General features: G+C 35.2%; 60 protein-coding genes (1 of these 60 only partly in view). 30 read left to right on the forward strand and 30 right to left on the reverse strand.

Annotated elements, in window-relative coordinates:
• Both ftsW and D2K60_RS09865 read right to left on the reverse strand, forming a co-directional pair.
• Positions 1 to 788, reverse strand: partial view of a putative lipid II flippase FtsW gene (gene ftsW / locus D2K60_RS09860; protein ID WP_117169830.1) — the 5' portion only. 388 nt of this gene lie to the left of the window's left edge; only the first 788 of its 1,176 coding nucleotides appear in the window; its start codon is at positions 786 to 788; its stop codon lies beyond the left edge, outside the window.
• A 74-nt stretch (positions 789 to 862) separates the two neighbouring features.
• Positions 863 to 1,147, reverse strand: coding sequence for an Fpa/YlaN family protein (locus D2K60_RS09865; RefSeq protein WP_117169831.1), 285 nt, complete (start codon positions 1,145 to 1,147; stop codon positions 863 to 865).
• 228 nt (positions 1,148 to 1,375) lie between these two features.
• On the opposite strand from D2K60_RS09865, the gene D2K60_RS09870 reads away from it, so the two are divergent.
• Entirely contained in the window at positions 1,376 to 1,969 is a 594-nt protein-coding gene (locus D2K60_RS09870; protein ID WP_117169832.1) for a YhcN/YlaJ family sporulation lipoprotein, read from the forward strand.
• A 10-nt stretch (positions 1,970 to 1,979) separates the two neighbouring features.
• On the opposite strand, the gene D2K60_RS09875 is transcribed toward D2K60_RS09870, so the two are convergent.
• Positions 1,980 to 2,204 carry a hypothetical protein gene (locus tag D2K60_RS09875; RefSeq protein ID WP_117169833.1) on the reverse strand — a complete coding sequence of 75 codons (225 nt, stop codon included), beginning with the start codon at positions 2,202 to 2,204 and terminating at the stop codon, positions 1,980 to 1,982.
• A 174-nt stretch (positions 2,205 to 2,378) separates the two neighbouring features.
• On the opposite strand from D2K60_RS09875, the gene D2K60_RS09880 reads away from it, so the two are divergent.
• Positions 2,379 to 2,585: a YlaI family protein gene (locus D2K60_RS09880; protein ID WP_117169834.1), complete on the forward strand. Its 207-nt coding sequence runs from the start codon at positions 2,379 to 2,381 to the stop codon at positions 2,583 to 2,585.
• Positions 2,586 to 2,621: 36 nt separating this feature from the next.
• On the opposite strand, the gene D2K60_RS09885 is transcribed toward D2K60_RS09880, so the two are convergent.
• A complete protein-coding gene (locus tag D2K60_RS09885) occupies positions 2,622 to 3,425 on the reverse strand; it encodes an inositol monophosphatase family protein (protein WP_117169835.1) in 804 nt (267 codons plus the stop codon).
• 145 nt (positions 3,426 to 3,570) lie between these two features.
• Here D2K60_RS09885 and D2K60_RS09890 point away from each other — a divergent pair, with 145 nt between their 5' ends.
• On the forward strand, positions 3,571 to 4,188 hold the full coding sequence (locus D2K60_RS09890; protein WP_117169836.1) for a YktB family protein: 618 nt from the start codon (positions 3,571 to 3,573) through the stop codon (positions 4,186 to 4,188).
• A gap of 59 nt (positions 4,189 to 4,247) precedes the next feature.
• Here the strand turns inward: D2K60_RS09890 and D2K60_RS09895 are convergent, their stop codons facing one another.
• Positions 4,248 to 4,517: a UPF0223 family protein gene (locus D2K60_RS09895; protein WP_117169837.1), complete on the reverse strand. Its 270-nt coding sequence runs from the start codon at positions 4,515 to 4,517 to the stop codon at positions 4,248 to 4,250.
• A 119-nt stretch (positions 4,518 to 4,636) separates the two neighbouring features.
• Here D2K60_RS09895 and D2K60_RS09900 point away from each other — a divergent pair, with 119 nt between their 5' ends.
• Complete coding sequence (locus D2K60_RS09900) at positions 4,637 to 6,109, forward strand: aminotransferase class I/II-fold pyridoxal phosphate-dependent enzyme (RefSeq protein WP_117169838.1); 1,473 nt, start codon at positions 4,637 to 4,639, stop codon at positions 6,107 to 6,109.
• Positions 6,110 to 6,470: 361 nt separating this feature from the next.
• Here D2K60_RS09900 and D2K60_RS09905 read toward each other — a convergent pair whose 3' ends face one another.
• The 6 genes from D2K60_RS09905 to D2K60_RS09930 form a co-directional block, all read right to left on the reverse strand.
• Positions 6,471 to 7,346, reverse strand: a complete 876-nt coding sequence (locus D2K60_RS09905) for a polysaccharide deacetylase family protein (protein WP_117169839.1) — start codon at positions 7,344 to 7,346, stop codon at positions 6,471 to 6,473.
• A gap of 261 nt (positions 7,347 to 7,607) precedes the next feature.
• Positions 7,608 to 9,017 (reverse strand): dihydrolipoyl dehydrogenase, encoded by a 1,410-nt coding sequence (lpdA, locus tag D2K60_RS09910; protein WP_117169840.1) that lies wholly within the window; start codon positions 9,015 to 9,017, stop codon positions 7,608 to 7,610.
• Between the two features lie 3 nt (positions 9,018 to 9,020).
• Complete coding sequence (locus D2K60_RS09915) at positions 9,021 to 10,634, reverse strand: dihydrolipoyllysine-residue acetyltransferase (RefSeq protein WP_117169841.1); 1,614 nt, start codon at positions 10,632 to 10,634, stop codon at positions 9,021 to 9,023.
• Between the two features lie 25 nt (positions 10,635 to 10,659).
• Positions 10,660 to 11,637, reverse strand: coding sequence for an alpha-ketoacid dehydrogenase subunit beta (locus tag D2K60_RS09920; RefSeq protein WP_117169842.1), 978 nt, complete (start codon positions 11,635 to 11,637; stop codon positions 10,660 to 10,662).
• A 3-nt stretch (positions 11,638 to 11,640) separates the two neighbouring features.
• Positions 11,641 to 12,723, reverse strand: coding sequence for a pyruvate dehydrogenase (acetyl-transferring) E1 component subunit alpha (gene pdhA, locus D2K60_RS09925; RefSeq protein WP_117169843.1), 1,083 nt, complete (start codon positions 12,721 to 12,723; stop codon positions 11,641 to 11,643).
• Between the two features lie 405 nt (positions 12,724 to 13,128).
• Positions 13,129 to 13,779, reverse strand: a complete 651-nt coding sequence (locus D2K60_RS09930) for a YkyA family protein (RefSeq protein WP_117169844.1) — start codon at positions 13,777 to 13,779, stop codon at positions 13,129 to 13,131.
• A gap of 200 nt (positions 13,780 to 13,979) precedes the next feature.
• Between D2K60_RS09930 and def the strand changes: the two genes are divergently transcribed.
• The 3 genes from def (at position 13,980) to rnjA (ending at position 16,859) form a co-directional block, all read left to right on the forward strand.
• A complete protein-coding gene (def, locus tag D2K60_RS09935; RefSeq protein WP_117169845.1) occupies positions 13,980 to 14,537 on the forward strand; it encodes a peptide deformylase in 558 nt (185 codons plus the stop codon).
• A 441-nt stretch (positions 14,538 to 14,978) separates the two neighbouring features.
• Positions 14,979 to 15,188 carry a DNA-dependent RNA polymerase subunit epsilon gene (locus tag D2K60_RS09940; RefSeq protein WP_117169846.1) on the forward strand — a complete coding sequence of 70 codons (210 nt, stop codon included), beginning with the start codon at positions 14,979 to 14,981 and terminating at the stop codon, positions 15,186 to 15,188.
• A gap of 3 nt (positions 15,189 to 15,191) precedes the next feature.
• On the forward strand, positions 15,192 to 16,859 hold the full coding sequence (rnjA, locus tag D2K60_RS09945; protein WP_117169847.1) for a ribonuclease J1: 1,668 nt from the start codon (positions 15,192 to 15,194) through the stop codon (positions 16,857 to 16,859).
• Between the two features lie 68 nt (positions 16,860 to 16,927).
• Here the strand turns inward: rnjA and D2K60_RS09950 are convergent, their stop codons facing one another.
• The 5 genes from D2K60_RS09950 to D2K60_RS09970 form a co-directional block, all read right to left on the reverse strand.
• The gene (locus tag D2K60_RS09950) at positions 16,928 to 17,602 is read right to left on the reverse strand and encodes a potassium channel family protein (protein ID WP_117169848.1); all 675 of its coding nucleotides are present in this window, start codon (positions 17,600 to 17,602) and stop codon (positions 16,928 to 16,930) included.
• An 848-nt stretch (positions 17,603 to 18,450) separates the two neighbouring features.
• Positions 18,451 to 20,280 carry an ABC transporter ATP-binding protein gene (locus D2K60_RS09955; RefSeq protein WP_117169849.1) on the reverse strand — a complete coding sequence of 610 codons (1,830 nt, stop codon included), beginning with the start codon at positions 20,278 to 20,280 and terminating at the stop codon, positions 18,451 to 18,453.
• 16 nt (positions 20,281 to 20,296) lie between these two features.
• Positions 20,297 to 22,048, reverse strand: a complete 1,752-nt coding sequence (locus D2K60_RS09960) for an ABC transporter ATP-binding protein (RefSeq protein WP_117169850.1) — start codon at positions 22,046 to 22,048, stop codon at positions 20,297 to 20,299.
• A gap of 207 nt (positions 22,049 to 22,255) precedes the next feature.
• Complete coding sequence (locus D2K60_RS09965; RefSeq protein ID WP_117169851.1) at positions 22,256 to 22,705, reverse strand: TlpA family protein disulfide reductase; 450 nt, start codon at positions 22,703 to 22,705, stop codon at positions 22,256 to 22,258.
• Positions 22,706 to 22,751: 46 nt separating this feature from the next.
• Positions 22,752 to 23,294 carry a peroxiredoxin gene (locus tag D2K60_RS09970; protein WP_117169852.1) on the reverse strand — a complete coding sequence of 181 codons (543 nt, stop codon included), beginning with the start codon at positions 23,292 to 23,294 and terminating at the stop codon, positions 22,752 to 22,754.
• A 239-nt stretch (positions 23,295 to 23,533) separates the two neighbouring features.
• Between D2K60_RS09970 and D2K60_RS09975 the strand changes: the two genes are divergently transcribed.
• The gene (locus tag D2K60_RS09975; protein WP_420818814.1) at positions 23,534 to 24,373 is read left to right on the forward strand and encodes a mechanosensitive ion channel family protein; all 840 of its coding nucleotides are present in this window, start codon (positions 23,534 to 23,536) and stop codon (positions 24,371 to 24,373) included.
• Positions 24,374 to 24,413: 40 nt separating this feature from the next.
• On the opposite strand, the gene D2K60_RS09980 is transcribed toward D2K60_RS09975, so the two are convergent.
• The 4 genes from D2K60_RS09980 to cbpB all read right to left on the reverse strand — a co-directional run bounded on the left by D2K60_RS09980 (position 24,414) and on the right by cbpB (position 27,972).
• A complete protein-coding gene (locus D2K60_RS09980; protein ID WP_117169853.1) occupies positions 24,414 to 24,656 on the reverse strand; it encodes a YkuS family protein in 243 nt (80 codons plus the stop codon).
• Positions 24,657 to 24,732: 76 nt separating this feature from the next.
• On the reverse strand, positions 24,733 to 25,848 hold the full coding sequence (locus D2K60_RS09985; RefSeq protein ID WP_117169854.1) for an N-acetyldiaminopimelate deacetylase: 1,116 nt from the start codon (positions 25,846 to 25,848) through the stop codon (positions 24,733 to 24,735).
• 808 nt (positions 25,849 to 26,656) lie between these two features.
• Complete coding sequence (gene dapD, locus D2K60_RS09990; RefSeq protein ID WP_117169855.1) at positions 26,657 to 27,382, reverse strand: 2,3,4,5-tetrahydropyridine-2,6-dicarboxylate N-acetyltransferase; 726 nt, start codon at positions 27,380 to 27,382, stop codon at positions 26,657 to 26,659.
• 119 nt (positions 27,383 to 27,501) lie between these two features.
• A complete protein-coding gene (gene cbpB / locus D2K60_RS09995) occupies positions 27,502 to 27,972 on the reverse strand; it encodes a cyclic-di-AMP-binding protein CbpB (protein ID WP_117169856.1) in 471 nt (156 codons plus the stop codon).
• Between the two features lie 242 nt (positions 27,973 to 28,214).
• Here cbpB and D2K60_RS10000 point away from each other — a divergent pair, with 242 nt between their 5' ends.
• The gene (locus D2K60_RS10000; RefSeq protein WP_117169857.1) at positions 28,215 to 28,679 is read left to right on the forward strand and encodes a YkyB family protein; all 465 of its coding nucleotides are present in this window, start codon (positions 28,215 to 28,217) and stop codon (positions 28,677 to 28,679) included.
• 18 nt (positions 28,680 to 28,697) lie between these two features.
• Here D2K60_RS10000 and D2K60_RS10005 read toward each other — a convergent pair whose 3' ends face one another.
• Complete coding sequence (locus D2K60_RS10005; protein ID WP_117169858.1) at positions 28,698 to 29,096, reverse strand: hypothetical protein; 399 nt, start codon at positions 29,094 to 29,096, stop codon at positions 28,698 to 28,700.
• A 144-nt stretch (positions 29,097 to 29,240) separates the two neighbouring features.
• Positions 29,241 to 30,092, reverse strand: coding sequence for a patatin-like phospholipase family protein (locus D2K60_RS10010; RefSeq protein ID WP_117169859.1), 852 nt, complete (start codon positions 30,090 to 30,092; stop codon positions 29,241 to 29,243).
• Positions 30,093 to 30,563: 471 nt separating this feature from the next.
• Between D2K60_RS10010 and D2K60_RS20640 the strand changes: the two genes are divergently transcribed.
• Positions 30,564 to 30,713 (forward strand): hypothetical protein, encoded by a 150-nt coding sequence (locus tag D2K60_RS20640; RefSeq protein ID WP_162880746.1) that lies wholly within the window; start codon positions 30,564 to 30,566, stop codon positions 30,711 to 30,713.
• 37 nt (positions 30,714 to 30,750) lie between these two features.
• Here the strand turns inward: D2K60_RS20640 and D2K60_RS10015 are convergent, their stop codons facing one another.
• Positions 30,751 to 30,927, reverse strand: coding sequence for an FbpB family small basic protein (locus D2K60_RS10015; RefSeq protein ID WP_240335291.1), 177 nt, complete (start codon positions 30,925 to 30,927; stop codon positions 30,751 to 30,753).
• 126 nt (positions 30,928 to 31,053) lie between these two features.
• Here D2K60_RS10015 and D2K60_RS10020 point away from each other — a divergent pair, with 126 nt between their 5' ends.
• On the forward strand, positions 31,054 to 32,202 hold the full coding sequence (locus D2K60_RS10020) for an aminotransferase A (RefSeq protein WP_117169860.1): 1,149 nt from the start codon (positions 31,054 to 31,056) through the stop codon (positions 32,200 to 32,202).
• Positions 32,203 to 32,244: 42 nt separating this feature from the next.
• On the opposite strand, the gene D2K60_RS10025 is transcribed toward D2K60_RS10020, so the two are convergent.
• Complete coding sequence (locus D2K60_RS10025; protein WP_117169861.1) at positions 32,245 to 32,415, reverse strand: aspartyl-phosphate phosphatase Spo0E family protein; 171 nt, start codon at positions 32,413 to 32,415, stop codon at positions 32,245 to 32,247.
• A gap of 230 nt (positions 32,416 to 32,645) precedes the next feature.
• Here D2K60_RS10025 and lepB point away from each other — a divergent pair, with 230 nt between their 5' ends.
• The 5 genes from lepB to nfsA are packed head-to-tail and all read left to right on the forward strand — an operon-like array spanning position 32,646 to position 37,048.
• Positions 32,646 to 33,167, forward strand: a complete 522-nt coding sequence (gene lepB, locus D2K60_RS10030) for a signal peptidase I (RefSeq protein WP_117169862.1) — start codon at positions 32,646 to 32,648, stop codon at positions 33,165 to 33,167.
• 39 nt (positions 33,168 to 33,206) lie between these two features.
• Complete coding sequence (locus D2K60_RS10035) at positions 33,207 to 34,355, forward strand: zinc ribbon domain-containing protein (RefSeq protein ID WP_117169863.1); 1,149 nt, start codon at positions 33,207 to 33,209, stop codon at positions 34,353 to 34,355.
• A gap of 19 nt (positions 34,356 to 34,374) precedes the next feature.
• Positions 34,375 to 35,511, forward strand: coding sequence for a S1C family serine protease (locus D2K60_RS10040; RefSeq protein WP_117169864.1), 1,137 nt, complete (start codon positions 34,375 to 34,377; stop codon positions 35,509 to 35,511).
• A 35-nt stretch (positions 35,512 to 35,546) separates the two neighbouring features.
• Positions 35,547 to 36,284: a hypothetical protein gene (locus tag D2K60_RS10045; RefSeq protein ID WP_117169865.1), complete on the forward strand. Its 738-nt coding sequence runs from the start codon at positions 35,547 to 35,549 to the stop codon at positions 36,282 to 36,284.
• A gap of 17 nt (positions 36,285 to 36,301) precedes the next feature.
• Positions 36,302 to 37,048, forward strand: coding sequence for an oxygen-insensitive NADPH nitroreductase (nfsA, locus tag D2K60_RS10050; protein WP_117169866.1), 747 nt, complete (start codon positions 36,302 to 36,304; stop codon positions 37,046 to 37,048).
• A gap of 22 nt (positions 37,049 to 37,070) precedes the next feature.
• Here nfsA and D2K60_RS10055 read toward each other — a convergent pair whose 3' ends face one another.
• Entirely contained in the window at positions 37,071 to 37,532 is a 462-nt protein-coding gene (locus tag D2K60_RS10055; RefSeq protein ID WP_117169867.1) for a hypothetical protein, read from the reverse strand.
• A 198-nt stretch (positions 37,533 to 37,730) separates the two neighbouring features.
• Here D2K60_RS10055 and D2K60_RS10060 point away from each other — a divergent pair, with 198 nt between their 5' ends.
• Genes D2K60_RS10060 through spoVAE form a run of 4 tightly spaced genes read left to right on the forward strand, consistent with a single transcriptional unit; the run spans position 37,731 to position 40,058 of the window.
• Positions 37,731 to 38,210: a YhcN/YlaJ family sporulation lipoprotein gene (locus tag D2K60_RS10060; protein ID WP_117169868.1), complete on the forward strand. Its 480-nt coding sequence runs from the start codon at positions 37,731 to 37,733 to the stop codon at positions 38,208 to 38,210.
• A gap of 15 nt (positions 38,211 to 38,225) precedes the next feature.
• On the forward strand, positions 38,226 to 38,696 hold the full coding sequence (gene spoVAC / locus D2K60_RS10065) for a stage V sporulation protein AC (protein ID WP_117169869.1): 471 nt from the start codon (positions 38,226 to 38,228) through the stop codon (positions 38,694 to 38,696).
• On the forward strand, positions 38,696 to 39,706 hold the full coding sequence (gene spoVAD / locus D2K60_RS10070; RefSeq protein ID WP_117169870.1) for a stage V sporulation protein AD: 1,011 nt from the start codon (positions 38,696 to 38,698) through the stop codon (positions 39,704 to 39,706). Before spoVAC ends, spoVAD begins: the two co-directional genes overlap by 1 nt.
• A gap of 1 nt (position 39,707) precedes the next feature.
• Positions 39,708 to 40,058 carry a stage V sporulation protein AE gene (spoVAE, locus tag D2K60_RS10075; RefSeq protein ID WP_117169871.1) on the forward strand — a complete coding sequence of 117 codons (351 nt, stop codon included), beginning with the start codon at positions 39,708 to 39,710 and terminating at the stop codon, positions 40,056 to 40,058.
• A 104-nt stretch (positions 40,059 to 40,162) separates the two neighbouring features.
• Here the strand turns inward: spoVAE and D2K60_RS10080 are convergent, their stop codons facing one another.
• A complete protein-coding gene (locus tag D2K60_RS10080) occupies positions 40,163 to 41,146 on the reverse strand; it encodes a zinc-binding dehydrogenase (protein ID WP_117169872.1) in 984 nt (327 codons plus the stop codon).
• A 691-nt stretch (positions 41,147 to 41,837) separates the two neighbouring features.
• Between D2K60_RS10080 and D2K60_RS10085 the strand changes: the two genes are divergently transcribed.
• Positions 41,838 to 42,131, forward strand: a complete 294-nt coding sequence (locus D2K60_RS10085; RefSeq protein ID WP_117169873.1) for a hypothetical protein — start codon at positions 41,838 to 41,840, stop codon at positions 42,129 to 42,131.
• Here the strand turns inward: D2K60_RS10085 and D2K60_RS10090 are convergent.
• The 3 genes from D2K60_RS10090 to D2K60_RS10100 all read right to left on the reverse strand — a co-directional run bounded on the left by D2K60_RS10090 (position 42,122) and on the right by D2K60_RS10100 (position 45,060).
• Complete coding sequence (locus D2K60_RS10090) at positions 42,122 to 43,909, reverse strand: M3 family oligoendopeptidase (RefSeq protein ID WP_117169874.1); 1,788 nt, start codon at positions 43,907 to 43,909, stop codon at positions 42,122 to 42,124. The genes D2K60_RS10085 and D2K60_RS10090 overlap by 10 nt on opposite strands.
• 81 nt (positions 43,910 to 43,990) lie before the next feature.
• Positions 43,991 to 44,809, reverse strand: coding sequence for an N-acetylmuramoyl-L-alanine amidase (locus D2K60_RS21130; RefSeq protein WP_275896248.1), 819 nt, complete (start codon positions 44,807 to 44,809; stop codon positions 43,991 to 43,993).
• 17 nt (positions 44,810 to 44,826) lie between these two features.
• On the reverse strand, positions 44,827 to 45,060 hold the full coding sequence (locus D2K60_RS10100) for a phage holin (protein WP_117169875.1): 234 nt from the start codon (positions 45,058 to 45,060) through the stop codon (positions 44,827 to 44,829).
• A 218-nt stretch (positions 45,061 to 45,278) separates the two neighbouring features.
• Between D2K60_RS10100 and D2K60_RS10105 the strand changes: the two genes are divergently transcribed.
• Positions 45,279 to 46,607: a TrkH family potassium uptake protein gene (locus D2K60_RS10105; RefSeq protein ID WP_117169876.1), complete on the forward strand. Its 1,329-nt coding sequence runs from the start codon at positions 45,279 to 45,281 to the stop codon at positions 46,605 to 46,607.
• Positions 46,608 to 46,966: 359 nt separating this feature from the next.
• Positions 46,967 to 48,124, forward strand: a complete 1,158-nt coding sequence (locus D2K60_RS10110) for an MFS transporter (RefSeq protein ID WP_117169877.1) — start codon at positions 46,967 to 46,969, stop codon at positions 48,122 to 48,124.
• Between the two features lie 50 nt (positions 48,125 to 48,174).
• Here the strand turns inward: D2K60_RS10110 and D2K60_RS10115 are convergent, their stop codons facing one another.
• Complete coding sequence (locus D2K60_RS10115; RefSeq protein WP_117169878.1) at positions 48,175 to 48,633, reverse strand: DUF6884 domain-containing protein; 459 nt, start codon at positions 48,631 to 48,633, stop codon at positions 48,175 to 48,177.
• An 814-nt stretch (positions 48,634 to 49,447) separates the two neighbouring features.
• Here D2K60_RS10115 and ilvB point away from each other — a divergent pair.
• The 7 genes from ilvB (at position 49,448) to leuD (ending at position 57,597) form a co-directional block, all read left to right on the forward strand.
• Positions 49,448 to 51,181, forward strand: coding sequence for a biosynthetic-type acetolactate synthase large subunit (gene ilvB, locus D2K60_RS10120; RefSeq protein WP_420818815.1), 1,734 nt, complete (start codon positions 49,448 to 49,450; stop codon positions 51,179 to 51,181).
• Positions 51,178 to 51,702, forward strand: coding sequence for an acetolactate synthase small subunit (ilvN, locus tag D2K60_RS10125; RefSeq protein ID WP_117169879.1), 525 nt, complete (start codon positions 51,178 to 51,180; stop codon positions 51,700 to 51,702). The genes ilvB and ilvN overlap by 4 nt, the downstream gene beginning before the upstream one ends.
• A gap of 67 nt (positions 51,703 to 51,769) precedes the next feature.
• Complete coding sequence (ilvC, locus tag D2K60_RS10130; protein WP_117169880.1) at positions 51,770 to 52,801, forward strand: ketol-acid reductoisomerase; 1,032 nt, start codon at positions 51,770 to 51,772, stop codon at positions 52,799 to 52,801.
• On the forward strand, positions 52,788 to 54,344 hold the full coding sequence (locus D2K60_RS10135) for a 2-isopropylmalate synthase (protein WP_117169881.1): 1,557 nt from the start codon (positions 52,788 to 52,790) through the stop codon (positions 54,342 to 54,344). Before ilvC ends, D2K60_RS10135 begins: the two co-directional genes overlap by 14 nt.
• A gap of 18 nt (positions 54,345 to 54,362) precedes the next feature.
• Positions 54,363 to 55,436, forward strand: coding sequence for a 3-isopropylmalate dehydrogenase (gene leuB, locus D2K60_RS10140; RefSeq protein WP_117169882.1), 1,074 nt, complete (start codon positions 54,363 to 54,365; stop codon positions 55,434 to 55,436).
• Positions 55,437 to 55,476: 40 nt separating this feature from the next.
• Positions 55,477 to 56,892: a 3-isopropylmalate dehydratase large subunit gene (gene leuC / locus D2K60_RS10145; RefSeq protein WP_117169883.1), complete on the forward strand. Its 1,416-nt coding sequence runs from the start codon at positions 55,477 to 55,479 to the stop codon at positions 56,890 to 56,892.
• 96 nt (positions 56,893 to 56,988) lie between these two features.
• Positions 56,989 to 57,597 carry a 3-isopropylmalate dehydratase small subunit gene (leuD, locus tag D2K60_RS10150; protein ID WP_117169884.1) on the forward strand — a complete coding sequence of 203 codons (609 nt, stop codon included), beginning with the start codon at positions 56,989 to 56,991 and terminating at the stop codon, positions 57,595 to 57,597.
• Positions 57,598 to 57,671: the final 74 nt, after the last annotated feature.

Genomic DNA, 57,671 nt, shown 5'->3' on the forward strand with positions numbered 1-57,671 from the left:
AAATCATTATACCCTTCTGTTAAATAACCGAGTTTCTGTACACTCTTTCCTAAGCCTAATCCATCCAAACCCCCGGTCCCAATTGCAATGTACGATTGTATCAGTTGATAGCCACTATCTTCTGGATTAGAAAATGGTTGGTATGCACCTGTAAATCTTGAAAGCCGTTCGGTTGTCAACATGTCGGATCCTACAAAGAATGCAAAAACCGCACCAACTATAAACAACAAAGACAAATGTCTTAATTTAATTCCTGCACTAAAAATAACAGAACAAGCTATCAAAAAGATAATTGCTGCTGTTCCTATATCTGGTTGAAAAAAAATCAGCCCTAACAAAACACCTGTCATAACAAGGGGAGGTAATACACCTGACGTGAAATTGTTTAAATAACTTTGTTTTTTAGCATAAACAGAAGATAAATACATAATTAAACCTAATTTCACAAATTCGGCAGGCTGAACCGAAAAGGGACCAATATATAACCATGATCGCGCTCCTTTAACTGGATCTTCAAAGAGAACTAAAACTAACATTAAAATCAAAGCCATTATAATTAACTTCATTACCTTTTGATAATGACGATAGTTAAAAAAGCTACAAAAAACAAAAAATGCGAAACCGATAATAAACCATTGCAATTGTTTCAGCATATAATATGTTGGCGCCTTTCCGTCCATTACTGCAATAACCATACTTGAACTATATATCATTATAATCCCAAATATAGCGAGTATTAATGGCGTAAAAGCTAGTGTAAAGTCAAACATTTTCCATTTCTGTTTCATACCCTTACTCCTTCACCAAAAAAATAAAAAAACCTTGCCATTGGCAAAGGCTTATCTAAGACAGAGATACACAACTACATTGATTGTTGTGCAGCTTCGTGTAACAAATTTAATTGTCTTTCTAAACTTTCCAAAAGTTGTTTACCTTCTTCTTCTGAGACTAAGTTTAAACGAACCGCAAAATCAATCTCCCTTGAAAGACCAAACATATGTGTATCTAACACTTCCTCATATAGCGGACATTGAGGCATCGTTAAATTATCCATTTGAACTCTTATAAGCTTCAGTATTTTATCTGCGTCTTCTTGTAAAAGGACATAGGCTTTTTCCGCTTTGCTTACGACTACTTCAGGTATCATCTTAATCCCCTCCGTTAAAGAACTTCTTTCATTCATATTAGCGGTAATAATCTTAAAAAGCAAGATGATTCCAACGATTTACACAGAATTTTTTGTATATAATACGTTACATTTTCTATAAATGCTAAATTTATAATCGTTCCTCCGTATAACTTTCTATTTTTAACGAAAAATAAGGACAAGAAAGTGTATTATCACATCATTAATTATAGGGAGGAAGACTATTTGATGAAATTCACAATGATCTTTTTATCCATATTTTTCATCCTTGCAGGTTGTCAAGGGAAAGAAGAGAATTTAGCTAATCAAGGAAACGAAGATCATGTTCTTCATGTAAAAGATTCTGAAGCATCACAAGATAATAATGGGTCAAATCAAGAAATCGCAAAACACCTCGCAAGTTTAGCAAATAATGTACCTGATGTTAATGATGCAACGGCAATTATTGCTGGACCTTATGCAGTGGTAGGTATAGACGTAAATAAAGAGATAGATCGAACAAGAGTTGGTTCTATAAAATATGCCGTCACAGAAGCACTACACGACGATCCTTATGGAAAAACGGCAATGGTTATTGCGGATGCGGATGCTACAGAACGTATTAAGGCAATGGCTCGTAGCGTTCAGACTGGTAATCCAGTAAGCGGTGTTATAGAAGAGTTATCTGCTATCGTAGGTCGCTATATGCCAGAATTGCCGCCTGAAAACGCAAATAAAGGTGAAGAAGATGCAAATAAAAAGTCTATTCCAGAAAATGAAGAAAAAGAATTAGAAAAAATTCAAGAAGAACAATCAAATAATCATCTTAATCAAAAAGAATAGACAAATTTGTCTATTCTTCTTTTAAATTATTATAATAATTTACACCAAATTGCGAACCCTCATCAACCATATTTGCATTTTCTGGATTATCTGTTTCTGGTACTCCCGCTTCTTCAATTGGGAAGTACTCTGATTCTCTTTCTGTATTTGATTCCCTTAATCTTCGCACTCTTTTATTTGTCATAAAATAAGTAGCTAAGAGACCAACAATACTATATATTATTGTTTTCTTCATAATTAACCAACCCTTCTTTTATACCGTATATAACAATTTTACCCTTTATTTCGTATCTCAAACTATGTAAAAACTTATTATATAAGTTCGATCTGTGGTAAACTATTATTTAAGGAATAAAACCCCTAAAAATTAAGTCAATTAGGAAATATGATCTAATAGAGGTGTGGTAAGATGCAAGTTAAATGTCCAATATGTGATTCAATTGATACGATCGATCCTGACTCTCCTCTAGCAAAACGATTAAGAAACCGCCGAAAGCATTTATATTTATGTCCAAGCTGTTCCGATCGAATTGGAGAAAAAACAAAACAAAGACTCGCAACAGGAAAGTTTAAGTTTTATCAAGAACGTAAAAAAGAAGATCCCTTTCTCCAATAAACTGGAGTTAACGGGATCTTCTTTCTTGTTTCCTATTCATTTCAACTCTATGTAGTTGTCTATAATCTCGCGAGCTACTTGGATGTTACCTGAGAATACAGTGTTTTCTATTAAGAAATTCAAAGGATCACCATTTGCTTGAGTAGTTGTACCCCCTACTTCTTCAATTAAAATAACGCCAGCAGCAAAATCCCATGGATATAACTTCATGGAAATATAGCCATCTAATATACCTTCAGCAATTCCAGCAAATTCTAATGCTGCGGATCCATATGAGCGTGTTCCTCTAACTTTTCTAACAAGATTTTGAATTTTTTGATGATTAATACGTTTATTTTCTCCACTCCATAAACTATTAATTAATAAGATACTTTGATCCAACGTTACCTTTTTATCAAGTTTTGGTAATTTTACATCATCCTTGTATGACCCATCGCCTTTTTTAGCATGATATAAAACATCCTCCATTACATTATAAATGAACGCAATTTCACCTACCCCATCTTGGTAGATTCCAACTGAAATAGCAAAGTTTCTTTTTTGATGAACAAAATTCATTGTGCCATCAATGGGATCAATGATCCACACTGTTCCATCTAAGTTATCAAGGTTATCTCCAAAACCTTCTTCTGAGAGTAATTTATGCTTGGGAAAAGTGCCCTTAATTTTTTTCGCAAAAAATTCTTCCGTATTTCGATCCATTTGTGTTACGAGGTCATTTGGATTCGATTTTGTATCAATAGTTAATGGCTCATCAATAACGTCTCGAATATGTTCACCAGCTTCTAATACCCATTCTTTCGCACGCTGGTATATTTCATCTCTTTTCATTTGATCCATGTTTTTAGCCTCCAATTCGACAGTTACTTTCGTTTATAGTAGCAGAAAAATTACCTTCCTGCATCTTTCCAGTGCAATTTAATGCAAGATTCTGTTGGTTTATGGTAAAATAGAAGTTATTAGAGAATGAGAAAGGTGAATAAATATGACATTTAATGGATTTGAACAAAAAGATTTCGACGCATTCCAGCTTGATGGCTTAGAAAATAGAATGGAGGCTATCCAACAACGGATACAACCAAAATTTGAAATTATAGGGACAGAATTAGCAACGCATTTATCTGCTACATTAGGTAACGAAATGTTCTTACATATTGCAAGACATGCTCGTCGCTCTGTTAACCCACCAAATGATACGTGGCTTGCTGTAGCACATAGTAAACGTGGTTACAAAATGGTCCCTCATTTTCAAGTTGGCTTATTTGATGACCATATTTTTATATGGCTTGCTTTCATTTATGAATTACCTCATAAAGAAAAGATTGCAAAACAGTTTCTAAATCAATTGGACGAATTACAGGAGCTACCAAAGGATTTTGTTGTCTCACTCGATCATATGAAAAAGGATGCTTTTTCTATCGAGGAGTTAACTGAAAACAATTTAGAACGTTTTCGTGATGTGAAAAAAGCTGAGTTTTTAATCGGTCGTCACATCACCTCTGCACAAGCCGTAGATATGGATGGCGATGCGCTAATCAAACACATAAAAGAAACGATTGATACCATGGTACCTTTTTATCGTTCAGGTCTAGATGCAATTTAAGGCATACATGTAATTACTGATTTTGTATAACCTAGGCTATACAAAATCAGTTCTTTTATTTATATTTTAATGCGATCACCTTTTTTTGCGGATTTAGCTTGCTTTATTGTGCGATAAATTGAGCAGCCTGTATCTTTTTCGAATTTTTTATCAATTTGTTTTTCTTCACTCATAGATGGCACTATTTGTTTAAACTTTGTATATGCTAGCATGATGTCCTCACGTTTGACTCCGTCTTCGTGTGCTTTTTCAACAATTGAGATAAAGTTTACAACATCGATAATATCGGTTGTACTCCATGATGGATCTATTGGATAACTATATGACATGTTATAACCGTCCTTTCTTCATTCCACATTATTAATTGCTAGTAAATTCAATTTTAATTTGCTATAATTCACTTGTTTTAATCACTATCATTTATATTTTACAAAGAGAGGTAGCCTTTATGCAAGCACAACATGAAACACCTTTATTTACAGGTTTAAAAAACCATGCCGAGAAGAACCCGATTCCATTTCATATACCCGGACATAAAAAAGGGGTAGGAATGGATCCGACATTTCGATCCTTTATTGGGGAAAATGCATTATCTATTGACCTAATTAATATTGAGCCACTAGATGACTTACACCATCCACAAGGTATGATTAAACAAGCACAAGATTTAGCGGCTCTCGCATTTGGTGCCGACTATACTTTCTTCTCCGTACAAGGAACAAGTGGTGCAATTATGGCTATGGTCTTAAGTGTATGTGGTCCTGGAGATAAAATCATTGTACCACGGAACATCCATAAGTCAGTAACTACTGCACTTATCTTCGCGGGTGCAATTCCAATCTTTGTTCATCCAGAACTAGATAATAAACTTGGTATTGCACATGGTATTACACCAGAATCTGTACAAAGAGCAATTGAAGCACATCCTGATGCTAAAGGGATTTTTGTGATTAATCCGACTTATTTTGGGATTGCAGCTGATTTAAAACGTATAGTTGACATCGCCCACGGTCATGAGATACCTGTTTTAGTTGATGAAGCTCATGGCGTACACATTCATTTTCACGATGAATTACCACTTTCAGCAATGCAGGCTGGTGCAGATTTAGCTGCAACGAGTGTTCATAAACTTGGCGGCTCTCTAACCCAAAGTTCTGTTTTGAATTTAAAAGAAGGACTCGTTTCTCATTCTCGTGTTCAAAGCGTTTTATCGATGCTAACAACAACATCAACATCCTATATATTACTTGCGTCACTTGATGTTGCGCGTAAACAGTTAGCTATAAAAGGTAAAGAATTATTAGATGAAACACTGTTGCTAGCCGATGCAACACGAAAAGCGATTAATACAATTCCACACCTTTTTTGTGCGGGTAAAGAAATGCTTGGTAGTGAAGCGACATTTGGTTATGATCCTACTAAGTTAATTATTTCTGTAAAACAACTTGGTATAACTGGTTACGATGTCGAGGTTTGGTTGAGAAAACAATATAATATTGAAGTTGAGCTCTCTGATATGTACAATATACTTTGCATCATTACACCTGGTGATTCGAGTAAAGAAACTAATTTATTAGTACAAGCATTACAACAACTAGAAAGATCGCATCAAAAGTCGTCTACAGACAATCGAATAGATGTTACCATTCCTGCTATTCCACTGTTGAGTATAACGCCTCGTGATGCGTTTTATGCTGAATCAGAGACTGTCCTATTAGCAGATGCTGCTGGTAGAATTAGCGCAGAATCGATAATGGTATATCCACCTGGCATTCCTATCTTTATTCCAGGTGAAATTATTACCGAAGAAAACTTAGCGTATATCAAACAAAACTTAGCAGCAGGTTTACCTGTTCAAGGTTTAGAAGACGATACGCTTGAAACAATTCATGTAATTAAAGAAATGAAACCAATAACATAAAAAAAGGAGCCACGATTAAAGAAGTCTTGCTACCGTTTATAACAAAAGCAGGTTTTCTAGAAGATTATTGTTTATGGCTTACATTACTGTATATTGCGACGTAAGGACTATATTTGACCCGCTGATCAAGTGAAATGGGCTCCCTTTCTGTGGGCACAACCTAAAGCTTTCATTGGTAAAGAAAGACACTTCCAAGTGGATCTTCGGTTTGTGCTGTTCCCACTAGAGTGTCACCCATTTCACTTGCTCCGCTAGTTTTTTATTAATAACCAACTGTTCAATGCAACAATGTTTACGAAAAACGACGAGCAAATGGATAGATGTCATTTGTTCGTCGTTTTTTTATCTAATCTTATAAATTTTAGCTCTCATTCACTTTTTGAATCGCTGCTGGATCTACCATTTCATATCCTTTATCACGAAGGCCTGTAACGATTTCTTCTAATGCTGCTGCAGTCCAATCACGATCGTGCATTAACAGGTTTGCACCTGGTTTAAGTAATGAATAAGGAACATCGACTTCTGGTCCTTCACCGGTAATCATTGCAGTTGCTAATTTATCAGCATCCTGATATGGTGTGAAATAATCATAACCATATGTCCAATTCATTACAACCATACCCTCATCTTTAGCAAGATCTGTCGAGTAATCAGTATTAGCTCCATGAGGTGCACGGAAAAATTTCGGTCTTTCTCCTATGATTTCTTCAACTAAATCATTTAAGCCAACAATTTCCTCGCGTTGTTCTTCCTCACTGATCTCTTTTAAATTTTTATGTGTATACGTATGATTCCCAATCGGAAACCCCATATCATATATTTCTTTTAACACTGCTTTTTCTTCATCCGTTTCTAAAAAGTGACCATTCACAAAAAATATTGCTTTAGCATCAAGACCCTTTAATGTCTTTGCCATCTCCAATGCATTATCTGCTGGTGCATCATCAATAGTTAATAAAACCACATCCTCACTAGCATCTGCTAGTGGTTCAACACTCCAAGTTTCTGAATTAATTTGGTATTCTACTTCAACAGACTCTGGTTCTTCCTCTACTAGTTCCTCTTCTACTTCAGGTTCTTCAACAACATCTTCTATTTCTTCCTCTTGATTTTCTTCATTCGTTTGCGTCTCATCACTATTTTCATTTTTTTCAGAATCTTCGTCTGCATTACCGTTATTACAACCGGCTAATAATAGAATTGCTCCAATAAGTAGTACGAATAATTTACGTTTCATATTGTTCCCTCCTGATGTCCTATGTATGTTCTCTATTATACTGGAAAATCTGACAAATATCTTCCTTTTCGAAAGAACTTTTGATGAAATTTATTCCTATCAACCTTATAATTAGATAGATCTTCAGGTCGCGCTGTTCCTGTAGGACGAGGAATGCTTTGACAGGCAATACATCGTCTTAGCCAATGACTATTTAAAAATAAATTTTTCATAGAAAAAGCCTATGTCTAGATATCCAGACATAGGCTTTAGAATTAATCTTTATTTTATAATATGGATTGGTGTACCCATAGCTACTTCTGCAGCTTCCATTGTAATTTCTCCAAGTGTTGGATGTGCGTGAATTGTCATAGCTAAATCTTCAGCAGTCATTCCTGCTTCAATCGCTAAACCAAGTTCAGAAATCATGTCACTTGCATTAGCACCCGCAATTTGGGCACCTAATACTAGGCCATCTTCTTTTCTTGTAACAAGCTTAACAAATCCTTCACCACTACCAAGAGATAATGCACGACCATTAGCTGCAAATGGGAATTTAGATCCGATAACATCAAATCCTGCATCCTTCGCACTTTGTTCGTCATATCCTACAGTAGCTAATTCAGGTTCAGAGAATACAACAGCTGGAATGCCATTATAATCGATTTCTGATTTTTCTCCTGCAATTGCTTCTGCTGCAACTTTACCTTCATAAGAAGCCTTGTGAGCTAATGGAGGTCCTGCTACAATATCACCAATTGCATAGATGTTATCAATGTTCGTACGACATTGTTTATCAATTTTGATTAAACCTCTGTCATCCGTTTCGATTCCAACTTGTTCTAAACCAATTTCGGCAGTATTTGGTTTACGTCCTACTGTTACTAATACGTAATCTGCTTCCACTGTTTCCTCTTTACCTTTTGCTTCATAGGTAACTTTAACACCACTATCAGTAACTTCAGCACCTTTAGCCATTGCCTTCGTAACAATCGTAACGTTTTTCTTTTTCAAATGACGCTTAACTAAAGACGACATTTGCTTTTCGAAACCACCAAGAATTTCGTCAGCACCTTCTAAAATAGTAACTTCAGTACCAAAATTAGCATAAGCAGTTCCTAATTCAGTTCCAACATAGCCGCCACCAACGACAACTAATTTTTTAGGGATTTCTTTTAAGTTTAATGCTCCTGTGGAATCGATAACACGCTCAGAAAATTTGAAAGTCGGAATTTCAATTGGTGTTGAACCAGTTGCAATAATACAATTTTTAAATGTGTAACTTTGAGAGTTCTTCTCGTCCATTACTTTTACTGAATTTTTATCAACAAAGTATACTTCACCTTTGATAATCTCAACTTTATTTCCTTTTAATAAACCTTCAACTCCACCAGTAAGTTTATCAACAACGCTTTGTTTCCACTCTTGTACTTTCGAAAAATCAACGGTAACATTTTCAGCTTTAATACCCATTTCAGCTGCTCCGTGTGCTTCCTCATAACGATGGCCAGCTTGGATTAATGCTTTAGATGGGATACACCCAACGTTTAAACAAACCCCTCCAAGTGTACCTTTATCAACGATGGCAACTTTTTGTCCAGTTTGTGCTGCACGAATTGCTGCAACATATCCACCAGGACCAGCGCCAACTACTAGTGTATCTAAATCAATCGGAAAATCTCCTACTACCATAATTTACGCCTCCATCATAATTAATTGTGGATCGTTTAGTAAACGTTTCACTTGATTCATTGCCATTTGAGCTGTCGCACCATCAACAATACGGTGATCAAAGCTTAATGATAATGCTATGACTGGTGCAATAACAATCTCACCGTCTTTAACAACTGGTTTTTCAGCAATACGACCAATACCTAAGATCCCCGCTTCTGGATAGTTAATAACTGGTGTAAACCATTGACCACCTGCAGAACCAATGTTAGAGATAGTAGATGATGCACCTTTCATTTCGCCTGGTGCTAATTTACCATCTTTAGCTTTTTTACCTAATTCATTGATTTCTTGTGAAATTGCAAAGATTGATTTATGATCAGCATTTTTAACTACTGGCACAAGTAAACCTTTTTCAGTGTCAGCCGCAATACCAATATTATAGTAATGTTTGTGAATAATTTCTTCTGTATCATCATCTATAGATGCATTCAACATTGGATACATTTTCAATGCAGATACTAATGCTTTTACAACATATGGTAGATACGTTAATTTAATATCTTTTTCAGCCGCAATAGCTTTGAATTTCTTTCTATGTGCAACAAGTTCTGTAACATCAATTTCGTCATGTAACGTAACATGAGGCGCTTTGTGTTTAGAATTAACCATTGCTTTTGCAATAGATTTACGGATTGCAGTCATTTTTTCACGCGTTTCAGGGAATTCACCTTCAGGAACAGCTTGTTTGCTAGCTGCAGGTGTTTTCGCTGTTTTCTCATCTTTGATAACAGTTGTACCTTGATCAGATGATTTCTCATCGGAAGTAGTTTCTGCTACTTGATCACCATTTAAGTAAGCGTCAATGTCTTCTTTAATAATACGATCGTTTTTACCTGATCCAGCAACACTCGAAATAGTCACGTTATTATCACGTGCATATTTACGAACAGAAGGCATAGCTATTATACGACGGTCTTTATCTACTTCTTTAGAATTTGAATTAGACTTAGGTGCTTCTTTTTCTGTTTTCTTCTCTTCTTTAGAAGGTTCTTGTGAAGTTGCTTCACCTTCGTACCCAATAGCATCAATAGTAATAATCGTTTGTCCTACTGTTGCTACCGTTCCCTCTTCAAAGTGTACTTCTTTTACAGTACCTTCTACTGGGGATGGTATTTCAACTACTGCTTTATCATTTTGCACTTCGCAAAGTACATCATCTTCTTTAAGTTCGTCTCCAACTTTTACAAACCATTTAACGATTTCACCTTCATGGATGCCCTCACCAATGTCTGGTAATTTAAATTCATATGCACCCTTATTCTCGCTTGTAGTAGATTCTGCTTGTGCTTCTTGAGGAGTTTCATCAGCCTCTTCATTTCCGCCTTGGTCTTCATAACCTTCCGCATCAATGGTAATAATTGTCTGACCTACTGTTGCTACCGTTCCCTCTTCAAAGTGTACTTCTTTTACAGTACCTTCTACTGGGGATGGTATTTCAACTACTGCTTTATCATTTTGTACTTCACAAAGTACATCATCTTCTTTAAGTTCGTCTCCAGCTTTTACAAACCATTTAACGATTTCACCTTCATGGATTCCTTCACCAATATCTGGTAATTTAAATTCATACGCCATTTTTATTACCTCCCATCAATCTTAATTAAAAGTTCATTACTTTATTTACTTTTTCAACAATATCTTCATAATTTGGCAACCATACTTCTTCTGCTTGTGTAAATGCATAGACTGTATCTGGAGCCGCTACACGTAAAATTGGTGCTTCTAAATGTAAAATAGCACGTTCTTGAATTTCAGTAACAATTTGTGATGCCATACCAGCTTGACGCTGTGCTTCTTGAACAACAACAACGCGATTAGTTTTCTTAACCGATTCAATGATGGTTTCCATATCTATTGGCATAACAGTACGTAGATCAATTACTTCTGCTTGGATGCCGTTTTTTTCTAACTCTTCAGCAGCTTTTATAGAAGCTTGAACCATTGCACCATATGCTATTAATGTTACGTCTGTACCTTCACGTTTAACATTTGCTTTACCAAGTTCAACTGTATATTCTTCTTCTGGAACTTCCTCACGGAATGAGCGATATAGTTTCATATGCTCCAAAAATACTACTGGATCATTATCACGAATTGCAGAAATCAACAATCCTTTTGCATCGTATGGATTTGAAGGGATTACCACTTTCATACCTGGTTGTTGTGCAATTAAACCTTCTAATGAATCTGCGTGCAATTCAGGTGTATGCACACCGCCACCAAATGGTGCACGAATAGTAATTGGTGCGTTCATTGTGTTACCCGTACGATAACGTAAACGAGCCATTTGACCATTAATTGCATCCATTGCTTCATATACAAAGCCAAAGAATTGAATCTCTGGAACAGGACGATATCCTTGTGTTGCTAAACCAATTGCAATACCTGCAATTGCAGATTCTGCTAAAGGAGTATCGAATACACGCTCTTCACCGAATTCATCTTGTAATCCTTCTGTAGCACGGAATACACCACCGTTTTGACCAACATCTTCTCCAAACACTAATACGTTTTCATCATTTTTTAATTCTGTGCGCAATGCATCAGTAATAGCTTGAATCATTGTCATTTGAGCCATGGTTTACTTCGACTCCTTTGCTTTATATTCTTCCATTTGTTCTTCTAAGTGTACAGGAAGTTTTTCGTACATATTTGAGATTAAGTCTGTAACTTTTTGTTTTGGTTGTTCGTCAGCTTTTTTAATAGCTTCTTTAATTTCTGCTTTTGCTTTTTCAGTTACTTCATTTTCTTGCTCTTCAGTCCATAAACCTTTACCTTCAAGATATTTACGGAAACGAACGATTGGGTCTTTTTTCTCCCATTCTGTATCAAGCTCATCCGTACGGTAACGAGTTGGATCATCTCCAGCCATCGTATGTGCACCGTAACGGTAAGTTAGAGTCTCAATTAATGTTGGACCTTCTCCATTAACAGCGCGCTCACGAGCATCTTTAGTCGCAGCATAAACAGCTAATACGTCCATTCCATCTACTTGAATACCTTCGATTCCAGCAGCAACAGCTTTTTGAGCTAACGTTTTAGCAGCTGTTTGCTTATCAACAGGTACGGAAATCGCAAAACGGTTATTTTGAACAACAAAGATTGCAGGAGCTTTAAATGCACCAGCAAAGTTCATTCCTTCATAGAAATCACCTTGTGACGTACCACCATCACCAGTATAAGTTATAGCAACATTCTTCTTACCACGTTTCTTCATACCCATAGCAACACCCGCCGCTTGTGTATATTGCGCTCCAATAATAATTTGTGGACTAAACGCGTGTACACCTTCAGGCATTTGGTTACCATGATAATGACCTCTTGAGAATAAAAATGCTTGATAAAGTGGAAGACCTTGCCAGATCAATTGCGGTACATCGCGATATGCTGGTAAGATAAAGTCTTCTTGTTCTAAAGCAAACTGCGTTCCTAACTGAGAAGCTTCTTGTCCTGCAGTAGGTGCATAAAATCCAAGACGTCCTTGACGATTCAAGGCGATTGAACGTTGATCCAAAATTCTCGTATAAACCATTCTAGTCATTAATTCTTTTAATTCATCATCTGAAAGTTCTGGCATATCTTTTTCATTAACTACTTCGCCTTCTTCATTCAGAATTTGAAACGTTTGAAATTCATTTTCAGCATTTTCAAGTGTACGTTTCAAAATAATCACCTCTTCCTTTCTATTCCTTCAAATTTTCTGCACTATTCGTAATATAGGGTGTATACAAACTGACATAATTGTACTTGTTTATACAATACCCTATAGTAACTTTTTTTAATCTAAATTATTTCTATGTAGATAACTGTTACATAGTTATTACTTATTATTATTAGTACAATTTAGATTTATTATAAGTTTAGCTCATTCTATTACCTTGGTCAAACACTTTGATTCGTTTTATTTAAATTATTTTAACTTAAAAGTATAAAAACAGAATGATTAAGAGACTGTAACAGCCTTACTATAAATTAACTGTTTCATTTTTTTTATTTATCTGTATTACTAATTTTTTTGATAAAATTTTTTTAATAAAAAAACTTCTCGATATCGAGAAGTTTTCAAAGGTTATTCATATGTCACATTTAAGTCAGAAGATTCATAAAAAGCTTTTTTACTTTCATTAAATGCCTTTGTTTTTTCGCTAAACACATTGTTTGCTTCAATCACTTTCTCATATTGCTGATTAACTTTATCAATTTGTTCTGTTACCGCTTCTTCCTCTACTTCTTCTTGTTTTATTAATTCATATAATGCTTGATCATTTTCTAATGATACGGTATATGTATCATATAAAGTTATGTATGCTTGATATCTTTCTTCCATTATGTCATACATTTCATTAGCGTTTGTTTGGACTGCCTCATCTTCTATGTCAGATAGCAAAGGTTCAATTTCATCAAATTCTTCTTTACTCGCATCAATACTCTCTTTCTCAATTACCAGTAATTCTTTTCTTTCTTCTATTGATTGTAGTGCTTCATCAGCAAGTGAAATGATTTCTTCCATATCATCACTACCCAATGCTGTGATTTCTTGATACAAAGCTTGTTCTTCTGCTTCTAATTCGTTTAATGGCTTTTGCTGTGCAACAAAGTCATTTTCTAGTTCAACTGCTTCTTCCATATGAACATACATTTGTTCTGTCGCTGATTCACCTGAACATGCTGCTAATAATGCGATACTAACTAATCCTACAATAAAAACCTTTAACTTCAAAATGCTGCCTCCTTAATCTTGATGCAATTTTATTATATTTTTTGACATTTATGAAAATATTATAACATATCACAATACATTTCTTATACTATTTAAGAAAAGTTATTGTTTCTTTTGCAAAAATAATAAAATACCATTATATTTAATAGTTATGTTACACTATGTAACAGTTAAAAACACTGATAAGGAGAGTGAACCAGTTGATTACCATGGATGATATTGTGCGTGAAGGTAATCCTATTTTGGAAGAAGTTGCAAAAGAAGTAGCATTACCGGCAACTGAGCAAGATAGCGCAACACTGCATGAAATGTTAGAATTCCTGAAAAATAGTCAAGATCAAGAGATCGCTGAAAAATATCAATTAAGACCTGGTGTCGGAATAGCCGCACCACAAATTGGTCTATCTAAAAGAATGATTGCCATTCATTTTGAGGATTTTGATGGTAATTTCTATAGTGATGGTTTATTTAACCCAAGGATTGTTAGTCATTCTGTTGAGAAAACATTTCTATCAAGCGGAGAAGGTTGTTTATCCGTCGATCGTGAAATACAAGGATACGTTCCTAGATATGCACGTATTACAGTAAAAGCTATTAACCTAGCCGGCGAACCAATAAAATTAAGATTACGTGGTTATGCTGCTGTTGTTCTTCAACATGAAATTGACCATTTAAACGGGCTTATGTTTTATGACTATATTAATGAAAACAATCCCTTCTTAAAACCAGATAATGCCAAACCCTGTGATGTAGATTAAATATTACACTTGTGCATGACTTAATTTTTTTTATATAGGCACACTCCTTTCGTATAAGATTAGCTCTATAAGCAAAAAATAAATCCTAATTACACTATTATTTCATTATTTTTGTAATAGTTTAGCACGTTTCTGTTTCCAAACGAGCAATTCCGTACTATACTAGTATATAGTGGGATTGGATCGGTAGGACGTATATGCTTTTCTTTAACTAATCGAAAGGAGCTGTGCAGTCAAATGTTAAAGCGACTGAGAGAAAAGCTTAGAAAACGATGGAAGAAATTATTAGGTCAAAATCGAGTTCCAAATGCTTTCAAAGAATAACTGTCGGTACGTAAAGCATTCCAATTTATCAGGTGAACACTTAATATCGCAGGAAAATTGCTATTTAAATATCAGCAATATAAAAATAAAAATGTAAAAGAATGAAGGAGAGATCGAATGATTTTCAAAGTATTATACCAAGAAATTCACAATGAAATTCCAGTAAGAGAAAGAACAACAAGTCTCTATTATGAAGCAGAATCTGAGAGACAAGTAAGAACAGAGTTAGCGACTCGCGAGATTAACATCGAATTTATCCAGCCATTAAATGGTGCTCATTTAGAATATGAAAAACTTTCTGAGCACTTCGAAGTGGAGAATGGATAAATTATGAAATTCGTAAAAAATGATCAATCAGCAGTTTTTTCACTAGGCGGACTTGGTGAAATCGGTAAAAACACATACGGCATTCAGTTTCAGGATGAAATAATATTAATCGACGCTGGAATTAAGTTTCCTGAAGATGAATTGCTAGGAATTGACTATGTCATTCCTGATTACACTTACCTTGTACAAAATCAAGATAAAATTAAGGGATTATTTGTCACGCATGGTCACGAAGATCACATCGGTGGAATTCCTTATTTATTAAGAGAAATTAACATACCAATATATGCTGGTAAACTTGCACTTGGATTAATTAAAAATAAATTAGACGAACATGGTCTATTAAAAAATGCAGAGCTACATGCATTTGAAGAAGAAGATATAATCAAGTTTAGAAAAACATCTGTAACGTTTTTCAGAACGACACATAGTATACCTGATTCTTATGGAATTGTAGTTAAAACACCACCTGGTAATATTGTACACACAGGTGACTTTAAATTTGATTTTACACCTGTAGGAGAACCTGCCAACATAGCTAAAATGGCTGAGGTAGGTAAGGAAGGCGTACTTTGCTTATTGTCTGACAGTACAAATAGTGAAGTTCCCGGATTTACAATGTCTGAACGTGTAGTTGGAGATAGTATTAATGATATCTTTACGCGTGTTGATGGTAGAATTATTTTTGCTACTTTCGCATCCAATATCTATAGATTACAGCAAATGATTGAAGGTGCTGTAAAGCATAATCGCAAAGTAGCTATTTTCGGTAGAAGTATGGAATCATCAATAGCAATTGGAAGAGAACTTGGTTATATTAATGCGCCTGATGATGCATTTATTGAATCACATCAAATTAATCGATTACCTGCTAATGAAGTGACGATCCTTTGTACAGGCTCACAAGGTGAACCAATGGCAGCTCTCTCACGAATTGCTAAAGGAACACACCGACAGATTCAAACGATCCCTGGCGATACAGTCGTATTCTCATCTTCACCAATCCCTGGTAATACGGTTAGTATTAATAGAATGATTAATATGCTTTCTCACGCTGGAGCAGATGTTATACACGGTCCATTAAACGATATCCATACATCCGGTCATGGTGGGCAAGAGGAACAAAAGCTAATGCTAAGATTATTACGTCCTAAGTTTTTCATGCCTATTCATGGTGAATACCGTATGTTAAAGGAACACGTAAAACATGCAGTTGCATGTGATGTTCAACCAAATAACTGTTTCATTATGGACATTGGTGATGTATTAGCACTAGGTAAAGATAAAGCTGCAGTTGCAGGTAAGATTCCTTCTGGATCTGTTTATGTTGATGGAAGCGGTATTGGTGATATTGGTAATATTGTATTACGTGATCGCCGTATTCTTTCAGAAGAAGGCCTTGTAATTGTTGTTGTTAGTATTAATATGAAAGAATTTAAAATTGCATCTGGACCAGATATTATTTCAAGAGGTTTTGTCTATATGAGAGAATCAGAAGACTTAATTAACGAAGCACAAAAAATTGTTTCTACTCACCTTGATAAAGTGATGGAAAGAAAAACAACACAATGGTCAGAAATCAAAAATGAAATAACAGATACAATTGCACCATTCTTATTTGAAAAAACTAAACGTCGTCCAATGATTCTACCGATTATTATGGAAGTATAATAATCGTAGCGTTAAGCGAAATATAAACAAAAAAAACACCGTAACTTGCGGTGTTTTTTTGTTTGTTTTTAATCGTCATCGACTACTAAATGTTTCTCAAAACGAGATATATCTTTATCTGCTCCTATAACGATTAAGATATCGCCGCCATCTATAACTTCTGACGCCATTGGCGAGACATTGATATCATTAGTTTCACCTTGCTTAATTGCGACAATGTTACACCCATAATTAGCTCGTACATCTAGCTCTACTAACGTTTTTCCGATCATCTTTTTACCAGCCTTTACTTCGACAATACTATGATCATCTGATAGTTCTAAATGGTCCAAGATATTATTAGATATTATGCTATGCGCAATTCTTTTTCCCATATCTCTTTCAGGATGAACAACTTGATCGGCACCAATTTTATTTAATACTTTTTCATGGTAATCATTTTGTGCTTTAACTGTTATTTTTTTTATGCCTAATTCCTTTAACATTAGCGTTGTTAAGATACTTGCTTGAATATTGTCTCCTATTGCCACAATGACATGATCAATATTACGAATTCCTAATTCTTTTAATACTTTTTCATCAGTTGCATCTGCGATTACTGCATGTGACGCAATATCTTTAAATTCATTTACTTTTTCTTCTTGTGTATCAATCGCTAATACATCCATGCCTTCTTCACTTAATTCGCGACATATACTTCCACCAAAACGCCCTAATCCTATAACTGCAAACTCTCTTTTCACGATTTTTCCTCCTCGTACACCTTACTGAAGATAGTTTATCATATTTATAAGAAATAAGGACCATCATTTTTAAAAAATAGCTGTTTTCTAAGAGATTTGATGCTATTAAAAACTTATGTACTGCTTGTAACGTACTTGCCTCGCTCTGTAACTAAACTACGCTAGTTGGTAATACTTAAACGTGGGATGTACTATATCAACGATAAGAATCCCACGAATATTTTTATATAGCTCCATGCTAACATTAAGAACCTTAAAACTTTATAAGCAAGCAGATGGCATATTACTCCGCTTTCGGCTGACGAAATTGATATGAATTACTACGTAACATACCGCTCTGGAAATATACTTCGCTTTCCGTGGGCACGGGAGTCTTCGTATATTTCCATTGCTAGTACAGATTTCTTCTTTCATGAATTGAGAAAGACTAGCTCTTTATCATTATTTTGTTTTACAAAGTTGGTTATTAGTATAAAAAGCTAACCCTTTGGTAAGGAAGTCAATTTTATTTAATACGTAACCTACATCAAAAACAATTCATAATACTTGTGTATGGAAGTTAATTACACTATAGCAACAGACAAAATTATTAATTACTTATATGCTACATTACAATTTTTCTTCAAACTTGCTTCCGTAGTGAGTAAGACCACAATGTTACGTCAGGGGTATTACTTTTATGTCTGTCAGCAATTTCACTTGATACGCTATACAAAAGAGGGAACAAATGCATGACATAACAGCTAAAGAAGCTATATCATATTTTCCATCAATAACAAAGTTAAAAATACTAAAGTTTAAGATAAAGCCCTCCATCACTAAGTAATGGAGGGCTTTATTTATAGATTTTATAACGCGTCTAACATTTCAAATTGTGATTTCACTAAACCGAAATATTCACCACGTTTTTGCATTAAATCGGAATGATTTCCTTGTTCCAAAATCTTTCCGTTTTCTAATACGATAATATTATCTGCTTCTCGAATTGTCGATAAACGATGGGCAATCATAATAGCCGTACGCCCATGTAATAACTTCTTAAGCGCAAGTTGGATACGCACCTCTGTTTCTGTATCAATGCTTGCTGTTGCTTCATCTAAAATCAATATTCGCGGATTAGCTAACAATGCTCTAGCAAAAGAAAGTAACTGCCTCTCGCCTGCAGAAAGAACGTTTCCTCTCTCTTCTACTTCTGTTTGATACCCTTCTGATAAACCTAAAATGAAACCATTCGCACCGACAACTTTTGCAGCATCGATCACTTCTTCATCTGTCGCAGTAGGCCTTCCAAAACGAATATTTTCCATAATAGTACCCGAAAAAATAAATGTATCTTGTAAAACAACACTAATATTATCTCGTAAATTACCAACTTTCATATCCTTTAAGTCATTTCCATCAATTTTAACTGTACCTTTAGTTGGATCATAGAAGCGACTAATTAGATTTGCAATTGTTGATTTACCAGATCCGGTATGCCCTACAAGTGCAACTGTTTGACCAACCTTCATTTCTAATGAAATTTCATGCAGTGCAATACGGTCATCGTCATAAGAAAATGCAACATGATCGAATTCAATATGCCCTTTCATGTCAGTAAATTCTTTTGCATCTGATTTTTCATGGACATTGGGCTGCTCATCTAAAAACTCAAAAATCCTTTCCGATGAAGCCATAGCGACTAATAATTGATTGTATATTTGACCGAGACGTGAAATCGGTTCCCAGAACATACCTAAGAAAAAGGCAAAGGATACAAAGGTACCAATTTCAATTGTTCCATTAATAATTAAATGTGCACCGTATGAAATCAAAATAACAGTACCTATCGCATTACTCATCTCAACAAAAGGTCCAAAATAGGCACTCTTTTTCATTGCGATCCGTTCTACTTCATAATTATCTTCATTCACACCATTAAAGTACTCGGTATTTTCCTTTTCTTGAGAAAAAGATTGCGTAATACGGATACCCTGCATACTTTCATTCAAATGTGAATTCAAACGTGATTTCTGGATACGTACATCTTGCCACGTCTTACGAATATTTCTTCTTAATTTAGTTGAGATATAGAACATAATTGGTAAGATGACTAATACCGCTAATGCAAGCTGTGGGCTTAACACAAACAAAATAACGATTATACCCACTAACATAAAGACATCCATCAATAAATTAATAATCCCGTTAGTAAACAATTCTTGTAACGAATTTACATCATTTAAGATACGAACCAAAATTGACCCAGCTGAACGTTTATCAAAAAAGTTATGCGATAAACGTTGTACGTGTGAGAACAATTGTTTACGTAGATCATGAATAATATTTTGCCCTAATATATTAACCCATTTAATTCTAAAATGATTTCCAATATAACTTATCACATATAAAAGTGAAATTAGGATAACTAAATAGGTTAAAAGTGTTGGATCTTGATTTGCTATCGCTACATCAATTACCACTTTACCAATCAAAATAGGTACCGCTAAACGGATCAATGTCGTAATAAACATTGCTATAATAGCACCTGGTAACAGTGATTTTGCATACGGTTTTATATAGAACAATAATCGCGTCATTTGTTTCCAATTAAAAGGTTTTTCCACTGCTTGATCGAGTGGATAATAAAACCGCTTTAAGTGTGGACTTTTTTGTTTTGCTGTATCTTGTTTTGCCAAAGTTATTCCCCCCTTTTTAATTTACTATATTCATAATAGCTTGTTTATCTTGATATTGAATATCATAAATTCGTTGATATGGTCCACCATTCTCTAATAATTTCTCGTGTGTACCTCGTTCGACAATTTCACCATCTTCTAAAACCAGAATCTCATCCGCATGTTTCAATGAAGATATACGGTGAGCAATAATGAATGTTGTCCGACCTTTCATAACCTCGTTTAGCGCTTTTTGAATTCTAAATTCTGTTTCCATATCAACAGCAGAAGTTGCATCATCCAAAATAAGAATACTTGGATCAATCAAGATCGCTCTTGCTATCGCGATACGCTGTTTCTGTCCACCAGATAAGCCCATCCCTCTTTCTCCAAGCATGGTTTCATAACCATTTGGCATTTCCATAATAAATGAATGCGCCTGTGCACGTTTAGCTGCAGCGATAATATCATCTATATTTGCTGTTGGATTACCGTAAGCAATATTGTCTCTAATTGATGTAGAGAATAAAAATGACTCTTGTAAGACAAATCCAATATGCTTGCGTAGTGACTTTATGTTATAGTCACTTGATGGTTTTTGATCAATTAAGACTTTACCCGATTGTGGTTCGTAAAAACGCGTCATTAGTTGCGTGATACTCGTTTTTCCAGATCCAGTTGCACCAATTAGACCAATCACTTTTCCTGGTGGAGCATCAAACGAGATGTTTTTAAGTGCCGCTTCATCACCTTCCACATATTTAAACGATACATTTTCAAAAGTCACATGACCTCTTATAACGTTTGGAATGAGCGCATTGTCTTTTTCTTGTATATCTTCTTCTGCTTCTAAGATTTCTAATAATCTTTCACCTGATGCTTTAGCTTGAGAAAATTGGTTGACGATAAAACCTAGGTGCATCAGTGGCCCTAAAATATAGCTTACCAAACTAAAGAAAGCGATTAACTTACCTAACGACAGACTCTCGTCAATAACCAGATAACCTCCAAAAACCAACAAAGCTACCATACAAATATTACCGATTAACTCCATAAATGGGAAATATTTAGCCCAAATATTTGATGTTTTAATATTCACTTCTCGGTACTCTTGATTATTAACAGTAAATCTGTCTATTTCAAAATCCTCTTTAGATAGAGATTTCACTGTATTAATACCACTTACGTTTTCCTGGATGCGTGTATTTAAACGACCTAATGATTTACGTATGGTACGAAAAGCTGGGTGAACCTTCTTATCAAATTTATAAACGACTATAGCCAGGAATGGCATGGCGGCCATTGTTACAAGTGCTAATGGTATCGAATAGTAGAACATGACAGATAAACTAATTACAATTAGCAATATAATCCGAATTAATTCCTTTAATCCAGCAGAAAGGAAGAATTTAAAACCTTCTACGTCCATTGTAAGACGTGACATTAAGTCGCCAGTTCGAGCATTATCATAATAAGTAAAAGATAGGCGTTGTAATTTTGTATACAAACCATCTCGCAATCTGTAGACAGATGACACACCAAACAGGTCACCTAAGTATTGTTGGATAAAATTCGCAATACCTTTAATAATCATCACAAGTATAAACCCACCTGCTAAATAAGGTATAAGACCGTATTGTTCATCAAGAACAACATTATCAATCGTTATCTGTAATATAATTGGATAGAGCACGGTGATTCCAGTTACTATAATTACAAATAATATAGACATGAGAAAATATTTTTTAAATGGCATATAATATTGTTGTAATTTTTTAAACGTTTCCAATGTATTATTCCCTCCCCTTTTTTCCTTTTTCGTAACTATAAATATATCGGTTTCCGAAATAAATTGCCACCCTTTTGCACTATTTCTTTTAAAAAACTAAAAAATCAGTCTTAAGACGGAAGCGCTTTTATGCAAACGAAAAGAAAAGATCCCTTGTATACTTTACGCACACAAAGGACCTTTTCAAATAGTGTTACATACAAATACCTATTTCTCTGTCGTTCCTAGCACACGATTGACACGTTTACGGAGCATTTTCATTCCTCCACCACCAGCTTGAAAATGGCGGAGATTACCTTCTTCATCAAAAACATAATATGCTGGAACATATTCATTTTCAAATGCATCTGTTAAAATATGCTTGTTGTCTACAAAAATGGGTTGTGTTATATCGTGCGCTGCGGCAACCTCTTTAATTTGATCTAAATCTAAATCCTTTTCAGAACGTGGTATATGGACAGCGACTACATTAAGCGCATCTTTATACTCATCACGAAATTCATTAACATTTGGCATTGCTTCTTTACATAAACCGCAACTAACTGACCAAAAGTGGATTAAAGTTGGTTTATTACCAATAAGATCGTCCTTTTTTAATTCTCCATTCAACCATTCAGTTGCACCATCTAATTCTGGCATCGGCGTTCTTAATCTCATTAATCATAATCCTTTCTATTCACTTATTATTAATTAAATAAGATTTTTATAGTGTTTCTTGACCTGGTTTCCAATTGGCTGGACATAGACCACCAGTTTGTAATGCTTGAAGTACACGTAATGTTTCATCGACATCACGACCAATATTATTATGATTTACGACTTGATATTGTAATTCACCTTCTGGATTAACAATAAATAATCCACGAAGCGCCACACCTTCACCTTCTATTAATACACCATATTCTGCTGATACTTTATGATTTGTATCTGCAGCTAAAGGATAAGCAAGATCACCTAGACCATTGTCTTCACGTGATGTATTAATCCAAGCTAAGTGTGTATGTACTGTATCTGTAGATACGCCAATTACTTCTGCATCTAAATCTTCAAATTCATCATAGCGATCAGATAGTGCAGTGATTTCAGTTGGACATACATGTGTGAAGTCCATTGGATAAAAGAATAACACTGTCCATTTGTCTTCTTTCATAATCTCATCTAATGATACCTTTTTGAATTCTTTATTCGCCATTACTGCTTCCATTTCAAAGCGTGGAGCCTGTTTTCCTACCATACGTTCTGCCATGCGAATCCCTCCAACTATCTATTTTTTGTGATAATATTTTCACATACTTTAATTAATTATAAAGATTGGAAAAAGTTTAGTCAACAATAATCAAACTTTAAATTACTAAATTGGACTAGTAACAGTTTTAACAAAAAAGCACGATGATATGCTTAAATTTTGTCGAAAAAGGGTATTATTTGATTATTAAAGTATATTTCTTTATTATGAAAGAGTTACTTTAGAAAGGAGCATAAAAAATGTACATGTTTGGCATTGATTTTAGTCAATTTACGACTACTTATCCACTAATTGCTAGTGCACTAAAAATTCTATTTCTATTTATCGCTTTTGCAATTGCTGCACCAATAGGTCGAAAGGTTATTGCTACCACACTAAAAAAAGCAGGTAAAAGAGAAAGTATCTCACCAGCTCGAACAAAAACATTAGAAAAGCTGATACAAAATGTTTATACATATATTTTACTATTTGTATTCATTGCAATGTTATTTGGTATCTTCGGTCTTGATCTAGCACCATTAATTGCTGGGGCCGGTGTTATAGGACTTGCAATTGGTTTTGGTGCACAAGGTCTTGTAAGTGATATTGTAACTGGTTTTTTTATACTATTAGAAAAGCAAATTGAGGTAGATGAATATGTCTCAACTGCTGGATACAGTGGTATTGTTGAGGAAGTCGGCTTACGCACAACAAAAATCAGAAGTTTTGATGGTACATTAAACTTTATCCCAAACAGACAATTGGAGGGAATTAGTAATCACTCTCGTGGTACAATGCGTGCTTTAGTTGATATTGGTATTAGTTACGATGAAAATATTGATCACGCAATGAATATTCTCCAAAAAATTTGTGATGAGTTTCAACAGGACGTTCGCTTTGTTGAAGGTCCAGACGTACTAGGCGTTCAAAGCTTCGGTTCATCTGATGTTGTTTTACGTCTCTTAGGTAGAACCGAAAATATGGAGCAATTCGCTGCAGAGAGAGATATCCGTAAACGAATTAAGGAAGAATTTGATAAAGCAGCTATCGAAATCCCTTTCCCACATCAAGTAAATATTACGAAAGAATCAAGTAAATAACAAAAAGCGGGTGCCATATAATGGCTTGCCCGCTTTTTTATTATGCCATCTTCTCATCAACTTGCTGACAAATTTCCTCCGCATTCATACCATGCGCATTAATTACTGAACCGGTGTAATTCGTTGTTGCCATTCCCATCACGTCTTTATCTTGGCCAGATATGACACAACAGCCACAATCCCCTAGGTCTTCCTCTTGTTTTAACTCAATAACCTCATAGCCTTTATCTTGCAAAGCCCCTTTTACATCTGATAACGTCCCTTCAACACCTACACGTTTCACACTATCTGCCTCCCATTCTATTTTCACAAGATAGTTTGTGCGTAGAACGAGCTATTTATACAAGAAAAAATGATGCTTATAGTTGACGCAACGTCGCTTCAACTACTTCTATTCCAGTTGCGATTGCATCTTCATTAGGATTGAGTTTACTATGATGTAATCCAAAAGGAGAACTAACACCTAACCAAAACATAAATCCAGGAATATCACGTAAGAAATAACCAAAATCTTCACCAGTCATAGCAGGATTTGCTTGCTTCCAAGTTGCGGAAGTGTCATTTACTATTTGCTTAAATTTATCAACATACTTTTTTGTATTATAAACTTGATAATAGTTTGAACCATAATCTATTGAAATCTCACAATGGTGACTTTGTTCATAACCTTTCGCCATTTCTTCAATCGCCTTTTTAATTTCGGCAATAATACTAGCATTGGCTGTTCGAATCGTACCTTCTAATCTAGCATTCTCTGCAATCACATTTTGTACCGTTCCACTTGTTATTTTTCCAACTGTCACAACAGCACTTTCTATTGGATCTAATTTCCTTGCTACTATTTGTTGTAATTGCGATACAAAGTTACTAGCAGCAACAACCATATCATTGGTTAAATGGGGGTATGCTGCGTGTCCACCTTTACCTTTAAAATCAATAAATAGTTCGCTCGTATTAGCAAATAGAAGTCCAGATCGAGTAGAAACAGTACCTACAGGTAATTCTGGTGCAATATGTAACGCAGTAATAATATCTGGATAAAAAGTTTGAAAAACATCTGATTCAAGCATAGGTAGTGCACCACCTGGACCCTCTTCTGCAGGCTGAAAAATCAGTACAATGTCATTTTGAGGCGGATTACGTGTTACATTCTCTAAAACGCCAAGTGCAATAGTCATATGTAAATCATGACCACACGCATGCATCTGTCCATCATGCTTAGATGAAAAAGGTAATGCGGTTTCTTCTTTAATTGGTAATCCGTCTATGTCTGTGCGATAAGCGATTGTTTTAACCGACTGGGTTCCTTTGACTTTAACTAATATACCTGTTTTCCATGTTTCAACTGTTAAGAAGTCTTGTGGCAATAATTTTATCTGCTCTAATAAATAGGACTGCGTTTTAAATTCTTGAAAACCTAATTCAGGAATTTGATGCAGCTCTCTTCTGATATTTAGTAATTTGTCACGATCCATCTCTCTCACTCCTCGTTCTGTTATAACTAAACTTTCGCGCTGTAAAACAGGCACTTAAGTCTTTATATAAAAAGAAATTCTAACAATCCAAAATAGATGTTGACTTCACGTTTCTTTGGTAATCATCCGCACGTTTGATCTGACGCACTTGAGAGAAACTCTGTGGTAAGTGACTTACAACTTTACACGCTACGGTAGCAAATGGTCTCGCTTTCCGTGGGCACAACCTCAGCTATCTATAGAAGCAAAGAACGCTTCTATAGAGGATCTTCGATTTGTGCTGTTCCCACAGGAGTCTCAACCATTTGCTACCTTCGCTGGATAGCGTATCTTTGTTTTAAACAGATGTTACTATACTATTTAATGACCCTAACGCGAGTTTGAGACCCTTTAGTTACAAATAATAGTGTAATTTACACAATTTTAAATTCACGGACTAAAACCAGCGGATCAAGCAAAATGGGTGACACTCCTGCAGGAACAGCACGGGCTGAAGATCCACTCGGAAAGCGTATTTTGCTTATCCGAGTTAGCTGAAGTCGTGCCTGCGGAAAGGGAGCCCATTTTGCTTGAGGAGCGGGGCGAAAGTTCTGTTAGATGCCCATTTATATAAAGATCCTTACCGCAGAGTCTATGTTTATTCAGTATTAAAAAACTTTTTTAATACTGTAAAGCTTTATAATGAACACACGTCAAACTCATAATAGCCAACGTGTAGCGTTTATTTTTCAAGTAAGAAAGTTCAGTTATTACAAAATTGATTTTAAAAAAAGCAGGAGAGTATACTCCCCTGCTTTTTACTATCCATTTATTCTTCGTCGTCTAAATTACGAAGTGCTTGCATAATTTCTGTTTTAGATTTCGTTTTATCATCAATCTTTTTAACCAATTTAGCAGGTGTTCCAGCTACTACTGTATTCGGTTCAACATCAGATATTACAATTGCACCTGCAGCAACAACTGCACCTTCTCCAACTGTTACACCTTCGAGAACAACTGCATTAGCTCCAATTAGCACGCCATCTTCAATTACTACAGGACTTGCTGATGGTGGCTCAATAACTCCTGCCAATACAGCTCCAGCACCGATATGACAGTTCTTACCTACAGTTGCACGTCCACCTAAGGTAGCATTCATATCAATCATCGTTCCTTCTCCGATAACAGAACCAATATTAATCATAGCACCCATCATAATAACGGCCCCGTCACCAATTTCAACTTGGTCACGAATAACAGCTCCTGGCTCAATACGTGCATTAATTCCTTTTAAGTCTAACAATGGAATTGCTGAATTTCTACGATCATTTTCTATTACATAATCAACAATTTGATCTTTATATGTATCCAAAGCTTGTTTAATTGCTTTCCATTCCCCAAACAATACGCCTGTTTCAGCTTGTACAAACGCTTGAATTTCATTTGTAAATTCTATCTTATTTAATTCCGTTCCTTTCACATAAACTTTCACTGGTGTTGCCTTTTTACTATTCGAAATAAATGAGATTATTTCATTTGCATCCATCTTCTTCATTTTCTTACCCCCAAGATAATTTTTCTTTACTTTATCAGATAGTATATGTAGCTGACAAGTATGATTCATTCAAAGTTTACATACAGGTCAACTACACGTTTTCTCTGCATACTTCTTTATTACTTATCATCTATTACTTTTGCAAATAAATCTTTGTTCACGTGAATGTACTTATTCAACTGCTTCAATATTGCTCTTCTAGTTAAGATACCGTCAAAAAAACCTTCTTCATCTACTACACAAACAAAAGGATGGTCAATCACAGCTTTTAAACAAGTTAAAAACGCATCTTGTTTTTTCACACATGGAATTTCTTGATTCATCACTTCTTGTACTTCTACTTCAGACAATCTTTCCATTTCAAAGCGTTCTAAACCAAGAATATGATTCAAAATAAGATTTTTTCCAATTGTTCCTTTGAATTTGTATGAGGTATCTAAAACTGGTACAGCGGAATACCCTGATTTAACTAATATCAATAACGCATGTTCTAACGGATTATTCAATTGTACGTGGGCTACTTTTTCTGAAGAGATCATTAAAGACTCAGCAGTTATATCTAATAACGGTAGTTGTTTAACAGTATTCATTTATCCACTCCCTTTAACGAGCAGTTGAAATAAAATGTTCACGTTAAAAATTAACATACAAGTATAGTTTACCATAAATAAAATAAGGAGACCAATTGATGTTAAATACTGTTTGTTTATCCATTAGCTAAATTAAATAACATTTTAACTAGTAGATATAGTTTTTTTATTAAGAAAATGTTAAAATAGTTGACAAATAGGAATCTACTATAAGAAAGTAGACATAGAAAGGAGGAACAGTAGTGAAGAAAGAGAAGTCTACAAATATTGAAGAAATTGCAAAAGCTCTATTTATTATCAATCGCCACGCAAAAACAGCTTTAAACCCTAGTGACTTGTATAACTTGAAAAAGAAAACAATTACAAAGTTATTGGAAAATAAGGATGCAGAAAAAATTGGTCTTCATTTTTCGGACCGCCCCAAATTAAGTCGGCAACATTCAACTCTACTCGTACAGGTAGGAAACTATTATTTCCACATTCCTCCAAATAAACAAGATTTCAAAGAAGTAGAACATTTGGGTAACATTGATCAAAATTATAGAAATCCAAAAACAAAGTTATCACTTACCCAAGCAAAAAAAGTATTATATACATTTTTAGATATCCCAATTCCTACCGAAGAAAAGGTTTACTCATCCTATTATACGCCTTCCTCATTAGGTCATTGGAATAAATCTTATTTTAAAAATAGAAGAGAAAGATAACTACATAAGCGGCATCTGTTAACTAGAATTTGACTTGTGCTGCTTAAAATAAAAAATAGCCCTATTTGTTAATACCACAATGCCTATAATAACGCCTAAGGTAATGATATCAAATAATACATAATGTACCATAGATAGATTGAATGCCATACTCCCCTTTTCTATTCCGCGATATAGATATGAAAACATCACTATATTTATAAATAAAAGGATCGTCACCAGATACGTTAACAGGAAATTCCATTTTAATTCTATTAAAAGTCTTACAGATGGGTGCAATATAACATACAATGCTACGATACAAAATAAACCTATTAGAAAATCCACTTGCCGTTCTTGCAAACCAAAAGATAACAATTGATTTTTTTTGAACCAACTAAATCCAAGACTATAAACTGTAAGTAATACTGTTTGCACTAGCATTTTCCCCTTTCAAGTAAAGGAAGTTGTTAAAAAAGGAGCCATCTAAAAGTATGACGCCCTTTAAAACTTTAACTATGACTATTGCAAACTAGTTTTTCCTACTCCGCATTGATTTATACGATGTATAAAGAATTTTTATTAATTATTCAAAAACATTTGTATTTTTCCACCTAATCGTTCCGCCTCTTCATACCCTTGATTGTATAAAGCATCTAACTTTTGCCTATTCCGTTCAATTCTATCAACTACTAACGGTAATTCTGGACGAACGATAAAAACTTCTTGCCTTTTCTCCATTTCGAGCAGTAAATCTAAAGTTTGGTTATATTTCTCGTGTCGTTTTAACAGTGCAGTTACTAAGCCGGGATACGCTTTATATTTTCTTTGAACAAAGCGTTTGAATTTCATTTCTTTTTTTACATAGCCTTCATTCCTTGTTAGTACGACAACATGTTTGTCATTACCAGCTTCAACGGAATGTGCAACTGGTATCGGATCACTAATCCCACCATCCATTAGTTCTAATCCATTATGCAAAATACTAGAAGCAATGAAAGGCAGTGAACTTGACGCCCGAACAATTTTTAATAACTCCTGCTTATTCTCGAAACTATCATAATAAACTGGCTCACCCGAATATATATCCGTTGCTCCTATAACAAGCTTACTCGTTCGCTTACTAAAAGTATCATAATCATATGGAACTAATTTATTAGGAATGGTATCAAAGATAAAATCCATTCCAAATAATTGCCTTTTTGTAATGAAACGTTTGTATGAAATATATTCAGGATGGCTTGCGTAATTAACGAATACTTCATAATTTCTATCTCTCTGGTTAGATAAATAGGAAGTCGCAACACAAGCGCCAGCTGATGTTCCAATTACATAAGGGAACTGATATGCTGCATCATGAAAAAAAGCAAGTACACCAGCCGTATAAGCTCCCCTCATTCCGCCTCCCTCTAAAATTAAACCTGTTTGACTCAATACTGCATCTCCTTTTTATTCATTTACTATAATGTTACTGTCTCTTAAGTATACCTCTATCATACAATAAATTGGTAATTCACGTAAGTCATTCGACTCCAACTAAAATTAAAAAACCAAAAAGCCTTTGCAATTAAAATGCAAAGACTTTTTGACATACTTAATTCAACTTTCTCACCAAAAAATAAAAGTGTAAGCGTTGGCTGTATTGCGTTTGAGTTATATGTGTTATCCTGCTTGACGATCTTTTAAGAAGTGGATTTTAAAAGATTGTGTTTATGATTAAATTAACATAGACTCTGTCGCAATGCCATGTTGATTTCTGCTTCTGATCTTGCTTTTCCCGCAGGAGTCGCCTGTTACGCTACAATCAATTAGCATAATGTGCGAAGCTGTTGTCATAAGCACAATAAAACTTTATGACCACCAGATAATATATTAATTTTAATCTCTATCCAGCGGAGGAAGTAAATGGGTGAGACTCCTGTGGGAACAGCACAAGTCGAAGATCCACTTGGTGAAGTGTTGTTCTTTACCAATGAAAGCTTTAGACTGTGCCCACGGAAAGCGAATCCATTTACTGACGTAGTGGGTAAAAAATTTACGTCACAATACAGCTAAATTGCAACAAGCCAACTAAAAAAGCTAGAAGTTTTGTTTACTTTACTGGAATTATGGTATGATCAATTTGATCACTTTCTTTTTGTTTCAAAGAAGAACTTGCTTGTTTTTTATCTAAACTTTCTTCAAGTTTTTTCATCGCTATTTCATCATTTAATAGATCTTGTTTATTCTGATTAACAAGCTCGTCAAAATTAAGTTTTCTTGCACGCAAGATTATCACTCCTTATAAGGCTAGTTTTATACAAGTGAACCGCTTACATAACAGTATAACCTATTATAAATATTTTTCAATTCAAATAAGTCTAAATTATATGACAATTTCCAAGGAGGAACTTTTATGGATCATTTATTAAACAAAAACGTCTTAGATATTGAAATTTCGGGTATTCGAAAGTTCTTTAATATGGTTGGTGAAAAAGAGGATATCCTTTCTTTGACAATAGGACAACCTGATTTTACAACACCTGAGCATATTAAAACAGCAGCCATTCAAGCGATTGAAAATAATCAAACGACCTATACGCATAATGCTGGTATCCTCCCACTCAGACAAGCCATTGCAAATCACGTTAAGCATAATGATCAATTACTATACGACCCACTGACTGAAATTATTGTTACTGTTGGGGCATCACAAGCAATTGATATAACGTTGCGAACCATTCTACAACCAGGTGACGAAGTGTTATTGCCTGCACCAGTTTATCCAGGTTATGAACCACTGATACGATTGGCTGGAGCTAAAGTCATACATGTGGATACACGTGCGGATAATTTTAAATTAACTGCTACAAATTTAGCTGCACACATAACAGACAAGACTAAATGCGTGATACTTCCATACCCTTCTAACCCAACAGGCGTTACATTAAGTCAAGAAGAGTTAACAGCTATTGCTAATGTCTTGGAAAAAAAGGATATCTTTATCATTGCGGACGAAATATATAGTTCTTTAACATACGAAAAAGCGCACTTCTCGATTGCACGACTGAACCAAGTAAAAAATAAAACGATTGTCATTAATGGCTTATCAAAGTCACATGCTATGACGGGTTGGCGTATCGGTTATTTACTTGCACCGAATTGGATTGCAAAGCACATTATAAAAGTACATCAATACAATGTTTCTTGCGCTACTTCTATTAGTCAACATGCAGCATTAGAAGCATTTAAAAATGGACAAGATGATCCAAAGAAAATGAAAGAAGCATATTTAGATAGAAGAAACTATGTCCATAATCGATTTTTGTCTATGGGGATTGACGTGATAAAACCTGATGGCGCATTCTATTTTTTTCCAAAAATCAATACAGAATTAACATCATTTGATTTTGCCTTAAAGATGGTTGATGAAGTTGGTTTAGCACTTGTTCCAGGTGATGCATTCAGTCAATATGGAGAAGGTTATTTACGTCTTTCGTACGCCTATAGTATGGAAACACTTGAAAATGGATTAGACCGATTTGAAACGTTTTTATCAAAATAAAAAAAGGTAAAGCAGAGATTTAATGTCTTCTGCTTTACCTTTTTAAATTGCTTTTTCTTTTAATTCTTCAAATTGGTTCAATAATCTGTCTAATTCACGGCTTAAATTTAGTGACTCCTCACTAGTAAAGCCCTCAAGTATAGCAATCTCGATCATTCTTTTACGAAGCATTTCTATTTGAGTGAGTAAATAATATGATTGTTCCTTATCCAAACGAGCTACCCCCTATACCAACTATCTCATTGAATTAGTTTAACATATTGCTATTAAATTACCACTACGTGTATTTTCAAAAATATGCATCCTAAACATAAAAATGCACAAGTCACCAAACGTACATTCTATTACTAAATATGGTACACTATAAATGATATTATGCATAGTTTTATGACTTCAAGATACATTTAAGATTTTCATAACTGCTTAGAGAGAGGACGTCCCTCATGCACTATAGCGCTAAAATGAACTGGAAAAATTGGATCAAATTTGTTTTACTAGCCCTTATTCTTGTCATTTTATTAACTTCCTTTATTTTTTCTACATCCGTTATTGAGGGAGATAGCATGCAACCTACATTACAAAATGGCGAACAGATTGTATATAATAAGATAGCTTATCTAGTAAATGAACCTCAACGTGGTGATATTGTTATTATTGATTATCCATTAAAAAATTATATAAAACGTATCATCGGTTTACCGAATGAAACCATTGAAATAAGAGAACAACAATTATATATCAATAACTTACTTTATCAGCAATCTTTTTTGACAGAAGCAAAAAGCTTCACTACAGATGATTTTGGTCCTATTACTATTCCAGATAAAAGCTACTTTGTTATGGGTGATAATCGCCAAATAAGTAAAGATAGCCGAAATGGTTTAGGTTTCATTAGAAGTGAAGAAATTATTGGCAATTTGGAGTTTGTCATCAACCCCAACTTTAAATGGAAACTGGTAGAATAATAGATATGTAATATTACAACTAGAAGTAGGTGTTTTAACATGGCTTATTGCCCATATTGTGGTAGCACAACGAAAACAGATGAATTATTTTGCATTCAATGTGGTGAAAAACTACCGACAGATATTGATTCTAGAAAGATACCACCAAAAAGGTTCTTTCGTTTCATTCATATTCCTATACTTATAGCTTTATTAAGTGTGATAGCTTGTACAAGCTATTATTTTTATTTGCAATCTCAAACAAAACAGGCTAACGCGTCTTATGAGAAAGCGGAAAACTACCTATTAGACGAAGATTATCAAGAGGCACGCATTGAAATAGAAGCAGCACTTGAACATAATAGTAACTTTCCAGCTGCACAAGAACTACAAGCATTCACCGAACTTGCACTAACAATAAAAAATGATATTGAAAATAAAGAAGCAATTAGCTATCAAGATGCTTTAGTTGAGATAAATGAGGGTAAGAAAGAATTAAGCAGCTATAACGGTGAAGCAGTTATTCAACTAACCGACAAATTAGAAACATCACGTATAGAGATCCAACTTAAAAAAGTAAAAGAAAAATTAGAAGGTGAACCAAGCATCCAAACATTACAAACTACTTTATGGGAAGCTGAAGGTATTCAAAATCCTGAAGCAATGGAGATAGCGACTTCTATCAGAGAGCAAATCATCGCCTATTCTTCTACTACTGCAAATCAGCTTTTACAAGAGAAACAATTTTCCGAAGCGCGTTCTATTGTTGCAAATGCTTTACAATATGCACCTGATTCAGAGAAGCTATCAAGTTTAAAAACAACAATTGAAAAAGAAAAGACTGCATTTGAAACAGCACAGGAAAAAAGAATTGAACAAGCTCTTACCGCAGTTGAAGCAGAACGTGACCTTAACAACAATGACGCCGTAGAGCTAACGAATGCTGCATTAGACGAAGATGATCAGGGCAACATTGTTATCTTTGGTGAACTTAAAAGTGTTGCGACTGTTCCAATTAACAGTATTGCTATCACCTATAATATTATAGATAAAGTTGATAATATTATTGAAACAAATGAAATCTATGTTTACCCCGAAACATTATATCCCGATGAAGTTGGGAAATTTGATCACACGCATTACGATTTAACAGATAAAAATAACGCATATGATGTAAAAATTGAAACCATAAAGTGGTTCATTGATTAATTACTTAAGGGGTAGCGAGATGAAAAAAAACACACTTTCCATTACAATTACACTTAGCCTTATCATTATAATTACAAGTATTACCATCTGTTTCAACCTTTATAATAATTGGTCATCTAAAACTGTTGAACATGATAATAACGTTGCAAGTTTAATTAATACAACTGGTCAAAAGGATTTACAATCCATTATTCATGAAGCACAAAAAAACGTCGTTCAAATTAGTGTTGAAACAGCGACAAGCGAAAAAACGGGTTCTGGTTTTTTATACAATACCAATGGAGACATTATTACGAATGCACATGTGATTAAAGATGCTGAATCCATTACGGTAACAATGTCAAACACTGAAACGTATAATGCAGCTATCGTTCAGATTGGAGAAACTAAAGATATTGCCGTTATTAGAGTCCCGCAACTAATTAACCAGACACCTGTTGAGATATCGTCTTCAGAACAATTAAGCATCGGTGATGAAATTATTGCTGTAGGAAGTCCTTTAGGTTTTCAAAACTCTGTTTCAATTGGTATTATTTCTGGGTTAAATCGCTCCTTTGAAATTGATGACTTCTCCTATGATAATGTGTATCAAATTTCTGCAAATATTACACATGGAAATAGTGGTGGTCCACTAATTAATCGATTAACTGGTGAAGTAATTGGTATTAATGCAGCCGGGATCGATGAAAGTGAAATTGCATTTAGTATACCTATCGAAAATGTCATTGAAGATGTTACAGAATGGTCTCGTTCTGTTAGCGATGAAGAATTAATCTATCCGATTGCTTCTTTTGACATGAAAAGCGATCCAACTCAGATGCAAGAAGATGCCGACTATCTAATTAGTTATTTTTTTGAGAGTATCAAGATACACGATTATATAAACGCATATACATTGTTAGGTAGTAGTCTACAAACCGAAACAGGCTATACTGATTTTAGGAAATCATATATCTATCATCTTTCAATAGAAGTAAGTGAAAGCAAAACCACCTATCTTGAGAACGAAAACCAAGTAAAAATCGTTTCAAATGTTGAAGTAGTTCATGTTGATTCTGAAAATGAACCAGAAAAACGAACGTTTACATTTACTATTGGGTATGAAAATGATCAATTAAAAATTATTGAATTAATTAAGGAAGAAGTATCTGATTAGGTACAAATGAATGTTTTTAAAGGAGAGCGATGCAATTGATTAAACATTATAGTGGTTGGATACTAATGATTTCCATTTTTCTCGTTGGTTGTTCTGATGACACACCTGCTATTGTGCAAAATGATATTAATGGAAATGAAGAAGAAAGTGCTATATTAGTTGAACAAACAGAAGATGAATCAAGTGAAAATGAAGCAAATACAATGATCGAGTTCAATCTAGAAAATGAACAGATCATGATTGAATTAAGCCAAGTACCTATCTTAGAGAACTATCTTGCTCAAATTCAAGATCGTCAACAAGCCTTAGATGATATGAAATTAGAAAAAATAGATAGCTCAACTAAGGATTCTTTATATTTACTTTCATTCTCTCTTTATGAAGATAGTGGTTCTTACTTATTATTAGATAGATCAGATCAAGGTAGTTCGCTTTTATTAGCTGATTTAGCAACTGTTTCTGACATTATCCCATCACCTGATGCATCAAAACTATTATTTATATTCAATCGTCAAAATCCTGAAAAGTCATGGCAAAGAAATAAAGTGGTAATTCTTGATGTAGAGAATTTCACACCACTTGGCGTGACAAATGAAAAAGACCTTTTATTCACTTCTTTTAAATGGCCGATAGAAAACATCGCGTGGCAAGATAATGAAACAATACTAGTTGATATACCAGCTATTGAAGAACCTACAATAGCAGCACTAGATTTATGGATAGAATCTGATAAAATGATAGATCAAATTACTTTAGCTATTGTAGGCGAATAAGAAAGGAAGTAAATAAAATGAATGAAACAATTAAGACCTTGTTAAATCATCGTTCAATTAGGAGTTTTAAAGATAAAGCCTTAAAACGAGAAGAAATTGATATAATCTTAGGAGCCGCAAGTCTTGCTTCAACATCAAGTTACTTAATGGCCTATTCTATTATTGGTGTGACTGATAATGATAAGAAGGCAAAATTAGCAAGTATATCAAATCAGCCCTATATCGAGAAAAATGGTCACTTTCTAATCTTCTGTGCTGATTTTCATCGTCACATTAGACAATCGTCAAATGAACAATACCAAGATATGCGCGTTAATTTAGAAAATACAGAACATTTCTTAGTAGCTACGATTGATGCAACTTTAGCAGCGCAAAATGCTGCCATTGCTGCAGAATCAATGGGATTAGGTATTTGTTATATCGGAAGTATTCGCAATGATATTGATAAGGTCGACACATTATTTAATCTTCCTGAACATGTAGTTCCTTTATTCGGTATGGCGATCGGTTATCCCGATGCTGAAACCGATCAAAAACCAAGATTACCTAAAGCCGCATATTATTTTGAAAATCAATATATTTCAATTGAGGATGAGGAACTTCACTTACAGAAATTCGATGAAAAAATTGCTGATTATTATCAAAATCGGACTACCAATCAACGAAACGAGCGTTGGACAGACCAAATGAAACATACTCTTTCAACTCCAAAACGCGCTAGAATGTCAAGCTATGTTAGAGAAAAAGGATTCAATAAACACTAAAATCACCAACAAAAAAAGCCTTTTAAGGCTTTTTTTGTTGAAATAAAACATCTTTTTCAATTTTAATATTTATAACTTCTTCCTTATAACGAAATTGACAATTCATGTATACCGTATGTGTTCCTGCTTCAAGCGGTTCCTCTATAAGTGCACCCTGATGTGGACGATATATATCACCAGATTCTAACGTTTTACTAACAGGACTACCTGTAAAGTCACTTGTATCCGTGTTAAACGATATAGATATTAGCGGAGTTCGATGTTCAATCGTAACTTGCTCTTCCCCGATATACTCTAATGAATGTAAAATCCGAAAACCTTCATCCGTATTTTCTATTCGCATATGTAAAATAAAGTCGTTCTCTTCTTGATCAGTTGAAACCGTTTCTGCCAGTGTTGTTGTCGTTGTATTATCCAGCCAATAAACCGTTGTAGCTCCAATAACCAAAAGAATAAAACCCATAATAACGAGACGCTTTATCATCAAACTCCCTCCTTTCAAATCTTTTCTATATATATAATGACGAAAACCAACGGTAAAAAGTTTCAAATTCGTGGAAATTATTTTTGATTATATTATTCGGTTTAAATAATTTTCATCGTATATCTAAAGTTTTTTTATACAAACTAATCACACAGAGTCATTAACATATTTTTATAATACGAGAATAAAGGTGATTATATGTCGAAAATAAAAGTTATTTGGATTATTACGTCTATTACTCTCTTCCCGTTTTTAACTGGATGTAATCAGGAAGATGCTAATCCGCCATTAATTAATAAGCAAAGTGATATGAATATGCAACAAATTAAAAATGAAGGAGGCTTAATAGAGCAAGCTAATTTGCAAGAGATAAATGATAAAATTCTTTCTACATTTAATTCTGTTGAAGATGTAGTAAGTCTTAAAAATCATGAAGACATGCTAATAGCTATAAAGACGACTGCTTTCCAACAGTTTAACGAGCAACAGATTGAACAAGACGTAAAAAAAGAAATGGAAAAGATAAAACCAAAATTAAATATCCTCGTTTCTTCTGATCAAAAAATCTTTATCGAAATAAACAAATTAGTAAAAGATTTACAAAATGGTCAATTTTCAATTGAAGATTTTGATAAACGATTTGATAAAATTAAAAAGCTAAAAAATGACACTGCTTAGAGAGGAACTTTTATAATGTCACCAACAAAACTAACAACAAGTCAAAAAAAATATCAAAAGTTAGCAGAAACAAAAGAAATAAAACGTCCCCTTCTTAAAAATTGCTTGATTGCCTTTTTAATTGGTGGCCTTATCTGTACGATAGGGCAAGCAATTTCCTTCTTTTATATGTATTATTTTGATTTTACTGAACAAACTGTCGGAAGCCCGATGGTAGCCACGTTAATTTTCATTACGATGTTACTAACGGGGTTTGGTGTTTATGATCATATTGCACAATATGCAGGTGCAGGTACAGCAGTTCCTGTCACTGGTTTCGGTAATGCTGTCATTTCTGCCGCTATTGAGCATCGTACGGAGGGGTTCGTATTGGGTGTTGGTGCAAATATGTTTAAACTTGCAGGTCCTGTTATCGTTTACGGGGTGTTCTCTGCTTTTGTTATTGCAATTATTAAAACACTCCTTATTCAATGGGGGCTTATCTAATGCTTAATGGGAAGCAAACATGGATTTTTGATCAGGCACCTGTGATTGTTTCTTCCGGAACAGTTGGCGGTCCATTTGAAGCGAAGGGAAAAATCGCAAATGATTTTGATCTCTTACATTCTGATTTATGGTTAGAGAAACAATCTTTCGAGCAAGCACATCAATTACTTATGGAAGAAGCGTGTCAACAAGCAATTAAAAAATCAAGCATTACAAAGGAAGATGTACAATTTATGTTAGGTGGAGACTTGATTAATCAAATGACACCTACTAATTTCGCTGCTAACACTTTGCAAATTCCTTATCTTGGTCTCTTTAGTGCTTGTGCAACGTCGATGGAAGCATTAGCTTTGGGTGCATACTTAGTAAATACAAATGGAGCAAACTATGTATTAGCAGGAGCAGGTAGCCATAATGCTGCTGTCGAAAAACAATTTAGATATCCAACAGAATATGGTGGACAAAAACCACCTACTGCACAATGGACTGTGACAGGTGCTGGTGTTGCTTTACTTGGTAGATCCGGGGACGGTCCTCGCGTTACAAGTGCTACAATCGGAAAAGTTTTTGATATGGGATTAACTGATCCATTCAATATGGGTGGAGCAATGGCACCTGCTGCAGTGGATACAATTGTTACCCACCTGCAGGAACGAGGCGTTGATCCAACTTACTATGACATGATCGTAACAGGTGATTTGGCTAAAATCGGAAGGGAAATCGCCATTGATCTAGCTAAAGAAAAGGGTATTACATTAGATGAAAAAACATTTAATGATTGCGGCTTGTTAATTTACAAGAATGATCAACAAGTTTTCGCTGGCGGTAGCGGTGCAGGCTGTTCAGCTGTTGTCACATTTGGGCATCTACTTAATCAACTAAGGGCTAAAAAAATAAACAAACTATTAGTTGTTGCAACCGGCGCATTACTCTCCCCCCTTTCCGTGCAACAAAAGCAATCGATACCTTGCATCGCGCATGCCGTATCAATTGAAAATGGAGGTGCATAAAATGGTGTTTTTATGGTCCTTTTTAGTAGGCGGTACCATTTGTGTAATTGGTCAGATTATGTTTGACGTTTTCAAACTCACCCCCGGACATACACTAAGTGCTTTAGTTGTAGCTGGAGCCGTTTTAGACGGGTTTGGATTATATGAACCTTTAATTGATTTTGCAGGGGCCGGAGCAACTGTACCGATTACTAGCTTTGGTAATTCATTAGTTCATGGCGCAATGGCAGAAGCAGAGAAACATGGCTTAATCGGTGTCGTTACCGGTATGTTTGAAATAACAAGTTCCGGTATATCTGCTGCGATTATATTCGGAGTGATTGGAGCAATCTTCTTTAAACCAAAAGGTTGAATAAAAAGCATAAGCTATCGTGTTTAGACCCAAAACGTTCGTTTTCACGCTACCTTTTGGTTGTAAAACACGATATACTTATGCTTGTTTTTTGTTTTAACTAATTAATTATTGATGCGCAGCCCAACTTTACCAAATTGCTTTCCATTTCTAAGATAAGTAAATGCTTCTGCCGCATCATCAAGATCAAATACACAATCAACTGCAGGACGAATAACTTGTTCTTCCATAAACACTAGCATAGCTCGCAACTCTTCTCTACTACCCATTGTTGATCCAAACAACTGATACTGACCATAGAAAAATTTCCGCATATCAATTGTTATTTGGTCATCTGTTGTAGCACCAAAGGTTACCATTCTTCCACCTTTTTTCAATACATCTAATGATCGGTTAAAAGTAGCTTCCCCAACACTTTCAATTACTAAATCAATCATCTCCCCTTTTAATGCATTCTTCCAGTCTTCATTCGTATCTATTACAACATCAGCACCTAATGCACGTGCTTTTTCTCTTTTTTCTTGTGAACGTGAAGAGACGATCACTCTTGCTCCAACGGCTTTTGCAAACTGAATAATATAAGTTGCTACACCACTACCAGCTCCTGGGAAAAAGATGGTATCACTAGACTTCGATTTCCCTTTAGTAAATAGCGCTCGATAACCCGTTAAAGCAGGTAACACTAATACGCCAGCTTCTTCCCATGTCAAGTAACTAGGCTTTCTTTCTACGAATGCTGCGTCTACTACATATTTCTCTGCAAATGTTCCATGGTAAGGCATTCCAACAATACTAAAGCCTTCTGGTGGTGCGTCACTATTTTCTATCCAACCTAACCCTGGATTAATAACCACTTCGTCACCAACAGAAAATGTTGTCACACCTTCTCCAACTGATTCAATTATTCCCGCACCGTCAGAACCTAAAATAAGTGGCTCTTTATTTTCCCCTCTTCTTTCGGGTATATGTAGGTCCCGATGATTTAACCCAGCCACCTTTATTTTCACCTTGACTTGTCCTTGCATAGGTTCCGGTTCTTCAATGGTACCAACGATAAGTTGATCCCCTTGATGCATATACGCCTTCATGTTATCCCCTCCAATTAATTATTATGACTCTTTTCCAATGCTATTAAAACCTCGCAGCAGATAGAAACTGCGACGTAGTTTCCATACCCGCTCCACAATTGAAATGGGCTCGCTTTCCGTGGGCACGGCTTCAGCTAACTCGGATAAGCAAAAGTCGCTTTCCGAGTGGATCTTCAGCCCGCGCTGTTCCCACTGGAGTCTCACCAATTTCAATTGTTCCGCTAGAATCTAACTGAGGGAGTTTTGTCAGTAATATTTTATGAACTATAAATAAACACAATAGCCATTCATATTTTGAAAATCCGCCTTATTGTTTCTGTTTTCTACTTAGAAATATTTCCACTAACTAGCGAAGGAAGCAAATGGGTGACACTCTAGTGGGAACAGCACAAGCCGAAGATCCACTTGGAAGTGTTCTTTGCTTCCAAGTTAGCTGAGGCTGTGCCCACAGAAAGGGAGCCCATTTGCTTCCGTAGTGGTGGTAATGTTACGTCGTAGTTGATGGAAATTCCGTCGTAAATCGCAGTTTATTGCAATTGTAAGCTATATAAGAGTTATGGTTCTTTTATTGTTGCTGTGTGGTCGTCAACACGGGAAAAAGACTTGAATCTTCTTTTTTATCATTCGTATTCTTTGATAAGTTCTCTCTGAGATGACATACTAAACAATACTAGTAGAAAGGAGTGCTCTGATGACAGAAGTAATTTCACACCCCTATTTCATGACAGAACGTAAAATTGTCAACAATCAACAATTCACACAAGAAACAGCCCATAAAGTTAACCTACACCAAAATTTTATTGAAAGTACTGAAAATTATATTGCATTAGAAAGTGTATTAGACATCTCTTATCGAGCCTTGTCCATACACTACTATTTTCTTTATTTACATACAGATAAAGGCGTGTTAGCTTTTCAATCAAAAATAAATCCTGCCCCATTTGTTGCTGTCTTTCGCGAGATAAAAGCCTCAGGCTATTCTTGAGTTAATTGTAAGAACTCCTCTACATCTTGCTTACAAAGGTTGATACCTTCTACCCAGAATGTTGGGTCTTGTAAATCAACTTGTAAATGTTTCTTGGCTAAATCTTCTACACTCATTCTTCCAGTATCATATAATAATTCATTATAAAACGTTTCAAATGTAGCGGTATCTTCTAATGCTCGTGCATAGATACCCATACTAAAGAGATAACCAAATGTATATGGGAAGTTATAGAATGGTACATCTGTGATATGAAAATGTAATTTCGAAGCCCAAAATGTTGGATCATATACTTCTAATTGATTTCCGAATGCTTCTTTTTGAGCGTCTTCCATCAAGTCATTTAAACGTTCTGTTGAAACGAAACCACGCTTTCTCTCCTCATAAAAGTTCTTTTCAAACAAGAAACGCGCATGAATATTCATGAAGAACGCTACACTTCGTTGAATTTTATCTTCTAATAATCCAATTTTTTCGTCTTTGTTTTTGGCATTCCGTACAGCAGCATCCGCTACAATCATTTCTGCAAATGTAGACGCAGTTTCCGCCACATTCATCGCATAACTTTGATTTAACACATCTAAATCATCCATTATATATTGATGATAGCCATGACCTAATTCATGTGCAAGCGTAGCAACATTCGTAGCATTACCGGCATATGTCATAAAGATTCTAGTTTCTTTACTGTCAGGGAAACTCGTACAAAATCCTCCAGGTCTCTTGCCAGAGCGATCTTCAGCTTCAATCCAACTCTTCTCAAAAGCATTTTGTGCAAATTGAGCCATCTTTGGGCTAAATTCAGAAAATTGTGCAACAATAGTCTCGGCAGCTTCATCAAAACTAACTTTTTTTGAATGCTTTGTAATGGGTGCTTCTAGGTCATACCAATTTAATTTCTCCACACCTAAAAGTTCTGCTTTTCGTTGTAAATAGGTGTAAAAGATCGATTTATTTTCACTAATTGCTTGCCACATTGTATGTAATGTTTTCTGACTCATTCGATTATAGCTTAATGGCTCTTTTAATACATCTGTCCAACCACGATGTGCATACGTTTGTAATCGAAATCCAGCCAAATGATTTAATGTTTCTGTAAAAAGATCAGCTTCCTTTGTAAAAGCCGCTTCTAACTTATCGAATGCCGATTTACGTACGTCGCGGTCACTATCATTTAACTTATTTTCTACCTGTCCTACGGATAATTGTTTCACTACATTTGCATCTTGCCAATCAATCGTTATCTTGCCAACAATTGCATCGTACATTTCTTCCCAAGCTTGATAACCATCTACTGCTAAATCAGCAAGTAATGCTTCTTGTTCAGCAGGTAATTTCTCTTTTGTTAATTTTCTCCGTTCTTCTAATACAAACGCAATAGGTTTAATAGTAGGAGTTTCAAGGAAAGACTCCCATCTATTGGTTGGGATTTCAGTAAGCTTATTATCAAAATTCGTCATTATCTTATCAAACATTGCTTGATAACTGTTGCTTTTTCCTACAAATAATTTGGCCTGTTTATCTTGTATATTTTCTGCTGTTAAACAACCAATAAACGAAGATATTTCTTCTAACTGCATCGTGCATACCCGAACCAGACTCACTATTTTTTCTAATGTATCTTCATCTAGTTTTTGGGCTTGTGATTGCCCAACTTCTATCTTCAACATTTCCAAACGTTTCTCTAATTCCTCCATATAACCGGCGAATTCTTTAGAACTACTACCACCAGCAAACAATGTATCTAAATTCCAAACCTGCTTATACTTCAATTCCATTCCATCACTCCTATAGACAATTATTCTTCTATCTTACTACTTTTTAGTAAAAAAATAAAAAAAAGGATGCTGTGGCATCCTTTATTCAACATGGACATACTTTTCATGCGCTGTAATGTAATAAATTTCACCTTTAGAATTTAGTACTTTATATTGCGCACCTGTTCCAACAGTTATTTTCGCTGCAATTTCCGGAAAACCAATTCCTTTATTGATTGTATTCACACAGGCGTTATCTTCCCAGGATGGTTCACGATAATATCGTAAATTATCTACCTTGCTAACAAGTCGTTTGCCAATATACCATGGTTTATCTTGTTCTAAATTCCCTTGACGCGTCGGAACACAATAAGAATAACCTGCAAAAGCACAAAACCCTTCAACAACAGCCTCTGCATACATCTCCCAGTTTTTTTCAAGTTGGGTGCGGTCATCCTTTACTGAATCAGCGAATCCGTATTCAATAATGATTGTTTCTACCTCTCCCGTTTCTCTATTCATAAAATAGTAGTCTTTGTTCTTGTTATTCGGTAGCGTTCTAGTGAAAATACGTCGTACATTTTGGCCTGATTTTTTTAATCTCGTTGCTAAACTTTTAGCCATTTTCCCATCACTATAAATAGAATGAATAAGCTCAGCACCGTCTCCGCCACCTGCATTAATATGATTAGAATGGCAATAACGCGCACCACTTACTCGTATCGTTCTTACCCTTCTATTTGGAGTTACTGTTTGATCTGTATTTCTAGTTAGTGCTACCGGAATTCCTAATTCTCTATATCTCTTTAATTGATATAATGAAATTTGTAATACGAGATCTTTTTCAACCCATTTATCATTTGAACCACCTCCTGGATCAGCTCCGCCATGGCCTGGATCAATAATTAGAACTGGTTTCAAGCAATTTTCCTCCCTCTTCACTTCGATAGTCCATGTTGTTTCAAACATTCTTTTTGATCTTTTCCTTTTTTTGTTACATAATTGTTTCCAAACCAAGCGATCAATGATGAGATAATGGTAAAGAAAGTAGAAAGGAATTGTTCCAAGACTACATCAGATATTGGCAATGGCGATTTTCCAAACAAAACAAGTACTTGATTTGTTAAAGCAACAAGCAAGGTGACTGTTCGTATAATCGTACCTTTGTCCACTTTTAATCACCTCCTTGCGTTACAGTAATAGATTGTAACGCTACTATAGTATTTGCTTGAAGGCGCTTTTTTGGAACGGCATCCTCTTATCGCCCTATTTCTATAATCCATGTAAAGACTACTAAAAGTGTCTATCATTTTTTTGAAAAAGTGGTAGAATACATCTATAGAAAAGCAAATTATATATTTTTGATTTTGAATTGATGATGAGGGATAACATGAAAAGTATAAAATCAAAGCTTTTAACATTTTCTCCACCACAAGTATTGGCCTTGAGTTTCTTGGCAGTAATTATAATAGGTACATTAGTATTAAAACTTCCTATTGCTACCACCACTCCTATCAACTGGTTGGATGCTTTATTCACAGCAACATCTGCTACAACAGTAACTGGTTTAATTGTTGTTGATACAGCAACTGCTTTCACACGATTTGGTCAAACGGCCATTATGATTATGATTCAATTTGGCGGGATTGGATTAATGACATTTGCGATATTCACTCTATTAGTAATCGGTCGAAAGATTACATTCAAACAACGTCTATTCTTGTCATCTAGTTTTAATCAAGATACGCCTGGTGGAATCGTTCGTTTAGTTAAATTACTAATGAGTTTTGTTGTTATAGTAGAATTCTGTGGTTTTTTAATTCTTGCGCTAGATTGGGTACCTAAATATGGTTGGTCAGATGGTTTATTTCACAGTATATTTCATAGTATTTCAGCATTTAATAATGCTGGCTTTTCCACATGGTCTGATAGCTTAATGGGACATGCAACTGATCCAGTAGTGAATATTGTCATCACCATTTTATTTATCATTGGCGGGATTGGATTCACAGTTATTGCAGACCTAAAAGCCAATAAGCATTGGCATCCGCTAACCTTGCATACGAAATTAATGCTAATCGGAACATTTGCGCTTAACTTTATTTCCTTACTCGTGATTCTAGCTATCGAATATAATAATCCTTTAACAATTGGTTCATTCAGTCATTTTGATAAAGTAATTACCTCTTACTTTCAAGCTGTAGCACCTCGTACTGCAGGATTCAATACCATTGACATCGGTTCAATGGAAGATGGTTCCCTGTTATATACAATTATGCTGATGTTTATTGGGGGAGGTAGTGGCTCAACGGCTAGTGGTGTAAAGCTGACAACGATTATCGTCGTATTCTTATCCACTTATGCTTTTTTAACTACTAAAGAATCACCTGTCATATTTAAACGTGCTATACCTAGAGCAATAATTATCAGATCATTAGCCATTATGAGTATTGGCTTTGCTGTGATTTTCATTTTTACACTTGCATTAACAATTACAGAAAAGGCAGACTTTTTAATGATACTATTTGAAGTCGTTTCAGCTTTCGGAACGGTTGGTTTATCAATGGGATTGACAGGTTCTTTAACAGATATCGGGAGGGAACTACTTATATTACTGATGTTCATTGGTCGTCTAGGACCATTAACATTTGCTTTTCTTTTAGCAAGACCCCACAATACACACATTCGTTATCCAAAAGGTGACGTTTATACTGGGTGATTTGAAAGATATCCTAGATTCCATAAAAAAGTCGAATCTGGGACAAAAATAAATAAATATTAAAGTAACCGAACTATGCTAGTTGTTAAAACTAGTATAGTTCGGTTACTTGATTTGGTGAAAACAAGTACTTATTTTTTTGGTGAGTAAGTTGCGTTATTAATATTTAGAATAAGAAATTTTGTTATGTTCCAGCGCCGACTTTTTTTCAAACAAATCGGTTACCTAACACTGCTTAAACAAGTATTATTGAAATCAACGCAAGTTTTTATAAAAATATGTATGACTCAAAATAGTGGCACACTTCATTTTCAAATTAATATAGTACATTAGTCCATCTAAATCTGAGGTGATGTTCAATGCCTAAAACTACTTTTACTGCCATTGTTTTGATCTATTGTTCTATTTTTATCGCTAGTAGTATTTATATCATGATCCCTATTCAACCATTATTGACTGAAAAATTTCATATATCACTACATTTTGCCAGTCTGCCTAGTACATTGTTTGTTATTCCTTATGCACTGGGGTTGGTGTTCTTTGGTATTTTGGCTGATCGTATTTCATTACGTAAACTTTTATTAATTGGCATGGCCGTGTTGGCTGTTGTTACCTTATTACTTAGCTTTAGTAATTCCTTTCAAAGTTTACTTGTTTTACGAATGTTCCAAGGATTTCTAGCAGCAAGTTTTGCACCATTAACATTTGCTTATTGCTTTAAATATTTTAAAGATTCTTCCCAAACTTTTGTAATTGCTATGATTAATACCGGGTTTTTATTCGCAGGCGTATTCGGACAAATGACCGCTGTTTTCTTTACCGAATTAAGTTCCTATCACTTTATTTTCACAGCCTTCTTTTATTTTTATTTAAGTTGTTTAATTGGTCTATTTCTTACATTAGAACCATCTAGTCCATCAAGAAGAGATGATACAAAAAAAATCTTACCTATAATTTTAGTGTGTTTTCGTGATCATACATTGCAAAAGGTTTACACGATTACTTTTTTCTTGCTATTCACGATTATGTTATTCTATGGCTCATTTGAAATTTATTTATACAATGGCTTGCGTGATTTCCCATATTCTTCACAACTACTACGCTTGATAAGCTTAATTGGCATCTTACCTGCATTTTTCTCTGGGTTTTTCGTTAAAAAGTGGAGCGTAAAGTCGGTATTGCGGTTTCAATTAGGAATTATGGTAGTTGGGTTTATTCCAGCCGCTATTTCGATAAATGTTTTTACTATATTAATAGCTTCCCTGTTTATGATTGCCTCTACTTCACTTACCATTCCGATGGTGGTCTTGCTCGTAGGAAAACATGCACATTTATTCAAATCGACTGCGATAGCTCTATACTCTTTCGTATTATTAATCGGAGCAAGTATTGGTTCTGTGCTAGCACCATTTATCCCTTTTAGTACTGTTCTTTTCATTATCCCAATTCTATTTATAGTGCTTTTAACATTTTCCTGTTTGCTTCCAAAAAACGAAAAGGATGCTTTCTCTGATTAATTTAATCGAGATAGCATCCTTTTATAGCTAGAGCCATTACTTATAAAAATTCAAAGTAGTGCTTTTTTGTTTTTAATGGCAGATTTTAATCGTTGTTGCATCTCCCCTATTCCTTTTGTACCTAATAATGGATAACGAATATCCTTATTAGGTCCAAATGTTTCTTCAATAATTGGTTGATACTTTTTTCCTGTTAAGGAAATAATTTGATCAAATGCACCTAATTTTTTATCTAACAGTTGACTTTGTAATTCTTCAATTGAAATAACTTCTCCATTATTTTTCACTCCAAATGTCACGTTATAATTTTCTAGTATCGTCTCATTAGGTAACATTAATCCGTGTTTTCCTGATAAAACAACCCATTGATCACAAAACATTTCCGCATATTGTTCACACATTCGATGCAACACACCGACATATGCATCCTTTACCACTGCAGGTCCTTGAGAGGAGTTTCTATCCCAAATCTTTTTTTTGCCACAAGGTATTATTGCTAATTGTTTCATTAATAATCACCTTCCTCTTCTCAAAATATCATACCATAGATAATTTACCATTATTTGTTTAAAAACGCACCAATTAACAACTAATTCCTGTAAGATTTTCTTACCATCAACATCTGACCTATTGCAAATAAAAAAGCACCTTAACACTAGTAACGGCAGTCTTTTAACCTCTTTAACAAATATTTATTCTACATGAAACACACACATTTTTTATAAATATCAGAAAATTTTCACTAAACCTGTTGACCTTATCTCAAAATGGTTGTATGATTGTCGTCAACCAAATAAATTATTTATTCTAATTTTAAAATGAGTTTTTTGAAAATTTAAAACACATATGCAACTTTTCACTAAATGAAAGCATGTTACTTGAACTAACTACACAAAAAGTTGTCACAACTATCAATACTGATGGTATAATAGATTAATACAGATAAGCTATACTATTAACTAAATCGATGAAGAGAACAAAGGAATAAGCATTTGTATTTACAGAGAGCCGGGGTTGCTGGAAGCCCGGAAATACATTTTATTCTGACATCGTCTCTGAGTGTTAAATTGAACAGGTGTAACCTAAGTAGATTTGGCCGGGTGGATCACAGTTCACTCGTTAAAAAAAGAAGTACTCTATTTATAGCGTACTTCATGAGACAATACTTGTAAAAGTGTTGTGAATCAGGGTGGTACCGTGAAAAGCAAAGACCTTTTCTCCCTTGTAATACTGCAATTGAATTAGATGCAGTTTATTTGGAGAAAACAGGTCTTTTTTCTTTTATATTAAAACACTTTAAAAATATGCAGGAGGGATTATAAAATGGCGAAAATGACAATGAAACAGGAAGAACAAGTAAATGCAGCTAACAAAACACCAAAAACAGGGGCAGATCTTTTAGTTGAATCTTTAGTTGATGCTGGTGTAGACACATTATTTGGTTATCCTGGTGGTGCTGTCCTACCAATTTTCGATGCATTATATAGAGCTAAAGGGTCGTTTAATCAAATACTTGCAAGACACGAACAAGGGTCGATTCACGCCGCAGAAGGTTATGCACGTGTTTCAGGGAAACCTGGTGTCGTGATTGCAACTTCTGGTCCAGGTGCGACAAACTTAGTTACAGGAATTGCAGATGCAATGATGGATTCACTGCCACTTGTAGTTTTCACAGGGCAAGTTAACCAAAGTGTCATTGGCACCGATGCTTTCCAAGAAGCAGATATCATGGGGATAACTACTCCAATCACAAAGTATAATTATCAAGTACGTTCTATCAAGGACTTACCTCGTATCGTTAAAGAAGCATTTCATATTGCTTCAACCGGTCGTCCTGGTCCTGTTGTAGTTGATATTCCAAAAGATTTAGCCGCTAATCCATGTGAAGATCATTACGACACTGATTTTTACTTGCCAGGCTATCAACCAACAATTAAACCGAATCCAATGCAAATTAAAAAACTGGGTGAAGCATTAAAAGCAGCTAAAAAACCAGTTATCCTTACTGGTGCAGGCATATCTATTGCGAAAGCATCAGAAGAAATGAAAACATTCGCAGAAGAACATCAAATTCCAGTTACCTCTACACTACTTGGATTGGGTGCATTTCCTGGAGAACACCCTCTATTCTTAGGAATGGCTGGGATGCACGGAACATATGCAGCAAATAAGGCAATTTATGAATGTGACTTGTTAATTAATATTGGAGCACGCTTTGACGATCGACTAACAGGTAACTTAGACCATTTTGCTCCAGCAGCGATCATCACTCATATTGACATAGATCCTGCTGAAATCGGTAAAAATATTACAACACATATTCCGATTGTTGCTGATGCTAAACTTGCACTAACACAAATGCTTACACAGATTAAAACATCATCAGATTTTGGTGACTGGCTTGACCACGTTCAAGAAAACAAACAAGATTATCCGCTTTGGTATAACAAACCTGAATCTGAGATGATTGGTCAATGGGTAATTGAACAAGTTTACAAAGCTACTGAAGGTAAGGCGATTGTTACAACTGACGTTGGGCAGCACCAAATGTGGTCAGCACAATATTACAAATTCAGTCAACCAAATCGTTGGGTAACCTCCGGTGGACTTGGAACAATGGGCTTTGGCTTTCCAGCTGCTATTGGAGCTCAACTCGCCGCTCCCAATGATACAGTTGTAGCAATAGTTGGAGACGGTGGTTTTCAAATGACATTACAAGAACTATCTATCTTACAAGAACGAGGTTTGCCAGTAAAAATCATCATTGTTAATAATTCTGCCTTAGGTATGGTTAGACAATGGCAAGAATCATTTTATGACAAACGTTATTCTGAATCAGTCTTTTCCATCCAACCTGATTTCGTTAAGCTAGCTGAAGCTTATGAAATCAAAGGAGCAAGAATAGATACGCAAAAAGAACTAGCAGAAAAATTACCAGCACTTATCGCTTATGACGGGCCAGTTCTAATTGATTGTCGTGTACTACAACAAGAAAATGTATATCCGATGATTGCACCTGGCAAAGGTATTCATGAAATGATAGGAGTGAAACCATGAAACGAATTATAACAGCTACTGTTCAGAATAGAAGTGGTGTCTTAAACCGAATTACTGGGTTATTACAAAAACGACAATTTAATATTGAAAGCATATCTGTCGGTCGTACTGAGATTGAGGGCATATCTAAAATAACATTTGTTGTCGAAGTGGAAGATAACCAAAAACTAGAACAAGTAACCAAACAGTTAAACAAACAAATTGATGTTCTAAAGGTTTCTGACATAACAGATAAAGCCATTGTTGCTCGTGAGCTTGCGCTAATTAAAATCGTAAGTAACAGCCAGCTACGCGCTGAAATACAAGGTATTATTGAACCATTCCGTGCAAGTGTTATTGATGTAAGTAAAGATACATTATCCATTCAGGTAACAGGTAAACCCGAAAAGGTTGAAGCATTAATTGAACTTTTACGACCATACGGCATTAAAGAATTAGCTCGTACTGGCGTAACGGCATTCCAACGTGGCCAACAGCCACAGGTTGCACAAGAAAACACACCATTTTCATTGCTACACTAAAAGAGAAGTAACATGTATCTTACATTTACTATATAAAACAAAACAAATTTGAGAGGATGTATTCATTATGGCAAAAGTACTATATCACAACGATATTCAAGAAGAGGTTCTAAAATCAAAAAAAATCGCAGTTATTGGATATGGCTCTCAGGGTCATGCACATGCATTGAATTTAAAAGAAAGTGGTTTTGATGTTGTTGTTGGTCTTCGTAAAGGGAAATCTTGGGACAAAGCAGTTGAAGACGGTGTAGAAGTTAAAACAGTTGCTGAAGCTACTAAAGCAGCTGACGTAGTAATGATTCTATTACCTGATGAAAATCAACCTACTATTTACAAAGAAAGTATTGAATCAAACTTAGAAGCTGGTAATGCGTTAGTATTCGCGCATGGTTTCAACGTTCATTTCAATCAAATCGTACCTCCAGCAGATGTAGATGTATTCCTTGTAGCACCAAAAGGTCCAGGACATCTTGTTCGTCGTACATTTGAAGAAGGTGCTGGTGTACCTGCACTTTATGGTATTTATCAAGATTATACTGGTAAAGCAACGGAAACAGCTCTTGCATATGCTAAAGGCATTGGAGCAGGACGTGCAGGAATTCTTAAGACTTCATTCCAAGAAGAGACAGAAACTGACCTATTCGGTGAGCAAGCTGTTCTATGTGGTGGTGTTAGTAGCCTAGTTAAAGCTGGTTTTGAAACTCTTACAGAGGCTGGTTACCAACCAGAAGTTGCTTATTTTGAGTGTATGCATGAACTTAAATTAATCGTTGACTTAATGTATGAGGGTGGACTTGAAGGCATGCGTTACTCTATCTCTGATACAGCACAATGGGGAGATTATGTTTCTGGACCACGCGTTGTGAATGCAGAAACAAAAGCTCGCATGAAAGACGTATTAACTGATATTCAAACAGGTGTATTTGCTAAAGGTTGGATTTTAGAGAACCAAGCAAATCGTCCACAGTTTAACGCTATTACTGCTTCAGAAAATAAACACCAAATTGAAAAAGTTGGGAAAGAACTTCGTGAGTTAATGCCCTTTGTAAATCAAAGAGCAAAAGCTAAGAAAGAAGTGGTCACGAATGACTCGAATTAAGATATTTGATACCACACTTCGGGACGGCGAACAGTCCCCTGGTGTGAATTTGAACCAACTTGAAAAACTTGAAATTGCTAAACAATTAGAACGCTTGGGCGTTGATGTTATGGAGGCAGGTTTTCCTGCTTCCTCCCAAGGTGATTTTGATGCAGTTCAAAAAATTGCGGATACAATCGAAAATGTGACGGTTACAGCATTAGCACGAGCGTTTAAATCAGATATTGATCGCGCATGGGAAGCTATTAAAAATGCTAAAAAACCAAGAATACATGTTTTTATTGCAACCTCCCCTATTCACATGGAATATAAATTAAAAAAAACCGCTGAAGAAGTAACGGATATTGCAGTTAACATGGTACGTTACGCGAAAGAAAAATGTGATGATATCGAATGGTCAGCAGAAGATGCATCTCGAACTGATTTACCTTTTTTGGCCTCTATTATTGAGAAAGTAATTGATGCTGGAGCAACAGTAATTAACTTACCAGATACGGTAGGGTTTACGACACCAAAGGAATATGGCGAAATGTTTCATTACATCAAAGAAACTGTACCGAATATCGACAAAGTTGATTTATCTTGTCACTGTCATGATGACCTTGGAATGGCAGCAGCAAACTCTATTGCAGCGATTCAGAATGGTGCAACACAAATTGAAGGTACAATTAATGGTATTGGAGAACGTGCAGGTAATGTCGCTTTAGAGGAAATAGCAGTTGCATTTAAAATACGAGAAGATTTTTATCCTTATACTACTAATTTAACATTAAAAGAAATAAAGCGAACAAGCGATCTGATTAGTAAACTTACTGGAATGGTTGTTCCCGGTAATAAAGCAGTTGTTGGTCGTAATGCATTTGCTCATGAGTCAGGTATTCACCAAGATGGTGTACTAAAAAACGCGCAAACGTATGAAATAATTACACCTGAACTAGTCGGTATTCAATCTAATAACTTAGTACTAGGAAAGCATTCAGGACGACATGCCTTTAAAGATAAAATTGAGCAACTAGAATTCACTTTAACAGAAGAACAAATCACAGAAGCCTTTAAATCTTTTAAACTTTTAACGGATAGAAAAAAAGAAGTAACCGAAGATGACTTATTTGTTATTTTAACTGATATTCAGACTGATTTAAGTACGCGTAAAAAGTATGAGCTCCTTTCTTTTCAAGTGCAATATGGTACACATAACTTACCCACAGCAACAGTTGCATTAACTACACCAGAGGGTAAAAAGGTAGAAACTGCTCGCACTGGGCAAGGAAGCGTAGAAGCTTTATATAATACGATTGAAGCATTAATTGAAGAAAAAATTCAACTTACTGATTTCACATTAAATTCAATTGGTAAGGGTACGGATGCCTTAGCAGAGGTACATGTAAGTATGACTGTAGAAGAATACAAGACTTCTATGAGCGGTCGTGGGACAGCTCAAGATGTTTTAGAAGCTGCTGCTCATGCCTTTATAAATGCAATAAACAGAATTTTCTTAACTAAAAATAATACTAAAAAAATAGATGCGTCTGAAAATATCTAACCAATTGGAGGATAAATGATGGAAAAAAATATAGTACTTCTTCCTGGTGATGGAATTGGACCTGAAATTATCGATGCTGCAACAGAAGTTCTATCCGTTATTGGAACTAAATTTGGCCATACCTTTACATTTGATTCGCAAGCAATTGGAGGAAGTGCTATCGATCTATACGACACTCCCCTTCCCGATCAAACGGTTTCAGCCTGTAAACAAGCAGATGCTATTTTATTAGGTGCAGTTGGTGGACCAAAATGGGATAACAACCCTTCTCACTTACGACCCGAACGAGGCCTACTAGGCATTCGCAAGGCATTAGATTTATATGCGAATTTACGTCCTGTTAAAGGGTTCAAAAAACTATTAAGTGCTTCTCCATTAAAAGAGGAAGTTATTAAAGGCAGTGACTTGTTAATCGTCAGAGAATTAACTGGTGGTTTATATTTTGGAACACCTAGTGAGCGACGCGATAATGGTAATGCTGTTGTCGATACATTAAGTTATAGTCGTTATGAAATGGAACGTATTATCGATAAAGGGTTTCAAAGTGCACAATTACGTAGCAAGAAACTCACCTCAGTTGATAAAGCAAATGTTTTAGAATCTAGTAAACTATGGCGAGAAATTGTCGAAGAAAAAAAGGCTACCTATCCAGACGTCGAAGTTGAACATTTACTAGTAGATGCTGCCGCAATGAAATTAATTACCAATCCGAGTCAATTTGATGTAATTGTGACAGAGAATATGTTTGGCGACATTTTAAGTGATGAAGCTTCTGTCTTAACTGGTTCATTAGGAATGCTACCATCTGCAAGCTTAGCTGAAAATGGCGTTGGTTTATATGAACCAGCACATGGTTCAGCACCAGATATTGCCGGTTTAGGGATAGCGAACCCTATTGCAACATTATTATCAGCTGCCCTGATGTTACGCTACTCTTTTTCATTCGAAGAAGAAGCAGCTTTAATCGAAGAAGCAATTGAAGCGTGTATAGATAAAGGATACTATACTGCTGATTTACAAGTTCAAAGTGGAAAGAAAATAAACACAGAGGAAATGACTGAAGCTATTATTGCTTATATCGAGCAAAAATAATAACCTTCATTTTCACAAAAGTAAAGGAGTGATTTCTAACATGGGAAAAGCCAAAACAGTTATCGAAAAAATCTGGGATAAACATGTTGTCCATGAAGAAGAAGGTAAACCAGATCTTCTCTATATTGACCTTCACCTTGTTCATGAAGTTACCTCCCCTCAAGCTTTTGAGGGATTGCGTTTGCAAGGTCGGACGGTTCGTCAACCAAATCGAACATTTGCAACGATGGATCACAACGTACCTACTGTGCACCGAAATGTTATTAAAGATGAAGTATCAAAAAAACAAATGGATCAACTAAAAATAAACTGTAAAGAATTCGGTGTACCTTTGGCAGGTATTAATCACCGTCATCAAGGTATTGTACACGTCATTGGTCCTGAACTTGGTTTAACACAACCTGGAAAGACAATTGTATGTGGAGACAGTCATACATCTACACACGGTGCCTTTGGTGCTTTAGCATTTGGTATTGGTACGAGTGAAGTAGAGCATGTTCTTGCTACGCAAACAATCTGGCAAGCAAAACCTAAAACCTTGAATGTAAAAATCGACGGAAAATTAGGTGTCGGTATAACGGCTAAAGATTTAATACTTGCTATAATCGGTAAATTTGGTGTTAAATTCGGAACTGGTTATGTCATTGAATATACCGGTGAAGCGATTCGAAGTCTATCTATGGAAGGTCGTATGACCATCTGTAACATGTCGATCGAAGCTGGAGCTCGTGCTGGCTTAGTAAGTCCAGATGACACAACAGTTGACTATCTTCGTGGAAAACAATATATACCAAAAGATGAAGATACATTTAACCAGTTGGCTTCAGACTGGAAAGCACTTGCTAGTGATGAAGGTGCCAGTTATGACGCTATGGTAGAAATGAATGCAGCAGAAATTGAACCACAAGTTACATGGGGAACGAACCCAAGTATGTGTATTCCAATTAGTGCTAATATTCCTAGTCCTGATGATGCAACATCTGAGAATGATAGAAATGAAATAATTAGTGCATTAGAATATATGGGATTAGAAGCCGGTAAACCAATATCATCGGTAGAAATAAAGCATGTTTTTATCGGATCTTGTACAAATTCACGACTAGCTGATTTACAACGTGCTGCCGAGATCATTAATGGTAGAAAAGTACACCCGAATGTACGCGCTTTGGTAGTTCCTGGCTCACAGTCTGTTAAAACAGCAGCTGAAGAACTTGGATTAGATCGTGTCTTTATTGATGCTGGTTTTGAATGGCGTGGAGCCGGTTGTAGTATGTGTCTTGCAATGAATGATGATGTTGTCCCTTCTGGTGAACGTTGTGCCTCTACTTCAAACCGTAACTTTGAAGGACGTCAAGGTACTGGTGCACAAACACACCTAGTTAGTCCAGAAATGGCTGCTGCTGCTGCAATTGAAGGACGATTCGTTGATGTCCGCAACTTGCCTGTAGGTGTGTAAGCTTAATGGATGTGAGGTAACAAATTAATAGATTTCCACTATTAATTTGTTACCTCACTCCCCTTTTACCATTAAATTAATTAGGAGGTACTTCAAATGGAACCAATTCGCAAACATAATGGACTTGTTTATCCACTGAATCGAGCTAATGTTGATACAGATCAAATCATTCCAAAACAATTCTTAAAAAGAATTTCTCGTTTAGGGTTTGGCGAGTTCTTATTCTATAATTGGCGTTATGATGAAAAGGGTCAACCTAGACCTGATTTTTCTTTAAATCAACCCAAATATACAAATGCTTCTATTTTAGTTGCAGGTGATAACTTTGGTTGTGGTTCCTCTCGTGAGCATGCTCCTTGGGCTCTACAAGATTTTGGTTTTAGAGTTATAATAGCATCTAGTTTTGCAGACATTTTCTATAATAACTGCACAAAAAATGGTATTTTACCTGTTCGTTTAACCGATCAAGAAGCACAACAATTAATTGAAAATGCACAAGCAAAGGACTATAACATCACAGTAGATTTAGAATCAAAGAAAGTTTACGATAGTGAAGGTTTTGAAGCTAGCTTTGACGTTGCGGCGTATCAAAGAGAAATGCTTTTAAATGGTTGGGATGAAATAGCAGTAACTTTAACCCAAGCAGATAAAATCGATAAATTCGAATCAAACCATATCATTCACCCAGCTGTTATCACAAACTAAAAAAACCTCCTTATAGGAGGTTTTTTTAGTTTTTTTATAAGACCTTCTTGCTAGTTAAACGACGCAATAGATAG

The organism is Paraliobacillus sediminis (assembly GCF_003426055.1).

Excerpts from the sequence above, each read along its gene's own strand:
- D2K60_RS10115 (WP_117169878.1), bottom strand. The coding sequence starts at position 48,633 with ATGAAACAATTAGCAATAATACCTTGTGGCAAAAAAAAGATTTGGGAT.
- D2K60_RS09885 (WP_117169835.1), bottom strand. The coding sequence starts at position 3,425 with ATGGATCAAATGAAAAGAGATGAAATATACCAGCGTGCGAAAGAATGG.
- D2K60_RS09965 (WP_117169851.1), bottom strand. The coding sequence starts at position 22,705 with ATGAGATTAAGAACGCCGATGCCAGAATTAGATGGTGCAACTGAATGG.
- D2K60_RS10020 (WP_117169860.1), top strand. The coding sequence starts at position 31,054 with ATGGATCATTTATTAAACAAAAACGTCTTAGATATTGAAATTTCGGGT.
- leuC (WP_117169883.1), top strand. The coding sequence starts at position 55,477 with ATGGGAAAAGCCAAAACAGTTATCGAAAAAATCTGGGATAAACATGTT.
- dapD (WP_117169855.1), bottom strand. The coding sequence starts at position 27,382 with ATGAAGAAGATGGATGCAAATGAAATAATCTCATTTATTTCGAATAGT.
- rnjA (WP_117169847.1), top strand. The coding sequence starts at position 15,192 with ATGAAATTCGTAAAAAATGATCAATCAGCAGTTTTTTCACTAGGCGGA.
- D2K60_RS09915 (WP_117169841.1), bottom strand. The coding sequence starts at position 10,634 with ATGGCGTATGAATTTAAATTACCAGATATTGGTGAAGGAATCCATGAA.
- D2K60_RS10040 (WP_117169864.1), top strand. The coding sequence starts at position 34,375 with ATGAAAAAAAACACACTTTCCATTACAATTACACTTAGCCTTATCATT.
- D2K60_RS10035 (WP_117169863.1), top strand. The coding sequence starts at position 33,207 with ATGGCTTATTGCCCATATTGTGGTAGCACAACGAAAACAGATGAATTA.
- spoVAD (WP_117169870.1), top strand. The coding sequence starts at position 38,696 with ATGCTTAATGGGAAGCAAACATGGATTTTTGATCAGGCACCTGTGATT.
- D2K60_RS20640 (WP_162880746.1), top strand. The coding sequence starts at position 30,564 with ATGGGTGAGACTCCTGTGGGAACAGCACAAGTCGAAGATCCACTTGGT.
- D2K60_RS09970 (WP_117169852.1), bottom strand. The coding sequence starts at position 23,294 with ATGGCAGAACGTATGGTAGGAAAACAGGCTCCACGCTTTGAAATGGAA.
- D2K60_RS10135 (WP_117169881.1), top strand. The coding sequence starts at position 52,788 with ATGACTCGAATTAAGATATTTGATACCACACTTCGGGACGGCGAACAG.
- D2K60_RS10105 (WP_117169876.1), top strand. The coding sequence starts at position 45,279 with ATGAAAAGTATAAAATCAAAGCTTTTAACATTTTCTCCACCACAAGTA.
- D2K60_RS09865 (WP_117169831.1), bottom strand. The coding sequence starts at position 1,147 with ATGATACCTGAAGTAGTCGTAAGCAAAGCGGAAAAAGCCTATGTCCTT.
- D2K60_RS10080 (WP_117169872.1), bottom strand. The coding sequence starts at position 41,146 with ATGAAGGCGTATATGCATCAAGGGGATCAACTTATCGTTGGTACCATT.
- lpdA (WP_117169840.1), bottom strand. The coding sequence starts at position 9,017 with ATGGTAGTAGGAGATTTTCCGATTGATTTAGATACACTAGTAGTTGGC.
- D2K60_RS09975 (WP_420818814.1), top strand. The coding sequence starts at position 23,534 with ATGTACATGTTTGGCATTGATTTTAGTCAATTTACGACTACTTATCCA.
- D2K60_RS09890 (WP_117169836.1), top strand. The coding sequence starts at position 3,571 with ATGACATTTAATGGATTTGAACAAAAAGATTTCGACGCATTCCAGCTT.
- D2K60_RS09880 (WP_117169834.1), top strand. The coding sequence starts at position 2,379 with ATGCAAGTTAAATGTCCAATATGTGATTCAATTGATACGATCGATCCT.
- D2K60_RS10055 (WP_117169867.1), bottom strand. The coding sequence starts at position 37,532 with ATGATAAAGCGTCTCGTTATTATGGGTTTTATTCTTTTGGTTATTGGA.
- D2K60_RS09900 (WP_117169838.1), top strand. The coding sequence starts at position 4,637 with ATGCAAGCACAACATGAAACACCTTTATTTACAGGTTTAAAAAACCAT.
- D2K60_RS10110 (WP_117169877.1), top strand. The coding sequence starts at position 46,967 with ATGCCTAAAACTACTTTTACTGCCATTGTTTTGATCTATTGTTCTATT.
- leuB (WP_117169882.1), top strand. The coding sequence starts at position 54,363 with ATGGAAAAAAATATAGTACTTCTTCCTGGTGATGGAATTGGACCTGAA.
- D2K60_RS09870 (WP_117169832.1), top strand. The coding sequence starts at position 1,376 with ATGAAATTCACAATGATCTTTTTATCCATATTTTTCATCCTTGCAGGT.
- D2K60_RS09905 (WP_117169839.1), bottom strand. The coding sequence starts at position 7,346 with ATGAAACGTAAATTATTCGTACTACTTATTGGAGCAATTCTATTATTA.
- spoVAE (WP_117169871.1), top strand. The coding sequence starts at position 39,708 with ATGGTGTTTTTATGGTCCTTTTTAGTAGGCGGTACCATTTGTGTAATT.
- D2K60_RS09920 (WP_117169842.1), bottom strand. The coding sequence starts at position 11,637 with ATGGCTCAAATGACAATGATTCAAGCTATTACTGATGCATTGCGCACA.
- spoVAC (WP_117169869.1), top strand. The coding sequence starts at position 38,226 with ATGTCACCAACAAAACTAACAACAAGTCAAAAAAAATATCAAAAGTTA.
- cbpB (WP_117169856.1), bottom strand. The coding sequence starts at position 27,972 with ATGAATACTGTTAAACAACTACCGTTATTAGATATAACTGCTGAGTCT.
- ilvN (WP_117169879.1), top strand. The coding sequence starts at position 51,178 with ATGAAACGAATTATAACAGCTACTGTTCAGAATAGAAGTGGTGTCTTA.
- D2K60_RS09875 (WP_117169833.1), bottom strand. The coding sequence starts at position 2,204 with ATGAAGAAAACAATAATATATAGTATTGTTGGTCTCTTAGCTACTTAT.
- D2K60_RS09895 (WP_117169837.1), bottom strand. The coding sequence starts at position 4,517 with ATGTCATATAGTTATCCAATAGATCCATCATGGAGTACAACCGATATT.
- D2K60_RS09985 (WP_117169854.1), bottom strand. The coding sequence starts at position 25,848 with ATGGATCGTGACAAATTACTAAATATCAGAAGAGAGCTGCATCAAATT.
- D2K60_RS10060 (WP_117169868.1), top strand. The coding sequence starts at position 37,731 with ATGTCGAAAATAAAAGTTATTTGGATTATTACGTCTATTACTCTCTTC.
- nfsA (WP_117169866.1), top strand. The coding sequence starts at position 36,302 with ATGAATGAAACAATTAAGACCTTGTTAAATCATCGTTCAATTAGGAGT.
- ilvC (WP_117169880.1), top strand. The coding sequence starts at position 51,770 with ATGGCAAAAGTACTATATCACAACGATATTCAAGAAGAGGTTCTAAAA.
- D2K60_RS09940 (WP_117169846.1), top strand. The coding sequence starts at position 14,979 with ATGATTTTCAAAGTATTATACCAAGAAATTCACAATGAAATTCCAGTA.
- D2K60_RS10090 (WP_117169874.1), bottom strand. The coding sequence starts at position 43,909 with ATGGAATTGAAGTATAAGCAGGTTTGGAATTTAGATACATTGTTTGCT.
- ilvB (WP_420818815.1), top strand. The coding sequence starts at position 49,448 with ATGGCGAAAATGACAATGAAACAGGAAGAACAAGTAAATGCAGCTAAC.
- leuD (WP_117169884.1), top strand. The coding sequence starts at position 56,989 with ATGGAACCAATTCGCAAACATAATGGACTTGTTTATCCACTGAATCGA.
- lepB (WP_117169862.1), top strand. The coding sequence starts at position 32,646 with ATGCACTATAGCGCTAAAATGAACTGGAAAAATTGGATCAAATTTGTT.
- D2K60_RS10085 (WP_117169873.1), top strand. The coding sequence starts at position 41,838 with ATGACAGAAGTAATTTCACACCCCTATTTCATGACAGAACGTAAAATT.